The sequence below is a fragment of the Streptomyces pyxinae genome, assembly GCF_024756275.1.
Lineage (GTDB): Bacteria > Actinomycetota > Actinomycetes > Streptomycetales > Streptomycetaceae > Streptomyces > Streptomyces pyxinae.
In genome coordinates, this window is sequence record NZ_JANUGQ010000024.1 from 57,672 (window position 1) to 109,651 (window position 51,980).

Here is a 51,980-nt window from a genome sequence, read left to right on the forward strand (position 1 = left end):
GCGCGCCGGGCCCCGACGCCCCGGCTGCTCATCGGCCTGGGTACGGCGGCGCTGCTCGCCGGGGCCTGCGGCTCCTGGGGGTATGCCCGGTCCGGCGCCGGTCCCGGGGACCTGGTGCGCGATCTCTCGGTGGGCTGGACGTACGCCGCCGCGGGGCTGGTGGCCCGGTACCGCCGCCCGGCCAACCGGACCGGCGACCTGCTGCTGGCGGAGGGCATCAGCTGGTTCCTGGGCAACCTCCAGGGCTTCCCGGTGCCCTGGCTGTTCGCCGTCGGCGCCTGGGGCGAGGCACTGAACATGGCCGTCCTCGCCCATCTGCTGCTGGTCTTCCCGGACGGCCGGGCCGGTACGGCCGGCGAACGGCGGCTGATGGTGGCCGGGTACGCCCTCGTCGCGGCCGGCGGTTTCGCGCGGGTGCTGCTGTACGACCCGGCGGCGGACCGTGCCACCAGCTATCTGGCCTGCCCGGAGTGCGGCCCCAACCCTCTGTTGCTGCGGCGGGATCCGGCGCTCTTCGACGCGCTGGACCTGGCCTACCGGTGGGCGGGGGTGGTGCTCACGGCGCTGGTCCTGGTGACGATGGTGCGGCGCTGGCGGCGGGCCTCCCCGGCCCGGCGCCGGGTACTGCTGCCCGCCTGGGTCGCGGTGGGGATCGCGCTGGCCTTCGTCGGCTGGGAGGTGCTCTATCTGCTGGCCCCCGAGTCCCCCGGCGCGGCCGGCGACCTGCTCACCGCGGCCTCGGACCTGAGCCAGCTGGCGGTGCCGGCGGCCTTTCTCACCGGGCTGCTGCGAATGCGGCTGCGGCGGGCCTCGGTGGGTGATCTGCTCGTGGCGGCGGGGAGCGAACCGACCCCGCACCGGCTCCAGGAGGTGCTGCGTCAGGTGCTGGGCGATCCGTCCCTGCGGCTGGGACTGCCGGCCGGCGACGGCTCGGTCACCGACCCGGAGGGCCGGCCGCTCACCGGGGGCGCCCGCGCGGTGACCCGGGTGGACGCCGGACCGGGCACCGGGGCGGTGCTGGAGCACGACAGCGCCGTCGGTGAGGACCCGGCGCTGCTGGCGGCGGCCGGCGCGGCGGTACGGTTCTGGCTGAGCGACCACCGGCTGCGGGCCGAACTCGCCGGCCAGGCCCGCCGGACGGTCCCCCGCCGGCTGCTCCAGGCCGCGTACGAGGAGCGGCGGCGGCTCGAACGGGACCTGCACGACGGGGCGCAGACCCGGCTGCTCTACACGCTGATGACCCTGCGCCGGCTCGGCACCCGGCTGCCCGGAGCGGACGATCCGGAGCTGCGGCGCACGGTGGCGGAGGCGGAGGACAGCCTGCGGCACGCGCTGGAGGAGTTGCGTGACCTGGCCCGGGGCATTCATCCGGCGGTGCTGACCCGGGCGGGACTGGAACCGGCGCTGGCCTCGCTCGCGGAACGGTCGCCGGTGCCGGTCCAGGTGGACGCCGAGCCCGGCCGGCATCCGCAACTCATCGAGACGACCGCGTACTTCGTGGTCAGCGAGGCGCTGGCCAACGCGGTGCGGCACGCCGCCGCGCGCCGGGTGGCCGTGCGGGTGCGGCACGGCGGCCGGCTGCTGGTCGTGGAGGTCGAGGACGACGGCGTCGGCGGTGCCCCCGCCCCGCCGGGACCCGGCGAGCCGGCGGAGCCCGGGGACTCCGGGGCCGCTCCCGGCACCGGGCTGCGCGGGCTGGCCGACCGGGTGGCGGCGGTGGGCGGCACCCTGCGGGTGGACAGCCCGCCGGGCGCGGGCACCCGGATACGGGCGGAGCTGCCGTGCGAGTGATCGTGGCGGAGGACTCCGCGCTGCTCCGGCAGGGTGTGGTGCGGCTGCTCCGGGACGGCGGGGTGGACGTGGTGGCCGAGACGGCGGACGCCGACGGACTGCCGGAGCTGGTGGCGGCGGAGCGGCCGGACGTGGTGCTGCTGGACATCCGGATGCCGCCCACCCACACCGACGAGGGGGTGCGCGCGGCCGGGGCGATCCGGGCCCGGTGCCCCGGCACCGGGGTGCTGTTGCTGTCGCAGTACGTGGAGACGAGCGCGGCGGTCGGGGTGATGGCGCGTGACCCGCGCGGCTTCGGCTATCTGCTCAAGGACCGGGTCGCGGACGCCGAGGAGCTGATCGACGCGCTGAAACGGGTCGCCGCCGGGGAGTCCGCCGTGGACCCGGAGATCGTCGCCCGGCTGCTGGCCCGGCGGCGCGCCGATGACACCCTGGGCCGCCTCACCCCGCGTGAGCACCAGGTGCTGGCGCTGATGGCCGAGGGCCGGTCCAATGAGGCGATCACCCGGCGACTGCGGATCAGCGGCAAGACCCTGGAGACCCATATCCGCAGTGTCTTCGGCAAGTTGGAGCTGGAGCCCGATCTGGCCGACCACCGCAGGGTGCTGGCGGTGCTCACCTATCTCCGCGGCTGAACCCCGCCGGGCGCCCGGCCACCGACGGCCCTACGCGCCGGGGCCCGGGCCGGCCGGTCCCGTGCCTCCCCGGGCACCTCGGGGCGGCAGGCGTCCAAGGCGCCGGGCCCGCCCCCGTACCGCCTCGGGGCCGTACGCGTCCGGGGCCGCCGGACCGGCCCCGCGTCCCCTCCGGACGCTCGGGTCCGGCCCCGTACCGTCTCGGGCGCCTCAGGGCTGGCCCCGATGTGGGTAGGGCCGCCGCTCCCTACCGTCTGAAGGACCGGCAGCGGCGGACGGGGGGCCGCTGCCGGGGGCGATCAGCCATCCCACTCCTCCGGCAGGGGACTCAAGGAGTTCGGCATGCGATTCAATCGACTCGACCGACTCGGACGGCCGATCAGTGTGCTGGGTGCCACGGCGGCGCTCGGTGCGGTGCTGATGCTGGGCGCGCAGCCCGCGGCGGCCGACGGCAGTGTCAGGAACCCGGGCGGAGAGGCCGGGGTCGACTTCGCGTCCTACGGTGAGATCTTCACCGTGCACGACTACAAGGCCAACGGTGTGGCGACCGTCGGCCAGATCGACATCAAGTCGGGCGGCAACTGGTTGGCCTACGACGACGTGATCAACACCAAGGGTTACGACGGCCCGCCGGTCAAGGTCAACTACTCGATCGGCGAGGGCACTCAGGTCCGCTACCGGGCCTGCCAGTACAGCGGCTCCGCCGGCGCGTACGACTGCAGCGGCTGGCACTACGACAAGGCGTGACCCGGCCACCCGTGCCCCCCGCCCCGCGACCGGCCCAGGTGCCCGCGCGGGGCGGGCGTTCCGCGTGGCCGCGGCGGCCGGCACCCCGGTGTGTTCCGGGGCGTGGCGCCGGGCCGGGGGTGTCGCCGTCGTCCCGTACGGCGAACCGATCGGCCCGTACGCTGCTCGGTCCGCGCCGCAGTGGCAGCCGGCGGAGGACGGCGGCGCGTCGTCCAGCAGGCCGTTCCGCGCGGTCAGACAGGCGAGCCGGGACCGGCTGTTGCTGCCGAGGGCGTCGGAGGCCCGTTCGAGGTGGGTCGCCACCGTGCGGGCAGGAAGCAGCGGGCCGAATCGAAGCGATGACCACGGGAATCACCCGGCGCATCGGCCAGGGGGAAATCGCCGCCACCAAGGCCATGACGCCGAAGTCCTCCGACTTCGAGTACCAGTGTGGCGGGAGCGTCAGATGGAACGAGGTCACCTCGAAGCCGCGCGCGCCGTATGGAACGAGGTCTTGGATGACTACCCGCACGTCCAGTCCGGGCGGCCCCACAAGCGCATCCGGGCCATCGCCCCGCCGACCCGTCCACGTATGGAAGACCCGCACGCCGCCGCCTTGTTCGAGCGGGTGCGGGCCGTCGCTCCTGCGCCACCCCGCGCCTGACCTCACTCGCCGGGAACCGCTCATCAGACGGGCCATCAGCGCACCCTGCGGTGGTTCACCGAGCCGCCCCGGTGAGGGTTTTCCTACGCGCCGTCCACCGGTGCCGGCTCACCGGCTTGTCCGTACCGGGCCCGGCCGGTGTGTGACACGGCCGGCCAGGTCCGGTGCGGGGGGCACGGTCAGTCCACCGGGTGCCGGTTCACAGCGCGATCACGATTTTGCCGTGCGCGTGCCTCTCGGCCTGCGTGGTCACGGCTTCGCGAATCCGCTCGACCGGGAAGGTCGCTGCGATCGGCACCGTGATCTCGCCCGCATGGATCGCGTCGGCGATCCGTTCCAGGGCGCCCGGGTCCGCGTCGAGGGCGCCCATCTTGCGCACACCGGGCGGCGGGGCGGGGCCGTCGGCCACGACGGTGACGCGTTCGGGTGCCACGCCGAGTTCGAGAGCGGTCTCGGCCGCCTCCCTGCCGAACAGGTCGGTCGCGGCGGTGATCCCCTCGGGCGCCAGAGCCCGCACCCGGTCGGCCAGGCCGGGGCCGTAGGCCACGGGTTCGGCACCGAGCTCGCGCAGGAATCCGAACGTGCCCTCGGAGGCGGTGCCGAGCACCCGGGCGCCGGCAAGCTTCGCCAGCTGCACGGCGAAGATGCCCACGCCGCCCGCCGCTCCACCGATCAGGACGGTGTCCCCGGCGCGGAGCCCGAGCGCGGCGAGCGCGGCGGAGGCCGTCAGGCCGGACACCGGAAGCGTGCCCGCCACCTCGTCACCGATGCCCGCCGGGGTGGGCCACAGCGTTGCCGCGGGTGTCTTGACCAGCACGAAATCGGCGACGGACCGGCCGATGGCGGCCCCGTACACCCGGTCGCCGGCCGCGAATCCGGTGGCTTCGGCGCCCACCTCGTCCACCACTCCCGCGAAGTCGCTGCCGAACCCGGCCGGCAGGGTGATGCCGAACCGCGCTGCCATGTCGGGCTGTGTGGTGATCTGCCAATCCATCGGATTCAGCCCGGCCGCGGTGACCCGGACGCGCACCTCGTCCGGTGCGGCGTGCGGCTCGGGTATCTCCTGCAGCTCGAGTACTTCGGGACCGCCAAATCGCCGGTACAGGACAGCTTTGCTCATCGGTGACCTCTCTTGGCCAGTGATGGGACTTGGTCTCATCGACCCTACATCAGTGATGGGACCACGTCCCGTACACTGCTCCCATGGCTCGCTGGCAACCCGACGCACCACGACGACTCGCCGCCTCCGCCCTCGATCTCTTCGAGGAGAACGGCTACGAGAACACGACCGTGATCGAGATCGCGGAGCGCGCGGGGCTCACCAAGAGCACGTTCTTCCGGCACTTTCCGGACAAACGCGAGGTGCTCTTCGGCGGAGGCACGGTGGCCGGTCTGCTCACCGAAGGGATCGCCTCGGCGCCGCCGGCGGCCGGGCCGCTCGACGCGGTGGCGGACGCCCTCGACGCGCTCGGCCGGACGTTCTTCACCGCCGACCGCCGCGCGTTCAGCCGCCGGCGCCAGGCCGTGCTGAACGCCCATACGGAGCTGCGTGAACGCGAAGCCCTGAAAAGGATCGACCTCACCGCCTCGATGATCGAGGCCCTCGACCGCCGCGGAGTCCCGAGCCTGAGCGCGCGGGTGGCCGCGCAGCTGGGCACGCTCGTCTGGGAGCTCGCCTTCGATCGGTGGATCGACATCGACAACAGCGAGGACTTCGGCCCGCTGGCACGGCAGGCGCTCGCTGAAGTACGCGCGACCGGAGCCGCGCGCCAGTGACCCGGCAGGACGGCCCGCCCGGCGGCGGCCGCCGGGAATGTCCGGGGCAGGTCCCTGGTTGACCGGGTAGCGGAGGCTGTCTCCGCATACCTGAGTCACCCGGGCCCGGCCGTCGCGCCGGGCCCGCCGGAAACCGTCTGGGAGAAGTCACCGTCATGCGTGTGGAAATCTGGAGCGATGTCGCCTGCCCCTGGTGTTACGTGGGCAAGGCCCGCTTCGACAAGGCGCTGGCGGCCTTCGAGCACCGGGACGACGTCGAGGTGGTGCACCGCTCCTTCGAGCTCGACCCCGGCCGCGCCAAGGACGACACCGATCTCGTACTGACCATGCTGTCCAAGAAGTACGGCATGACCGAGGCGCAGGCCGCCGAGGGCGAGCGGCGGCTCGGCGCGACCGCCGCCGCCGAGGGACTCGACTACCGCACCGAGGGCCGCGACCACGGCAGCACCTTCGACATGCACCGGCTGCTGCACTTCGCCCGGGAGCACGGCCGGGAGAGCGCCCTCCTCGACCTCCTCTACCGCGCCAACTTCGTGGAGGAGGAGTCCGTCTTCGCCGACGACGAGCGGCTGGTCCGGCTGGCCGTCCGGGCCGGCCTGGACGAGGCGGCCGTACGCGAGGTGCTCGGGGACCCCGGCCGGTACGCCGACGCGGTGCGCGCCGAGGAGCGCGAGGCCGCCGAACTGGGCGCCAACGGTGTGCCGTTCTTCGTCATCGACCGCGCGTACGGGATCTCCGGCGCCCAGCCCGCCGAGGTCTTCGGCCAGGCCCTGGCCCGCGCCTGGGGGGAGCGCCCCGGCCTCACCACCCTCGCCGGTGACGGTGACGGCACGGACGGGAGCTGCGGCCCGGACGGCTGCGAGGTCCCGCAGGGCTGAGCCGTACCGGACGCGCGGTCAGCCGTCCGCGGCGGGTACGGCGTAGAGCACCAGGTTCTCGGTGTAGGCGCCCGCCACCGGGTCGTAGTCACCCGCGCAGGTGACGAGCACCAGCCGGCGGGCGCCGTCCGCGCGGAACAGGTCGGACGGCAGCTCGGCCTTCAGGTGGGTGCGGCGGGCGACCACCCGGTAGCCGTGCCGGGCGCCGTCCGCCGAGGCCACCCGCACCCGGGCGCCGATCGGCACATCGTGCAGCGCCTCGAAGGGGCCCGGCCCCTCGGCCGAGTCGAGATGGCCGGCGAGCAGCACCGTGCCGCCGCCGGCCCCGGGGGAGCCGCCGAGGGCCCACCAGCCGAGCCGGGTCGGCGCGTCGGGCACGTCCAGGGAGCCGTCCGGCCGGCCGGTCACCGGGTCGACGGGCGTGTCGGCGAGGTGCCCCGGCACGGTGACGGTCAGGGGCGGGGAACCCGGAGCGGCGGCCCCGGTGGGCGTGCCGACCGGTTCTCCCACGGGCCCGCTGGGCGTGTCTTCCCGGTCGGCGGTTCCGGACGGGGCGGCCCCGGTGGGCGTGTCGGCCCGGGCCGTCGCGGGGGCCGGGCCGGGCGTGGCGCCCGCGTGCGGCAGGGTGCCGGCGTCCGGTACGCCGGGCACCGAGCGGATGGCCTGGGCCAGGGTGGCGAGGCCGGCCAGCACCGCCAGCGCGGCCACCACCGCCGCGCCGCGCGCCAGCAGGGTCAGCCACCGGCTCCGCCCCGGTTCCGCGCCCTGGTCCGGTCGTTCGAGGCCGGCCACGATGCGCACCGGCAGGCCGACCCCGGCCCGTACCGGCGGGAGCGCTCCGGCCCTGCCCCGCCCCCAGGGCCGCACCCTCGACCGGGCACGCGGGCCCGGTCGGAGGCGGACCCGCAGACCGGTCGGGGAGGGGAAGCGGGACCGGGTGCGCACGGCGGTCAGCGGGTGTAGCGGCTGTCGTGGCGGCGGAGGCGGGCGGCGGCCCAGAAGGCCCCGGCCGCGACCAGGAAACCGCCCAGCGCCACGGCGGGCACGGCCACCGCGACCGGCACGTCCGCCGCGAGAACCGCCTTTCCGCCCTTGCCCGCGTCGATGGTGTGCGGCGCGGCGGCCTGGTGGCAGCCGCCGCCCCGGACCATCGCCAGATGCGCGGCGACCACCGGACGGGCGGCCTTGGCGGCGGCGGTGATCTCGGCCTTCTTCCCCTTGGCGATCTGTGTGTCGATGCGCGCCAGGGTCTTCTCGTGGGCGGTGGCCATCTCCGCGAGCCAGGTCTTGTCGTATCCGTCCGTGCCCGCCTTGGTCATGACGCCCGCGAGCGTCTTCTGCTGCTCCGGGGTGGGCGCGGTGGGCAGGTCGACACCGAGCTTGTTGGCGAGCGCCTTGGTGTCGGCGTCGAGCTTGGTGTGGTCCCGTACCAGGACGGCGCCGGCCTGCTTCACACACGCCGAGTTCGCGTGCTTCTCCGCGTCCCGGCCGGCGCCGATCTCGGTGAGGTTGCCCTGGTGGCCGGCGCGCAGATAGGCGTTGTCCAGGGCCGGCGGGTCGGCCGGCGGCTCTCCGGCGAGGGCGGGGCCTGCCGTTATGCCGGTCAGGGCGAGACAGGTGATGGCCGTCATGGTCCAGCGCTGGGTACGGAACACGGTGGTCGTCCGTTCTCTTCGGTCGGTGCGGCCCGCACCGTCGGGGTCCGCACCATCCATCCGGTCACGGACCGGCCCGGGCCGCCACTTCCGGTACTGCAAACAGCGCAGCTCCCGGGATTCCCCCCGGCAGCAGCCCGGCGCGCCTTACCCGTCCGGGGAGGCGCGCAAGCGGAATCGGCGGGATTGGCTTCAATACGCCAACCCTCCAACGCCCCCTTGTCACGGTATGGAGTCACATGCGTACATGGAGTCGCGTACGTTTCAAGGGGATCTCGGGGGTGGTCAGCCATGGTGGACGTTCCGCGAGCCGTGCTGGGGCGCAGGGCACCACGATCGACAGCGTCCTTCCGCGCGGCGGCAGCGGCCCGCGCGACAGCGGTGCGCGCGGCGGCACTCCGCACGGCGGGGGCGACGGCATTCCGTACGGCGGGACCAACGGCAGGGGCGGGTCCGGCGGCACTCCGCCCGGCGGGGCCGGCGGCAGGGGCGGCGACGGGGGCCGGGACGACGGGGGCTGGGGCGCCGGGGACCGGGGCGCCAGGCGCGGGGTGCCCGGAGCGCACGGCCGCGATACTGCCGCCCGGGCCGGAGCCGCCGGTGCCGCGTCCGGGCCGGGGCACCGGGTCCGTACCGGCCGTGCCGCCGCAGTCGCGGGAAGCGGCGCGGGCGGCCCAGGCGCACGGGCGCCGGCCGCCCGGGCAGGCCGTCTGGGGCACCCGGCAGGTCTGCGCCGCGCTCGCCGCGCTCACCGAGTCCGCCCGCGAGGAGCTGCTGACCTTCGACGATCCGGTGGGCCGCGCCGGGCAGTCGGTGCCGGAGCCGTTCGCCGAGCTGGCCGGCGCCTGTGTCCGGGCGGCCGTCGAGCGGGTGGGCACGGTCCGCCAGATCGTGCCCCGGCACGCGCTGCCCCGGCTGGCGGCCATCGACAGCGGACTCGTCCGGCTGCTCCCGGGCCGGGCCCGGCTGGCGGACTCCATCCCGTTCAAGATGATCGTGGTGGACCGGTCGGTGGCGGCGGTGCCGCTCGATCTCGAACTGCTCTGCAACGGAATCCTGCTGATCCGCGACCCGGCCGTGGTCCAGCTCCTGATCCGGGCCCACCGGATCTGGTGGGACGCGGCGGAGGACATCGGGGCGCCCGTCACCGACCGGAGCGGGCTGCCCAAGCATCTGCGGCCGGTGCTGAGAGCCCTGGCGGCCGGCCTCACCGACGAGGCCGCCGCCGCCCGGCTCTCGATCTCCCAGCGCACCTACAGCCGGCGGGTCGGCGCCGTGCTCGCGGCCCTCGGCACGACCAGTCGCTTCCGGGCGGGGGTGGAAGCGGTGCGCCGGGGCTGGATCTGAGACGACAGGAACGACCAGGACGACCGGGGCGACGGAGACGGACGGGGCGACCGGGGTGACCAGGGCGACAGAGACGGACGGGGCGACCGGGGCGACTCGACCGGGACGGTACGGACGGACGGCCGGCACGGCCACCGGCCACCGGCCACCGGCCACCGGCCACCGGCCACCGGCTACGACACGATGTCCTTGCGGGCGAAACCACGGAAGGCCAGGGCGAACAGCACCAGGGCGCAGGCCACCGACACCGCCGTGCCCTTGAGCATGCCGCCCCACTCCGGCTGCGGCTGGAGCGCGTCCGCCCAGGCGAACTGCCAGTGGGCGGGCAGGAACTCACGCCAGGAACCGAGCGCGGTCACCGCGTCCAGCACATTGCCGATGATCGTCAGGCCGACGGCACCACCGACCGCGCCGAGCGGGGCGTCGGTCCGGGTGGACAGCCAGAAGGCGAGCCCCGCCGTGACCAGTTGGGAGACAAAGATGAACACCACCGCGACCGCCAGCCGGGGCAGTGCCTCCCCGGCGGCCAGGGAGCCGCCCGTGGGCAGCCGCAACGGCCCCCAGCCGTAGGCCACTCCACCCACCGCCAGGGCCACCAGCGGCAGCAGCACGATGGCCGCCGCGCTGAAGGCCAGCGCCACCGCCAGCTTGGACCACAGCAGCCGGGCCCGGGGCACCGGGGCCGCCAGCAGATAGCGCAGCGACGACCAACTGGCCTCCGAGGCCACGGTGTCACCGCAGAACAGCGCCACCGGGATCACCAGCAGAAAGCCCGCCGAGACGAAGAGACAGGTGGCGGCGAAGTTGGCGCCGGAGGCGGTGGCGGTGTCCATCAGCGTCACCCGGTTGTCGGCCCGGCCGTCCGGTGAGCCGCCGACGGCGAAGGCGATCAGCAGGACGAACGGCAGGGCGCCCAGGACGGCCGCCATCACCAGGGTGCGGCGGCGCTTCAGCTGGCGTACGGCCTCCACCCGCAGCGGCAGGGTGTGCCCGGGCCGGTAGCCGGATGCGGTGGAACGGCCCGGCGGGGTGGGGCGGTCGGCCGGGCGAGGGTGGCCCGGCGCGGTGGGGCCGTCGGCCGTACGGGGGTGGGCGGCAGGGCCGTCGGGCGCGGTGGGGCCCGGCGCGCCGGGCGGCGCCGGGGTGCCCGCCGGGCCGGTCGCCCGGGGGGCGGCGTTGCCGTTGTCGTCGCCGGTGGCGGTCACGCGGGTCCTCCGATCAGGGTCAGGAAGGCGTCCTCCAGGCGTCGGTGCGGTCCGGCGCCGGTCACCGGGACGCCCAGCCGGACCAGTTCGGTGATCAGGTCCTGGGCGGTGGCGCCGGCCAGCCGGACCAGCACACCGCCCTCGGCGCGGGCCGCCGAGCCGACCCCGGGCAGGGCGCCGATCTTCTCGACCAGCGGCTCCGGGAGTTCGGCGGCCGTGGTGACGAGCAGGGTGTCGCCCGCGCCGATGATCTCCCGGACCGGACCGGCCTGGACGAGCCGGCCCCGGTCCATGACCACCAGATGCGTACAGGACTGTTCGACCTCGGAGAGAAGGTGACTGGAGACGATGACCGTCCGTCCCCCGGCCGCGTACCGGATCATCACGTCCCGCATCTCGCGGATCTGCGGCGGGTCGAGCCCATTGGCCGGTTCGTCCAGGATCAGCAGATCCGGCAGGCCCAGCATGGCCTGGGCGATGGCGAGCCGCTGCCGCATCCCCTGGGAGTACGTGCGCACGGTACGGGCCAGCGCGTCCCCGAGGCCGGCGATCTCCAGCGCCTCTTCGAGGTGGGCGTCCCCGGCGGGCCGGCCGTTGGCCCGCCAGTACAGCTCCAGGTTCTCCCGGCCGGAGAGATGCGGCAGGAAGCCCGCGCCCTCGACGAACGCGCCCACCCGGGAGAGCACCGGCGCGCCCGGCCGGACGGCGTGGCCGAACACCCGGATCTCGCCGTCGTCCGGGGTGATCAGCCCCATCAGCATCCGCAGGGTGGTGGTCTTGCCCGCGCCGTTGGGACCCAGCAGGCCGAGCACCTGGCCCTTCTCCACCCGGAAGGACAGTTCCCGCACCGCGTACCGGTCGCTCGACCCGGCGTACCGCTTGGTCAGCCCGGTGATGGTGAGCGGTACGCCGGCCAGCTCCGGGTCCGGGGGCGGGGCGGCGGCCCTGCGCCGGGCGGTGAGCAGCAGCGCGGCGGCCACCAGGGCGCCGCCGAGTGGCAGTCCCCACACCCACCGGGGCAGCCCGGCCGCCTGGGCGCGCACCTCAGGGGCGGTGGGGACGGAGAGCCCGCCGGTGGCGCGCACGGTGTACGTCGCCGGGGTGGCCGGCGAGGCGTAGCCGAGGTCCGTGGCGGCGACCACCAGGCGCAGCCGGTGCCCGGCCTCCACCTGGTGGTCGACGGCCGGCAGGGTCAGCTCCACGTCCTTGCCCCGCCCGGCACCGGTGACCCGGACCGGGGTGACGAGCTGGGCGGGCAGCGTCTGCCGCCCGTCGGGGCCGACGTCGTACACCTTGCCGAAGAGCACGGCGTCACCGGCGGCCGCTGCCCCGCTCGCCCGCGCGTCCGAGGCGACCCGGAGGCGGACGGTCGGTGAGCCGGTGATCCGCAGCGGCTCGCCGAGCGGCGCCGAGTCGAACCGGGCGAACTGGCCCGGGAAGTCCATCGAGAGACCGACCCCCAAGGAGGAGAGTTGCGAGAGTCCACCCCCCACACCGGGCACGGCGGAGATGCCGGGTGGGCCGGCCCCCGCCGGGTTGTGGAAGCGCTGCTCGCCGCCGGTCAGGGCGAGCGTGCGCGGTGTCCCGCGCAGCCCCGGGTACGCCGCGCCGGAGGCCCCGCGCAGCTGGGCCCGCCCGTCGGTGGAGTTCATGCCCCCGGTCCGGCTGACCCGGAAGGCGGGCCCGGTGTCGGCGGCCTCGTCCCCGCGCAGGTAGCGGTCGAACCAGCGCCCGATCCGGTCCTGGACCCGGTCCGTCTCGGTGGCGCCGCCGTCGTGCCCGCCCGCGATCCAGTCGACGGCCACCGGGGCGCCGTTGGCGCCGATCCGCCGGGCCATGGCATCGGACTGGTCCAGCGGGAAGAGCGAGTCGGTCTGACCCTGCACCAGCAGTGCGGGCACCCGGATGCGGTCTCCGACGGCGGAGGGGCTGCGGGCCTCCAGCAGGGCCCGGGCGGCGGTGTCGGGCTTCCCGGCCACCGCGACCCGCTCGTACATGGCGCACAGCGCCTCCTGGAACCGCCCGCAGCCGCCGGCGGAGTCCCGGGCGCCGGCGGTGTCCCGGACAGCGGTCGGGTTCCGGGTGCCGGCCGTGTCCCGGGTGCCGGGGGTACGGGACGCCGCTCCCGCCCGGTCCGCGGTCGCCCGGTCGCCGGGGCTCGCGCCCGTACGGGTCCCCGGCGCGGGGGCCTCCGCCCCGGGCGGCTGGTCGGGGCGCTGCTCGGGCTCGCCCGGTGGCTGTGCGGACGGCGGGGCGGCGGCGGCCGAACTGGCGGAGAAGAACATGCCGGCCCACAGCTTCTTGAACACCCCGCCCGGGAAGAGCGCGTCGGCCAGGTTCCAGTAGGTGATCTGCGGGGCGATCGCGTCCACCCGCCGGTCGTATCCGGCCGCCAGCAGCGAGATCGCCCCGCCGTAGGACGCCCCGGTCACCCCGACCCGGGGGTCGCCGGTCCGGTCGAGCCGCACCTCCGAGCGGGTCGCCAGCCAGTCGATCAGCCGCGACACGTCCTTGACCTCGTAGGCCGGGTCGTTGAGCCCGATGCGACCGGTGGAGGCGCCGAAGCCGCGCGCCGACCAGGTCAGCACCGCGTACCCGTCCCTGGCCAGCCGCTCGGCCTGTCCCCGGGTGTCCTCCTTGCTGCCGCCGAAGCCGTGCCCGATCAGTACGGCGGGGCGGCGGACACCGGCGGGACCGGAGGTGAAGAACGAGGCGTCGATCCTCGCCCCCGGCATGGCGAAGGCCCGGTCCTCGCGGTGCACGGCGGGCGCCTCGTCCGAGGCGACCGCCGCCCAGGTGCCGCCACCGGCGAGCAGCACGGCGGCCAGGGTGAGCGCGACGGCCGGCCGCCGGGACCGGAAGGGCCGGGCGAGCCGGGAAACGCGGATCTGCATGGCTCCGACCCTAAGCGGACCGGTTCCCCTGCCCGGCAGCCCCTGGTCGGAGCCGGGAGGCATCCCGGAGGCGTACGCGCGGCCGTCGGCGTACCGCGATCGCGGTACGCGCCGGTGCGGGCGACGCCAGGGGCTCGCCCCGCCGGTCCGGCGGTTCCCGGGACCGGGAGCGCCGCCGGACGCGGGCCCCTGGGGGCCTCAGCCGGTGGCGGTCAGATGGTCCAGCAGCCCGTCCGGGACCGGGTACGGCGGCTCCTCGGGCAGCAGCCGGGCGGCGGTCTCCAGGTCGCCGGCGCGGACGTGCTCATGGATCTCGCGGGCCAGCGGGGTCACGTCCCGGATGGCGACGGTCCACTCGTCCGCGTACCGCCCGGCCGCCTCGCCCGCCAGCCCGAGCTGGAGCGATCGGTGGGGCAACGGGCCCAGCCGCAGGCTCCGTTCGGGGTCCCACTGCACCCGGGCGGGCGCCTCCCGCAGCCGCTGCTTCCACGCGGCCTGGTCGCCGTGGAGCGCGGGCACATGGTGCGAGAGGCAGGCGTGGCGCAGCGCCCACTCGAAGCCGTCCCGCCGGATCTCGACGGCCAGCACCGTCTCCTGGTCCGGCTTGGTGGCCCAGCCGCAGCGGTACATCATCCACAGGAAGGACGGCTTCACCCAGGTCATCCGGTCGCGTTTCCAGGCGGCGGGGAAGCGGCCGGTGCGGGCGGCCGGTCCGCCGATCGACGGGGAGTACGCCTGGTAGACGGTGACGGTGTGCTCGGTATGGGCCGCGCGGACGCGGTACCGCGGCTCGGCGGCGGGCTCGTGGTGCATGGGCCCAGCCTCGCCGCGGCACCGCCCGGGCGGCCACCGAATTACCGGCGGCCGCGGTCAGCGGCCCACCGCCGACGGCAGCGGCCGGCCGTGGCACGGAAAGAAACCACCGCACCCGACCGGCTCGACACTGACCACCGACGGCAGCGGCCGGCCGTGGCACGGGAAGACACCACCACGCCCGACCGGCTCGACACTGACCGCCGACGGCGGTCGTCAGTCGTGGCGAGGGAAGCCGAGGTCCACGCCGGCCGGGGCCTCGGCGGGGTCGGGCCAGCGGGTGGTGACGACCTTGCCCCGGGTGTAGAAGTGCACCCCGTCGTTGCCGTAGATGTGGTGGTCCCCGAAGAGCGAGTCCTTCCAGCCGCCGAAGGAGTGGTAGCCCACCGGCACCGGGATCGGCACATTGACGCCGACCATCCCGGCCTGGACCTCCAGCTGGAAGCGGCGGGCCGCGCCGCCGTCCCGGGTGAAGACGGCGGTGCCGTTGCCGAACGGCGAGGCGTTGATGAGGGCGAGCCCCTCCTCGTAGGTCTCGGCCCGCAGCACGCAGAGCACCGGGCCGAAGATCTCGTCCCGGTAGGCGTCCGCCTCGGGGGAGACCCTGTCCAGCAGCGAGAGACCGATCCAGTGGCCGTTCTCGTACCCCTCGACCGTGTGGCCGGTGCCGTCGAGCACCACCTCGGCGCCCTGGGCGGCGGCACCCGTGACATAGGAGGCGACCTTGTCCCGGTGGGCGGCGGTGATCAGCGGGCCCATCTCGGAGGCCGGGTCGTCGCCGGGACCGATGACGATCTTCTCGGCCCGCTCGCGGATCCTCGCCACCAGCTCGTCGCCGGTGGATCCGACCGCGACCACCGCCGAGATCGCCATGCAGCGCTCGCCGGCGGAGCCGTACGCCGCCGACACGGCCGCGTCGGCGGCGGCGTCCAGGTCGGCGTCCGGGAGGACCAGCATGTGGTTCTTGGCGCCGCCCAGCGCCTGCACCCGCTTGCCGTTGGCGGAGGCGGTGGCGTGGATGTACCGGGCGATCGGGGTGGAGCCGACGAACGAGACGGCGGCCACGTCCGGGTGGGCGAGCAGCGCGTCCACCGCCACCTTGTCGCCGTGCACCACGTTCAGCACGCCGTCCGGCAGCCCCGCCTCGGCGGCCAGCGCGGCCAGCAGGTTGGCGGCGGACGGGTCCTTCTCGCTGGGCTTGAGGACGAAGGTGTTGCCGCAGGCGATGGCGAGCGGGAACATCCACATCGGCACCATGGCCGGGAAGTTGAACGGGGTGATCCCGGCGACCACGCCGAGCGGCTGGCGGATGGCGGCCACGTCCACCCGGCTGGCGACCTGGGTGGACAGCTCGCCCTTCAGCTGGGTGGTGATCCCGCAGGCCAGCTCCACGATCTCCAGGCCGCGCGCGACCTCGCCGAGCGCGTCCGAGTGGACCTTACCGTGCTCGGCCGTGATCAGCGCGGCGATCTCGTCGCGCCGGGCGTCCAGCAGGGCGCGGTAGCGGAAGAGCACGGCGGTGCGCCGGGCCAGCGAGGAGGTCCCCCAGGTGGCGTACGCGGCCCTGGCGGTGGCGACCGCGCCGTCCACCTCCTCGGCGGAGGCGAGGGCCACCCGGGTCGTGACGACGCCGGTCGCCGGGTCGGTGACCGGGCCCCACTCGCCCGACGTGCCCTCGACGGTCTTGCCACCGATCCAGTGGTGGACGGTCTTCGTCATGGCGGACAGCTCCTTCGCGTCCTTCGCGGCCTGCGGTCGCGCAGGTGGTCTGCTGATGTGTTCACGCACCGGGCGCCGCGCGGGCGACCGTCCCGGTGCGGTGCCTCACAGATGGCGGCGGCGGGCCGCCACCCGGCGGTCGTACTCCTGCCGGGCCCGGACCGCCGGGGGGCGGGTCGCGGTCTCGGCCACCGGCACATCCCACCATGCCTGGGCACCCGGCGCGCCCGACACTGTGTCTGCCGTTGCGGTCTCGGTGTAGACACATGTGGGCACGGTGGAGGCGCGTGCTTCGGCGAGGGCTTCCCGCAGGTCACGGATGGTATGGGCGCGCAGCACCCGCATGCCGAGGGAGGCGGCGTTGGCGGCCAGGTCGACCGGAAGCGGATCCCCGGTGAAGGTGGAGTCGGCGGCCCGGTGGCGGTAGGCGGTGCCGTACCGCTCCCCGCCGACCGTCTCGGAGAGCCCGCCGATGGAGGCGTATCCGTGGTTCTGCAGGATCACCAGCTTGACCGGCAGGTTCTCCTGGACGGCGGTGACCAGTTCGGTGGGGTTCATCAGATAGGTGCCGTCCCCCACGAGCGCCCAGACCGGGCGTCCGGGAGCGGCGATCGCCACCCCGACGGCGGCGGGGATCTCGTAGCCCATGCAGGAGTAGCCGTACTCGACGTGGTACTGGTCCCCGGAGCGGGTGCGCCACAGCCGGTGCAGATCGCCGGGGAGCGAACCGGCCGCGTTGATCAGGATGTCGTCCCCGGTGACCAGGGTGTCGAGCAGGCCGAGCACCTGGGGCTGGGTGGGCCGGGCGGTCTCGTCGGCGGCCGTGTACGCGGCGGTCACCCGGGCCTCCCAGTCGGCCTTGAGCCCGGTGTACTCCTCCGGGTAGCCGGCCGGCACCCGGTGGCCGCGCAGCTCCCCGGTCAGCGTCTCCAGGGCGGTGCGGGCGTCGGCCACCAGCGGGTGGGCGGCGAGCTTGTGGGCGTCGAAGCCAGTGATGTTGACGTTGAGGAAGCGGACGGCGGGGTCCGCGAAGAGGGTGCCGGAGGCGGTGGTGAAGTCGGTGTACCGGGTGCCGACACCGATGACCAGATCGGCGGTGCGGGCGAGGTGGTTGGCGGCGGCGGTCCCGGTGTGGCCGATGCCGCCGAGGTCGGCCGGATGGTCGTACGGCAGCGCGCCCTTGCCCGCCTGGGTGGCGGCGACCGGGATGCCGGTGGCCTCCGCGAAGGCGCGCAGGGCCACTCCGGCTCCACTGTGCCGCACCCCGCCGCCGGCCACCAGCAGCGGCCGGCGGGCGGCCCGTACCAGCCGTACCGCCTCGGCCGTCTCCCGGGGATCCGGGGCGGGGCGGCGGACGTGCCAGAGCCGCTCGGCGAAGAACTCCTCGGGCCAGTCGTACGCCTCCGCCTGCACGTCCTGCGGCAGGGCCAGCGTCACCGCCCCGGTGTCAGCCGGGTCGGCCAGTACCCGCATGGCGGCGAGGGCGGCCGGGATCAGCGCCTCGGGGCGGGTGATCCGGTCGAAGTAGCGGGAGACCGGCCGCAGGGTGTCATTGACCGACACGTCCCCGGCGTACGGCACTTCCAGCTGCTGGAGCACCGGGTCGGCCGGCCGGGTGGCGAAGGTGTCGCCGGGCAGCAGCAGGACCGGCAGCCGGTTGACGGTGGCGAGCGCCGCCCCGGTGACCAGATTGGTGGCACCCGGGCCGATGGAGGTGGTGACCGCGTGCGCGGAGAGCCGGCCGGTCTGCCGGGCGTGGCCGACGGCGGCGTGCACCATCGCCTGTTCGTTGCGCCCCTGGAGGTACGGCATCTCCGGGCCGCTCTCCAGCAGCGCCTGGCCGATCCCGGCGACATTGCCGTGGCCGAAGATGCCCCAGGTGGCGGCGATGAGCCGGTGGCGGGCGCCGTCCCGCTCGGTGTACTGGCGGGCGAGAAAGGCGACCAGCGCCTGCGCGGTGGTGAGCCGCCGGGTGCGGGTGGTGCGCCCGGTGGCCGCGCCGGGGGTGCCGCTCATGGGTGTCCCTTCGGTCATGGGGGCCTTGTCCGTCATGGGTGGCTCCTCCGGCGTCGGTGGCATGGGGGGCTTCTCCGGCTTGGTGCCTTCTCCGGTATCGGTGGCTCCTCCGGCATCGGCGCCCTCTCGGTGATCGGTGTGCCCCGCCCCGGCTGTGCCTCTGTCCCGGCTGTGCCCTCGTGGGCCGCCGTCGTGGGCCGCCGCCCCGGCTGTGCCTCCGTGGGCCGCCGTCGTGGCCGGGCCTCCGTGGGTCTTCGTCATGGCCGGGCTCCGGTGGGCCTCCTGGGCCGCCGTCGTCGCCGGGGGGCCGTGGTCTCGTGGGCCGACGGGGCTGCCGGGGGTCCGGGTGGCTCCGTGCTCATCGGTAGCCCTCCGCCCGGTGGTCGGGGTGGAAGCGGATCCGCCACTCGCGCTCCTCCCCCGGGCCGGCCATGACGTTGAGGTAGTACATGGGGTGGCCGGGCTGGGCGATCGACGGGCCGTGCCAGCCGTCGGGGACGAGGACGGCGTCCCCGCTCCGGACCTCGGCGAGCAGGTCGGCACCGCCCGGCCGGGACGGCGAGATCCGCTGGTAGCCGAGACCCCCGCCGTCGATCTCGAAGTAGTAGATCTCCTCCAGCCGGGTCTCCTCGCCCGGCACCTGCTCATCGTGCTTGTGCGGCGGATAGGAGGACCAGTTGCCGCCCGGGGTCAGCACCTCGACGGCGATCAGCCGGTCACAGGCGAAGGCACCGGCGGCGGCGAAGTTGTGGACCCGCCGGGCACAGACGCCGCTGCCGCGCTCCTCCACCGGGACCTCCGGCGCGGGACCGTAGCGAGCGGGGAGTCGTCGCTCGCACCTCGCTCCTGCCAGGGCGAAGCGGCCTCCCGCGCCGGAGGAGATCCGGGCATGGGCGTCCCGGGGCAGATAGGCGAAGTCGGTGACACCCCCGAACACGTTCTCTCTGCCCCGGAGTTCGAAGGACACGCCATGCACCTGTACGGTACAACCGCCGTTGAGGGGAAGCACGATCCATTCACTGTCCCCGGTGTCCAGCTCCTGCCCACCCCCGGCGGCGAGTTCGAGCACCCGCAGCGCCGAGTGGTCCCAGCCGGCCCGCCCGGGGTCGATCCGCAGAGCGTACGGCCCCTCGGCCGCCGCACCCCCCGGCACGTACAACTGCCTTTCCTCCATGCGGCTTTCCCCTTCTCCTCTCACGGTCGGAGCAGGCTCACGGCGGTGTCGACCGCGCCCGTCACATCGCCGTCCGCCGGATAGAGCAGCGAGCGGCCCGCCACCAGCCCCTGGACGGTCGGCAACCGGAGCGCCCCGCGCCACTTCTCGTACGCCCGGTCCTGGTCCGCCCCGACATCGCCGCCGAGCAGTACGGCCGGCAGGGTGGACGTCGCCATCACCCGGGCCATGTCGTCGGGGTTCTCCGTGACCGGCACCTTCAGCCAGGTGTACGCGGAGGTCCCGCCGAGCCCCGAGGCTATGGCCAGCGAGCGGGTCACCGCCCCGGCGGACAGGTCGTTGCGCGGCTCTCCGTCCGGCCCGCGCACCGTCAGGAACGGTTCCACGAAGACCGGGAGCCGGTGCCCGGCCATGGCGTCGACGGTCCGGGCGGCGGTGTGCAGGGTGGCCAGCGAACCGGGATCGTCGTAGTCGATGCGCAGCAGCAGTTTGCCCGCGTCGAAGCCCATCCGGGCCAGGTCCTCGGGGCGGTGGCCGGTGAACCGGTCGTCCAGCTCGAAGGCCGCGCCGGCGAGCCCGCCCCGGTTCATGGAGCCCATCACCACCTTCTCCTCCAGGGCGCCGAGGAGCAGCAGGTCCTCCAGGATGTCGGCGGTGGCCAGCACCCCGTCGACGCCGGGCCGGGAGAGCGCCAGGCAGAGCCGTTCCAGCAGATCGAGGCGGTTGGCCATGGCGTAGGGCCGGCCGCCGACCCCGAGGGCGCCCCGGGCCGGGTGGTCGGCCGCGACGATCATCAGCCGGCCGGAGGCACCCACCAGCGGGCGCCTGCGCCGCCGGGCCGCCGCCTCCGCGACGGCCTCCGGGTGACGGGTGCGCACCGCCACCAGCCGGGCCAGGTCGACGGCGGTCACCGCCGGGCGCCCTGCGGGGACGGCCGCTCGCCGGCCTCGTGGTCCGCCAGGGCCCGTTCGACCTCCGCCGGGGTCGGCATGGCGGAGGAGCAGGCGAGCCGGCCGGCCACCACCGCGCCGGCGGCATTGGCGTACCGGACGGTCCGCTCCAGCCCCCAGCCGGCCAGCAGCCCGTGGCAGAGGGCCCCGCCGAAGGCGTCTCCGGCGCCCAGCCCGTTGACCACCTCCACCTCCACCGGCGGCACATCGGCACTCGTGCCGTCCGCGCCGAGCGCGAGCACCCCCTCGGGGCCCCGCTTCACCACCGCCACCCGGACACCCGCCGCGAGCAGGGCGCGGGCGGCGGCGTACGGCTCCCGCTCCCCGGTGGCGATCTCGCACTCCGCCAGGTTGCCGACGGCGACCGTGGCGTACCGGAGCGCCTCGCGGTAGTGCGGCCGTGCCTCGCCGGGGGCCGCGCCGGTGGCGCCGGGCCAGAGCATGGAGCGCCAGTCGAGGTCGAAGACGGTGAGCCCCCGCCGGGCGCGGTGGGCCAGCGCGGTGAGGGTGGCCGTACGGCTGGGCTCGGCGGAGAGCCCGGTGCCGGTCATCCAGAAGACCCGGGCGGCGCCGATGGCGTCCAGGTCCAGTTCGTGCGGGTGGATCTCCAGATCGGGGGCGCCGGGGCGGCGGTAGAAGTACAGCGGGAAGTCGTCGGGCGGGAAGATCTCACAGAAGGTGAGCGGGGTCGGGTACGCCTCCACCGGCGTCACCCAGCGGTCGTCCACCCCGAACCGGCGCAGTTCCCGGTGGAGGTACGCGCCGAAGGGATCGCCCCCGGTACGGCTGACCAGCGCCACCCGCCGGCCGAGCCGGGCGGCGGCGACCGCCACATTGGCGGCCGAACCGCCGAGGAACCTGCCGAAGGTCTCGACCCGTTCCAGCGGCACACCCGTACGGAGCGGATAGAGGTCCACCCCGAGGCGCCCCATGGCGATCAGGTCGTACGGGTCGGCCGATCCGGGCGGATCCGTCCGGCCGGTCGGCTCCACCCGACCGGCCGCCCCGGTCCGTTGGGAGTGGTCGGCGGGGTCGGTGTGGCCGGACTGCGCACCGTGGTCGGACTGTTCAGGCCGCCCGGCCCGGCCGGTCTGCTCGGTCCGCTCGGACTGTTCGAATTGGCCGGTGTGGTCGGTGTGGTCGGTGTGTGCACGCTGGCCGGTGTGGCCGGTCCGTTCAGGCCGGCCGGTCCGTTCGGACTGCTCGGACTGTTCGGGCCGGTCGCTCCGTTCGGATCGCTCCGGCCGCTCCGGCTGTTCGGCCCGCCCGGACCGATCGGTCCGGCCGGCCCCGGGCGTGCCGCCGCTCCGCGCCATGGTGTCGGTCTCCACGCGTCCGCTCCCATCCGGCTGCCGCTTCGGTTGCCCGCCCGCACCTCAGGTACCGGTCCAGGTCTAGTCCTCCCCCGAGGAGGCTGTCAATGTTTTGTCCGGACATACGGACGAACCCTTGACGCTCTTCGCGGGTCCCGCCCAAGCTGGGCCGCATGACGCAGCCGCCGCCTTCGCCGCCTTCGCCGTTGTCGCCCTCGTCACCGCTCCGTCCGTCGCCGCCCGGCTCGCCGCTGTCCCGGATCCGGGTCGGCTCCGCCCCCGACTCCTGGGGTGTGTGGTTCCCGGAGGACCCTCGGCAAGTCCCCTGGCAGCGCTTTCTGGACGAGGTGGCACGGGCCGGATACGAGTGGATCGAGCTGGGTCCGTACGGCTATCTGCCCACCGATCCGGCCGTCCTGACCGAGGAGACCGCCCGGCGCGGGCTCCGGGTGTCGGCCGGCACCGTCTTCACCGGGCTGCACCACGGCGCCGCCGTGTGGGAGCGCACCTGGGCCCAGGTCGCCGACAACGCCGCGCTCGCCCGGGCGATGGGCGCCGAACACCTCGTGGTCATCCCGGCGTTCTGGCGGGACGACAAGACCGGCGCGGTGCTGGAGGACCGTACCCTCACCCCGGAGCAGTGGCGGGCACTCACCTCCCTGACCGAGCGGCTGGGCCGGGAGGTGCGCGAGCGGTTCGGGCTGCGGATCGTGGTGCATCCGCACGCCGACACCCATATCGACACCGAGGAGAACGTCACCCGCTTCCTCGACGCCACCGACCCCGACCTGGTGGCGCTCTGTCTGGACACCGGGCACTACGCCTACTGCGGCGGCGACAGCGTCAGGCTGATCGAGACCTACGGCGAGCGGATCGGCTACCTCCACCTGAAGCAGGTGGACCCCGAGGTCCTCGCCGGGGTCGTCGCGGCGGGCACCCCCTTCGGGCCGGCGGTGGCGCGGGGAGTGATGTGCGAGCCGCCGTCCGGGGTACCGGCCCTGGAACCGGTGCTCGCGGCCGCCGGGAAGCTGGACGTGGACCTCTTCGCCATCGTGGAGCAGGACATGTATCCCTGTCCGCCGGACAAGCCGTTCCCCATCGCCGAGCGCACCCGCCGCTTTCTGCGCTCCTGCGGCGCCTGAACCGCCCGGACCCGGACCGCCGGATGCCCGGTGGCACCCCGGCCGGGAACGCCCCTTCCGGCGGGTCGATACCAGACCGAGACCGGGCGTCAGGAGTAACGTTCCGTCACCGGGGGCAAGCGGGACGGGAGGGGGCGGCAACCTGTTCGGGTGCAACGTTTCAGCGCCCGGACCGGTCGCCCGGCCGGAGCGACCGGGCGTCAACTCCGCGCCGCTTGAGGGGATTTGCGTGTCACTTCGGTAACAGGAGTCTCATGGCTGTCACACATGTCTCCATTACGCGGGCTTTCGGTCACAGGCGCTCAACAGCCACCGCCTGTCGGTCACTCAGCGTCGCCCAGTGGGCACAGGGTCAGTGATCAACAGCGTTCACGCCGCGGCTCCCCCTACGGCCCTCTCGGGCCGCCGTCGCGGCGCTCGCACGGAGGTGCCACATGACGGACAGAAGGCTCTGGTCCTACAAGGAGATCGCCGCCCACATCCGGGTGCAGCCGGACACGGTCAGGTCGTACCGCAAGCACGGCCTGCTCCCGCCGCCGGACCACGTCGAGAGCGGCAAGCCCTACTGGTACGCGGACACCATCCGCACCTGGGTCGCCAACCGGCCGGGCAACCGGCGCCGAAGCTGATGCCCTCGGACCCCGCGGTTCCCCGAACCCCGTGATCCTCCCGATCGCGTGATTCCCTCGATCCCTCACGCAGGACCCCCGGCCCCGTACCTCTGCGGTACGGGGCCGGCCCGCCTCCGGGCCCCGGTCGTCCCCGGGGCGGTCGTCTCAGGCGGTGTGGACGTACGCCGGGTAGGTCAGATACCCGGCGTCCCCGCCCTGGAAGTAGGTGGCCTCGTCGACGGGCGCGATCGGCACCCCGGTACGGAGCCGTTCGACCAGGTCCGGATTGGCGATGAAGGCGCGACCGAAACTGATCAGATCGGCACCCAGTCCGAGCCAGCGGTCGGCGGCGGCGCGATCGGTCTGCTTCGGTCCCAGGGGCAGCACCGGGTTCATGATCAGCGTGCCGGGCCAGGCGCGGCGCAGTCCGGTCAGCACCTCGTCCGGGCTGGTGGCCTCCAGGTGGACGTACGCCAGCCCGAGGCCGGCCAGCTCGTCGAGCAGCGCGGCGTACAGCTCGGGCACGTCGGACTCCTCGGCCCCCCAGAACGTCCCGCCCGGCGAGAGCCGGATCCCGGTCCTGGCCGCGCCGATCGCGTCCACGGTGGCGGCCGTCGCCTCCACGGCGAACCGGATCCGGTTGGCCACCGAGCCGCCGTAGCGGTCGGTGCGCAGGTTGGCGGCGGAGGAGAGGAACTGCGAGATGAGATAGCCGTTGGCGCCGTGCAGCTCCACCCCGTCGAACCCGGCCTCGACCGCCCGGCGGGCCGCCTCGGCGTACGACCGGGCGTGCTCGGGCACCTCGGCGGTCTCCAGGGCGCGCGGCACCGGTGCCGGCTGGGGGCTCGTGGGGGTGAACACCTCGCCGGTGGCGGCGACGGCCGACGGCCCGACCGGCAGCATGCCGGTGGTGTCGGGGTGTCCGACCCGGCCGCCGTGCATGATCTGGGCGAAGACCCGTCCCCCGTTGGCGTGGACGGCGGCGGTGACCGGGCGCCAGGAGGCGACCTGGGCGTCGTCGTACAGACCGGGCGTGCCCGGGTTGGCCTGGCCGATCAGGCTGGGCTGCACCCCCTCGCTCACGATGAGCCCGGCGGTCGCCCGCTGGGCGTAATAGGTGGCCATGGACGGTGTCGCGAGTCCGCCCGCGGCGGCGCGGACCCGGCTCATCGGGGCCATCACCACCCGGTTGGGCAGCAGCAGTTCGCCGAGCCGGTACTGCTCGAAGAGGGTCGTCACCGGTAGCTCCTTCAAGGCTTCGCGCTCGTCCGTCGGGCGCAGCGCTACGCTAAAACCTGACATGGACGTCAGAGGCAAGGTGATGTGACGTGGATCACATTTCGCCGGATCGAAGTGCCGGCCGTCCGCACCGGGCCGGACCGGAGCGCGCCGGCGCCCACCCGGAGCACGCCCGGAGCGGAGCGGCACGGGCCGGACCGGGCCGAAGCGGACCGGGCCGAAGCAGAACCGAGCAGACCGGAGCGGACCGGCCTGAACCGGAGTGGACCGGGCTGGAGCCGAACAGAACCGAACGGAACGAGAGGAACTCGGGACCCATGCGCATCGGAGATCTCGCGGCACGGACCGGAGTCAGCGTGCGCTCGCTCCGCTACTACGAGGAACAGGGGCTGCTCGGCAGCATCCGCAGCCCGGGCGGCCAGCGCCGCTACGCCGAGGCCGACATCGAGCGGGTGGCCTTCATCCAGCGCATGTACGCCGCCGGCCTCTCCAGCCGCACCGTCGCCGAACTGCTGCCCTGCGTCGACTCGCCCAGCGCGGAGAGCACCGAAGCGGCGCTGGACCGGATGGCCCTGGAGCGCGACCGGCTCGACCGGCACATCGCCGAGCTGCTCCGCACCCGGGACTCGCTCGACGCCCTGATGGCGGGCGTCCGGGCACATCGGGACCAGGCGCGCGCGGGCGGCCGCGTGGTCGCCTGCTCCGCCGGGTCCCCTGCTGGAATTGATACCCCCTAGGGGTATAGTCTGGTGATGTGCCGGCGTCACGGCAGCCCCCTGCCTCTCCGGCGCACCACCACACAGACGTATAGCGCGAGGAGAACCGCCATGACCGCCCACGCGAAGACCGAGCTGCCCCAGGCCACCGGCTCCTGCTGTTCGCCCAGCGGCTCCTGCCACGACGGCGCGGGCGCGACCGACGGCGCGGTCACCACGGTCTACGAGGTCACGGGCATGTCCTGCGGGCACTGCGAGGGCGCGGTCTCGGCCGAGCTCACCGAACTGGCCGGCGTGACCTCCGTGCAGGCGGTCGCCGCCACCGGCCGGGTCACCGTCGTCTCGGAGGGCCCGCTGGAGGAGGCGGCCGTGCGCGCCGCCGTGGACGAGGCCGGTTACGAGCTCGTCGGCCGGGCCCAGGACTGACCTGGAGCCGCGCCCGGCCGGGCGCCACTCCCCCGGCGCCCGGCCGGCCGGCTCGTCCCACCGGAACCCAGCGGAACCCAGTGGAAGCGGACCGCAGATGACCACCCACACCGACCCCCACCACACCGACACGATCACCACGGCCGGCGCCACCGATACGACCGGACCGGCGGACACACCCGACGCGACCGGGAGCGAGACCGAGGCCGGGACCCAGACCGGGACCGGGACCGACAGCGGGACCACCGAGCTGATCATCGGTGGCATGACCTGCGCCTCCTGCGCGGCGCGGATCGAGAAGAAGCTCAACCGGATGGACGGCGTCGCCGCCACCGTCAACTACGCGACCGAGAAGGCCCGGGTCACTCACCCCCGGGGGGTATCCGTCGCCGCGCTGATCGAGACGGTGGTGAAGACCGGCTACACCGCCGAGAAGCCGCCGCCCCCGGCCCCGCCCGCCATACCGGAGCCGGTACCGGGCGCCGGGGCGGAGTCCGGGACGGGCGCCGGGGCGGCCGGTGAGGACCCGGAGGACCGGGAGCAGCGCGAGGGACTGGCCGCCGCCCGGCAGCGGCTGGTGGTCTCCGCCGTCCTGGCCGCCCCGGTGGTGCTGCTGGCGATGGTGCCGGCCCTCCAGTTCGACAACTGGCAGTGGCTCTCGCTCACCCTCGCCGCGCCCGTCGTGATCTGGGGCGGGCTGCCCTTCCACCGCGCCGCCTGGACCAACGCCCGGCACGGCGCGGCGACCATGGACACCCTGGTCTCCGTCGGCACTCTTGCCGCCTTCGGCTGGTCGCTCTGGGCCCTGTTCCTGGGCCACGCGGGGATGCCCGGCATGCGCCACGGCTTCGATCTCACCGCCTCCCGCACCGACGCCTCCTCCGCCATCTATCTGGAGGTCGCGGCGGGTGTCGTCACCTTCATCCTGCTCGGCCGCTATCTGGAGGCCCGCGCCAAGCGCAGCGCGGGAGCCGCGCTGCGGGCGCTGATGCGGCTGGGCGCCAAGGACGTCGCCGTGCTCCGGGACGGCGAGGAGATCCGCGTACCGGTCTCCCAGCTGCGGGTCGGCACCCGGTTCGTGGTGCGGCCCGGCGAGAAGATCGCCACCGACGGCACGGTGACCGAGGGCTCGTCGGCGGTGGACGTCTCGCTGCTCACCGGGGAGTCCGTGCCGGTGGACGTCTCCGCCGGAGACCCCGTCACCGGGGCCACCCTCAACACCTCGGGCCGGCTGGTGGTCGAGGCCACCCGGGTCGGCTCCGACACCCAGCTGGCCCGGATGGCCCGGCTGGTGGAGGACGCCCAAAGCGGTAAGGCCCAGGTCCAGCGGCTCGCCGACCGGGTGTCGGCCGTCTTCGTCCCGGTGGTGCTGGTGATCTCCCTCGCCACCCTGGTCACCTGGCTGCTGGTGACCGGTGACGCCGCCGCCTCGTTCACCGCCGCCGTCGCCGTGCTGATCATCGCCTGCCCCTGTGCGCTGGGGCTCGCCACGCCGACCGCCCTCATGGTCGGCACCGGGCGCGGCGCCCAGCTCGGCATCCTGATCAAGGGCCCCGAGGTGCTGGAGTCCACCCGCCGGGTCGACACCGTGGTGCTCGACAAGACCGGCACGGTCACCACCGGCCGGATGACCCTCCGGCGGGTGTACGCCGCCGAGGGCACCGACGAGCGCGAGCTGCTGCGCCTCGCGGGCGCCCTGGAGCACGCCTCCGAGCACCCGGTGGCCCGCGCGATCGCGGCGGGTGCCGCCGAGCGGGCGGGCGGGCTCCCCGCACCTGGACACTTCGAGAACGTCCCCGGCCTCGGCGTACGCGGCACGGTCGACGGCCATGATGTCCTGGTCGGCCGCCCCGCCCTGCTCACCGCCGCCGGGATCGACGTCCCGGCCGCCTCCGCCGGAGCCCCGGGCCCCGACACGCCCGGCACCACCGTGCACGTGGCCTGGGACGGCCGGGCGCGCGGGACCCTCACGGTGGCCGACGCCGTGAAGGAGACCAGTCCGGAGGCGATCCGGCGGTTGCGCGCCCTGGGCCTGACGCCGGTCCTGCTGACCGGTGACGCCACGGCGGTGGCCGAGTCGGTCGCGGCCGAGGTCGGCATCGACGAGGTGTACGCCGAGGTCCTGCCCGAGGACAAGGTGGACGTGGTCAAGCGCCTCCAGGCCGAGGGCCGCAGCGTCGCCATGGTCGGGGACGGCGTGAACGACGCCGCGGCGCTGGCCCAGGCGGATCTGGGCCTGGCCATGGGCACCGGTACGGACGCCGCCATCGAGGCGGGCGACCTCACCCTGGTCCGGGGCGACCTCCGGGTGGCCGCCGACGCGATCCGGCTGGCAAGGCGTACCCTCGGAACCATCAAGGGCAATCTGTTCTGGGCCTTCGGCTACAACGTGGCCGCCCTACCCCTGGCGGCCGCCGGACTGCTGAACCCCATGATCGCCGGCCTCACGATGGCCTTCTCTTCGGTCTTCGTGGTCACGAACAGTCTCCGACTGCGTTCGTTCACGTGATTTCACCTTCACGTGACTCACAAGACCTTCACAAAGAGATCTAGATCACAGATGCTGGGGGGTAACCATTTGGACCGCCCGCGAGTCTAAATGGGCGATGCCGAGAACGTCTTGGGGGACGTTCATGGGATGTCTTGGGGGACGTCCCAGGCAAGCGTGGGCCGGGGCACGTACACCGGGGAGCTTTGAGCGGCCCTCCCGTTCGTACGTACCCCGGCAGATCGCGGGAGCTTCTGCCGTACCCCGGCAGACGCCCGGAATCCGGATCCCGTGGGGGGAATCCGCTCCGGGGAACAAAAGAAGCACCCCGCCGTCCGACCCGTGGGGGGATCGTCCGGCGGGGTGCTTCTGTGTTTCTTCGGGGGGCTCGGTTCTCCCCCAGACTCCGTCCGGGGGGACCCCCACCGGGGCGCTTTGAGCGTGCGGCGACGGTCGACCGTGCTCGCCCCCTCGTTCCTCGGGGACTCCGCGCGCTCTCCCTTTCGCCGCCCGCGCGCCCCCTTCGGCTCACTCGCCGATCTGGTTCGTCGTGGGGACCCCCCCATGGGGTCGGGTGTGCACCGCCATGGGGTCGGGTGTGCACCGCCAGGGGTCGGGTGGGCACCGTCAGCGGTGGCGCGGAGGCGCACTCCGCAGGTTCACCGGCCCCCGGCGCGCCAGTGGGCGCCCACGTCTGTGGGCGCCCACTGGCGGGTCACCGGGGTGGCCGGGGGTCACGCGCCCGGGGGTGGGTTCCCGGCGGCACGGCGCTCTCGGCCGGGCGCGGGGAGCGCCCGGTGAGCAACCGGGAACGGGACGGGCGGGTGACCGGTGGCCGGGGCGCGGGTCAGCGGCCCTCGACGGGGACGAAGTCGCGGAGGACCTCGCCGGTGTAGATCTGGCGCGGGCGGCCGATGCGGGAGCCCGGCTCCTTGATCATCTCGTGCCACTGGGCGATCCAGCCCGGCAGCCGGCCGAGGGCGAACAGGACCGTGAACATCTCGGTCGGGAAGCCCATGGCCCGGTAGATCAGGCCGGTGTAGAAGTCGACGTTCGGGTAGAGGTTGCGCGAGACGAAGTAGTCGTCCGCCAGCGCGTGCTCCTCCAGCTTGAGCGCGATGTCCAGCAGCTCGTCGGACTTGCCGAGCGCCGAGAGGACATCGTGCGCCGCCGCCTTGATGATCTTCGCCCGGGGGTCGAAGTTCTTGTAGACGCGGTGCCCGAAGCCCATCAGGCGGACGCCGTCCTCCTTGTTCTTCACCTTGCGGATGAAGGAGTCCACGTCGCCGCCGCTGGCCTGGATGCCCTCCAGCATCTCCAGCACCGACTGGTTGGCGCCACCGTGCAGGGGGCCCCACAGGGCGGAGATGCCGGCAGAGATCGAGGCGAACATGTTCGCCTGCGAGGAGCCGACCAGGCGCACGGTGGAGGTCGAACAGTTCTGCTCGTGATCCGCGTGCAGGATCAGCAGCTTGTCGAGCGCGGAGACCACGACCGGGTCGAGATCGTACTCCTGGGCCGGCACCGAGAAGGTCATGCGCAGGAAGTTCTCGACGTACGAGAGGTCGTTGCGCGGGTAGACGAACGGGTGGCCGATCGACTTCTTGTACGCGTACGCCGCGATGGTCGGCAGCTTGGCGAGCAGCCGGATCGTGGAGAGGTGGCGCTGCTTCTCGTCGAACGGGTTGTGGCTGTCCTGGTAGAACGTGGACAGCGCGCTGACGACGGAGGACAGCATGGCCATCGGGTGGGCGTCGCGCGGGAAGCCGTCGAAGAACCGCTTGACGTCCTCGTGCAGCAGCGTGTGCTGGGTGATCTCGGTCTTGAAGGCGGACAGCTCGTCCACCTTCGGGAGCTCACCGTTGATCAGCAGGTACGCCACCTCCAGGAAGGTGGAGCGCTCGGCCAGCTGCTCGATGGGGTAACCGCGGTAGCGAAGGATGCCCTGCTCGCCGTCGAGGTAGGTGACCGCGGATTTGTAGGCGGCGGTGTTGCCGTAACCGCTGTCCAGTGTCACCAGACCGGTCTGGGCGCGGAGCTTCCCGATGTCGAAGCCCTTGTCCCCCACGGTGCTGTCGACCACCGGGTAGGTGTATTCACCGTCCGCGTACCGCAGTACTACAGAGTTGTCGCTCACGTCATCCCTCACCGACGTAGTGCCTCTTCTTCGAGGTGCCCTGACTGTCTCTACCATCCCCCATTTGGCTCAGCAGAGTGCACTCGGGGTCGGCCATTCGGCCAATTGGCGGCACTCAGTGCCGTCAACCTGCTCATCCTGCCCCCTTTGCCCCGGTGAGGAAAGTCCTCGGTGCCCCCGGTGATGTTTCCCACCGGTCCTCCTCACCGGCACCGTCCGTACCCTCGGTCCCGGCCGGTCCGCCGGAGAACCGGTCGACTCCCGCCAGTACCCCTCCGGAGAGCCGGTAAGCCAACCCGGTGTGCCTGCGGCCCGCCGAGACGGTCCGCACCGCCTGGGCGATCGCCCGGCGGGAGCCGACCAGGACCACCAGCTTCCTGGCCCGGGTGATGGCGGTGTAGAGCAGATTCCGCTGGAGCATGTTCCAGGCGCTGGTGGTGACCGGGATCACCACGGCCGGGTACTCGCTGCCCTGGGACCGGTGGATCGTGACGGCGTAGGCGTGCGCCAGCTCGTCCAGCTCGTCGAAGTCGTACGGCACCTCCTCGTCCTCGTCGGTGCGTACGGTGAGCCGCTGCTCGTCCGGGTCGAGCGAGATGACGACGCCGACCGTGCCGTTGAAGACCCCGTTCGCGCCCTTCTCGTAATTGTTGCGGATCTGGGTGACCTTGTCCCCGACGCGGAAGACCCGGCCGCCGAACCGCTTCTCCGGGAGGTCCGGCCGGGCGGGGGTGATGGCCTGCTGGAGCAGACCGTTGAGATGGCCCGCGCCCGCCGGGCCCCGGTGCATCGGCGCCAGCACCTGGACGTCCCGGCGGGGGTCCAGGCCGAACTTGGCGGGCACCCGGCGCGCCGCCACGTCCACCGCGAGGCGGCCGGCCTCCTCGGCCTCGTCGGCCACGAAGAGGAAGAAGTCCGTGAGGCCGTGGGTCACCGGCTGCTCACCCTTGTTCACCCGGTGGGCGTTGGTCACCACGCCGGACTGCTGGGCCTGGCGGAAGATCCGGGTCAGCCGCACCGACGGGACCGGGCCGCCGGGGGCCAGCAGATCGCCCAGCACCTCGCCCGCGCCGACGCTGGGCAGCTGGTCCACGTCCCCGACCAGCAGCAGATGGGTGCCGGGCGCGACCGCCTTGACCAGCTTGTTGGCGAGCAGCAGATCCAGCATGGACGCCTCGTCCACCACCACCAGGTCCGCGTCGAGCGGGCGGTCCTGGTCGTACGCCGCGTCCCCGCCGGGCTTCAGCTCCAGGAGCCGGTGGACGGTGGACGCCTCGGCCCCGGTCAGCTCGGCCAGCCGCTTGGCCGCCCGGCCGGTGGGCGCGGCCAGCACCACCTTGGCCCGCTTGGCCCGGGCCAGCTCCACGATCGACCGGACGGTGAACGACTTGCCGCAGCCGGGGCCGCCGGTGAGCACGGCGACCTTCTCGGTGAGGGCGAGCCGGACGGCCTGCTCCTGCTCGGGCGCCAGCTCCGCCCCGGTCCGCCCGGCGAGCCAGCTCAGCGCCTTGTCCCAGGCCACGTCCCGGAAGGCGGGCAGCCGGTCCTCCTCCGCCCGCAGCAGCTTCCGCAGCCGCCCGGCCAGCGAGAGCTCGGCCCGGTGGAACGGCACCAGGTAGATCCCGGTGACCGGCTGCCCGTCCGGGCCCGGCACCCGCTCCCGCACCACCCCTTCCTCCTCGGGCCCGGCCAGCTCACCGAGGCACTCGATGACCAGGCCGGTGTCCACCTGGAGCAGCTTCACCGCGTCCGCGATCAGCCGCTCCTCCGGCAGGAAGCAGTGGCCCTGGTCGGTCGACTGGGAGAGCGCGTACTGCAATCCCGCCTTGACCCGCTCCGGGCTGTCGTGCGGTATGCCGACCGCCTGGGCGATCCGGTCGGCGGTGAGGAAGCCGATGCCCCACACATCGGCGGCCAGCCGGTAGGGCTGGTTCCGCACGACGGAGATCGAGGCGTCGCCGTACTTCTTGTAGATCCGCACCGCGATCGAGGTGGAGACGCCCACCCCCTGGAGGAAGACCATCACCTCCTTGATCGCCTTCTGCTCCTCCCAGGCGGCCCCGATCAGCTTCGTGCGCTTCGGCCCCAGCCCCGGGACCTCCACCAGCCGCTTCGGCGCCGTCTCGATGATGTCGAGCGTCTCCAGACCGAAGTGCTCCACGATCCGGTCCGCGATCCGGGGCCCGATGCCCTTGATGAGCCCCGAGCCCAGATAGCGGCGGATGCCCTGGATGGTCGCGGGCAGCACGGTCGTGTAGTTGTCGACGTGGAACTGGCGCCCGAACTGCGGATGCGAGCCCCACCGGCCCTCCATCCGCAGCGACTCGCCCGGCTGCGCGCCGAGCAGCGAGCCGACCACCGTCAGCAGCTCCCCGCCGCCCCGCCCGGTGTCGACCCGCGCGACGGTGTAACCGTTCTCCTCATTGGCGTAGGTGATCCGCTCCAGGACCCCTTCGACCACCGCAGGGTTGGACATGCCCCCGAAGCTACCCGCCCCCTCGGACACCGCGTCACCCCTGTGGAAAACCGGCCCGGGTCCCCCGATGTCCGCCCGATGGATCCGGTCGGCGCCGGCCCCCCGGTTCAGGGGCGCGGGGCGGCGTGGGTGAGGTAGCGGGTGACGGTCTCGGTGAGGACGTCGGCGCCGTCGCGGGACCAGAGGGTGTCGTTGAAGAGCTCGACCTCGACCGGGCCGGTGTAGCCGGCCGCGTCGACCAGGGTGTGCCAGCCGCGCAGGTCGATGACGCCGTCGCCCAGCTGGCCGCGCCCGGTGAGGACGCCGGCCGGGAGCGGGGTGGTCCAGTCGGCCAGCTGGAAGGCGTGCAGGCGGCCGGAGGCGGCGGCCCGGACGGCGGCGGCGGGGGCCCGGTCGTCCCACCAGACGTGGTAGGTGTCGACCACCACGCCGACCCGGCCGGCCGGGTGCGGAGCGGCCAGGGCGAGGGCCTGGTCCAGGGTGGAGACGGCGCAGCGGTCGGCGGCGTACATCGGGTGGAGCGGCTCGACGGCGAGGCGTACCCCCCGGTCGGCGGCGTACGGGACCAGGGCGGCGAGGCCGTCGGAGATCCGGGCGCGGGCGGCGGCGAGGTCCTTGGAGCCGGGCGGCAGGCCGCCGGAGACCAGGACCAGGGTGTCGGTGCCGAGCGCCGCCGCCTCGTCCACGGCCGCCCGGTTGTCGGCGAGGACCGGGGCCGGGTCCCGGGACGCCGCGAAGAAGCCGCCCCGGCAGAGACTGGTGACGGTGAGCCCGGCGTCCCGCACCAGGCGGGCGGCGGCCTCGGTGCCGTACTTCCGGACCGGCTCGCGCCAGAGGCCGACGCCGGAGACGCCGAGGCGGCGGCAGTGCCGGACGAGGTCGGGGAGCGGCAGTTGGCGGACGGTCATCTGGTTGACGCTGAGCCGGGGAACGGCGGTGGGAAGGGGGCGGCCCCGTGCGCGGTGAGCGGTCACGGAGTGGCCCCGTACACGGTGAGCAGGGCCCGCATCCGGTGTGCGGCCAGCTCGGGGTCGGGGAAGAGGCCGAGACCGGCGGCGAGGCGGTGGGCGCGGACCAGGTGCGGGAGCGGGCGGGCGGAGTGGAGACCGCCGGCCATGGTGAAGTGGTCCTGGTGGCCGGCGAGCCAGGCGAGCAGCACCACACCGGTCTTGTAATGGCGGGTGGGCGCCTCGAAGAGATGCCGGGCCAGCTCCACGGTGGGATCGAGCAGGGCCCGGAAGCCGGGCACGTCCCCGGTGTCCAGGGTCCGTACGGCCGCCGCCGCGATCGGGGCGAGCGGGTCGAAGACGCCCAGCAGGGCGTGGCTGAAGCCGAGTTGGTCACCGGCGAGCAGCTCGGGGTAGTGGAAGTCGTCACCGGTGTAGCAGCGCACCCCGGCGGGCAGCCGGCGGCGCAGCGCGATCTCCCGTCCGGTGTCGAGCAGGGAGACCTTGACGCCGTCCACCGCGCCGGGACGGGCGGCGATGATCCGCAGGAGGGTGTCGGCGGCGGTGTCCGGATCGCCGGCGCCCCAGTAGCCGGCCAGGGCGGGATCGAACATGGGGCCGAGCCAGTGCAGGATCACGGGTTCGCGGGCCTGGCGGAGCAGATGGCCGTACACCTCGGCGTAGTCGTCCGGGGCGCGGGCGGTGGCGGCGAGGGCCCGGGAGGCCAGCAGCACCGCCCGGGCGCCGCACCCCTCGACCACGGCGAGCTGTTCCTCGTACGCGCTCCGGATCGCGGCCAGGGAGTGTTCCCCGGGCGGCAGTTGGTCGGTACCGGCGCCGCAGACCAGGGCCGCGCCGGCCGCCCGGGGCCCACCGACCGAGCGGGCCTCGGCGGCCGAGCGGGTGATGAGTTCGGCGGCGGCCGGCCAGTCCAGGCCCGCGCCGCGCTGGGCGGTGTCCATCGCCTCCGCGACGCCCAGACCGAGGGACCAGAGGTGGCGGCGGAAGGCCAGGGTGGCGTCCCAGTCCAGGGCCGCCGGACCGCCGGGGCCGGGGTTCCGGCGGGGGTCGGCGACGACATGGGCGGCGGCGTAGACCGTACGGGAAGTACGGTGGGACGCGAGGGGGGTGGACCGTGCGTCTCCTTCCGCGGGCGCGGTCAAGGGAGTTGCTCCGGGACCTCGAAACGGCGGCCCTCGGCCGAGGACTTGAGCGCCAGTTCGGCCAGGCGCACGCCGCGCGCCCCGGCCCGCAGGTCCCAGTGGTACGGCTCGTCCAGCACCACATGGCGGAGGAACAGCTCCCACTGGGCCTTGAAGCCGTTGTCGAACTCGGCGTTGTCGGGCACCTCCTGCCACTGGTCGCGGAAGGCGTGGCCGGCCGGCAGGTCCGGGTTCCAGACCGGCCTGGGGGTGGCCGAGCGGTGCTGGACCCGGCAGCGGCGCAGTCCGGCGACGGCCGAGCCATGGGTGCCGTCGACCTGGAACTCCACCAGTTCGTCGCGGTGGACCCGCACCGCCCAGGACGAGTTGAGCTGGGCGACGATCCCGCCCTCCAGCTCGAAGACGCAGTACGCCGAGTCGTCGGCGGTCGCCGGATAGGGCCGGCCCGCCTCGTCCCAGCGCTCCGGGACGTGGGTGGCGACCCGGGCGGTCACGGCGGTGACCCGGCCGAACAACTCGTGGAGCACATAGTCCCAGTGCGGGATCATGTCGCTCGCGATCCCGCCGCCGTCCTCGGCGCGGTAGTTCCAGGACGGGCGCTGGGCCGGCTGCCAGTCGCCCTCGAAGACCCAGTAGCCGAACTCGCCGCGCACGGAGAGGATCCGGCCGAAGAAGCCGCCGTCGATCAGCCGCTTCAGCTTCCGCAGCCCCGGCAGGAACAGCTTGTCCTGGACCACGCCGTGCTTGATCCCGGCCGACTCGGCCAGCCGGGCGAGCTCCAGGGCCTCGGCGGTGCCGGTGGCGGTGGGCTTCTCGGTGTAGAGGTGCTTGCCGGCCGCGATGGCCCGGGTGAGGGCGTCCACGCGGGCGGAGGTGAGCTGGGAGTCGAAGTAGATGTCGGTGCGCTCGTCGGCGAGGACGGCACCGAGGTCGGTGGTCCACTCGGTGAGGCCGTGACGCCCGGCGATCTCCCGGAGCGCGTCCTCCCGGCGGCCGACCAGCACCGGTTCGGGCCAGAGGGTCTCGCCGCCGCCGAGGTCCAGGCCGCCCTGCTCGCGGATGGCGAGGAGGGAGCGCACCAGGTGCTGGTGGTAGCCCATCCGGCCGGTGACGCCGTTCATGGCGATGCGTACGGTCCTGGTTCCGCCGGGCATGGGCAGTCCTCCAGGGGGAGGGGAAAGCGCTTGCTACGGGGGCAGACGCTAGCCTGCCGGGTGCGGCCGGACAAGGGGGCCGCGACCGAGGTCCCCCGGAGGCAGCGATGACCGTCACCCTGGCCGATGTGGCCGCGCGCGCCCGGGTCTCCGCCGCGACCGTCTCCCGGGTGCTGAACGGCAACTACCCGGTGGCCGCCGCGACCCGGGAGCGGGTGCTGCGGGCCGTACGGGAGCTGGACTACGTGGTGAACGGCCCGGCCAGCTCGCTCGCCGCCGCCACCTCGGACCTGGTGGGCGTCCTGGTCAACGACATCGCGGATCCGTTCTTCGGGATCGTCGCCGGGGCCGTGGGCGGCGCGATCGGGGCGGGCGCCCCCGGGCGGGGCGGCGGCAAACTGGCCGTGGTCTGCAACACGGGCGGCTCCCCCGAGGGGGAGCTGACCTATCTGACCCTGCTCCAGCGCCAGCGGGCCGCGGCCGTGGTGCTGACCGGCGGAGCGCTGGAGGACCCGGAGCACACCGCCGCCCTGGCGGCGAAGCTGGCCCGGCTGACCGAGGCGGGCACCCGGGTGGTGCTGTGCGGGCGGCCCCCGCTGCCGGGTGTCCGGGCGGCCGTGGTGGCCTTCGACAACCGGGGCGGCGCCCGGCGGCTGACGGAACATCTGCTGGGCCTCGGCCACCGCCGGATCGGGTACGCGGCGGGGCCGCCGGGCCGTACGACCACCCGGCACCGGCTGGAGGGGCACCGGGCGGCGCTGGCGGCGGCCGGAGCGCACGCGGGCCGGGACGGGGAGGCGGACCGGCTGACCGTGTACGGGGCGTACGACCGCCGGGCCGGCCATGCCGCCGCGTGCGAGCTGCTGCGCCGGGAGCCCGGGCTCACCGCGATCGCCGCCGCCAATGACACCGTGGCGCTGGGTGTCCGCGTGGCGCTGCGGGAACGGGGGCTGCGGGTCCCCGAGGACGTGTCGGTCACCGGGTTCGACGACCTGCCGTGCGCGCTGGACGCGGTGCCCGCGCTCACCACCGTACGGCTGCCGCTGGCCGAGGCGGGCGCCCTCGCCGGGCGGTTGGCGCTGGCGGCCCCCGGGGCCGGGGAGTCCGGGGAGTCGGGCCCGGGCGCCGCCCCGCCGGTGGGCGCGGAGCTGGTGGTACGCGCCTCCACCGGGCGGCCGGGGGCATAGCCCGTACGGCGACCCGGCGGAGCCCGTACCCCCGGTCGTCGCGGAGCCCGTGGGCCCGTAAGCCGGTGACTCCGGCGCCGGGAGGGATACGTCAGTCCAGGGCGGCGGCGATACGGTCCACCTGGTCCGGGTCGGCGGCCCAGCAGTAGAGCATCACCTCGTCGGCGCCGATCTCGGTGAACCGCCGGACGGTCTCCCGGAGCCGGGCACTCGTGGTGATCAGGCCCCCGGCCATGTGGTCCGCCCGGCCCGAGAAGTCGTAGTAGGCGAGCAGGTTCTCCCGGGCCCCGGCGAGCAGCGGCTCGGGGCCCAGGGCGACATTGGCCTGGGCCACCAGGCGCGGTCGTCCGGTCCGCTCCGCCGCCCGCCAGCCCCGCTCCACCTCCCGGAACAGCTCGGCCATCGGCTCCGGGGGCAGCCCGGCGCCCAGGTAGCCGTCGCCCCAGCGGGCGACCCGGGCGAGCGCCGCCGGGGCGAAGCCGCCGAAGATCACCTCGGGCCCGCCGGGCGTGGCGGGCGCCGGGCCGATCGGACCGGCGCCGTCGCCGTAGGGCTCACCCGCCCAGACCCGGCGGAGCGCGGCCATCTGCTCGTCCAGCCGGCGGCCCCGGTGGCGGAAGTCGATGCCGGCGGCCGAACAGTCGTCGGCCCGGCCCCCGACACCGATGCCGAGGGTGAGACGACCGTCGGAGAGCCGGTCGAGCGTGGCGGTCTGCTTGGCCAGCACCGCCGTGTTGTACAGCGGCGCGAGCAGCACCTCGGTCTGGAGGCGGACGCGGGAGGTGGCCCCGGCGAGCAGGGCGAGGGTGGTCAGCGGGTCCGGGTTGTCGTAGACCAGCCGGTCCAGCAGACCGAGGGTGGTGAACGGACCCTCCTCGGCCCGCCGGGCCCAGTCGAGCAGCACCCCGGGATCCTCGATGGGCAGACCGAGGCCGATCTTCACCGCGTTCACCGCGGTCACCGAATGCGCCGGATCGGCCGACCGCGCCGGATCCGGGGACTGTGCCGAATCGGCGGACCGCGCCGGATCCGGGGAGTGTGCCGGATCCGGGGACTGGGCCGAGTCCGCCGGCTGCGCTGTTTCCTTCACGGAGAAAGCTCCTTCGCAGGATGAGGCGAGCGGTCGCGCGGGCATGCGCGAGCACCGTGCCGCCCCTCCTGTCGGCCGCGCCCGGGGGCACGCGCCCGCTCCCCGTACCGCGGCGTCTTCCCCCGGGGGAGCGTGGTGCATCGGAGTGCGCCCACGGTAGGTAGCCGGGGCCGGACTCCGCCAGCGACTTTCCGGCGCCCGGAGCCGGCGAGCCGGGTCCGGCGCACCGGGGACCTGCGGCTTCCGGTGTACCGGAGGGTCGGGTACCGCCATGAAACCGTGCCGGGTGGGTACATTCGGCGGGGTCCGGCACAGTCAAGGAGAGCGAGACCGTGAAGTACGCCTTCTCCACCCTCGGTGTCCCCGCGATGCCCGTCCCCGATGTCGTCCGGCTGGCCAGTGCGGCCGGCTACCAGGGCGTGGAGCTGCGCGCCCACCCCGAGGAACCGGTGCACCCCGGCCTGGTCGCCCATGAACGGCGGGCCGTGGTGGACGAGTTCGCCCGCGCGGGCGTCGAGATCCTGGCGGTGGCCGGGTACGCGCGCGTGGCCGAGGCGGGGGCCCGGCCGGGCCCGGAGTCCGCCGAGGCCGACGAGGCGGTGTACGAGGAGCTGCACGGGCTGTTGCATCTCGCGGCCGACCTGGGCGCACCCTTCGTCCGGGTCTTCCCGGGCGGCGGGGAACTGGACCGGGCGGAGGCGGACGAGACGGCGGCCCGGCGGCTGGGCGCGGCGGCCGAGGTCGCCGCCGACCTGGGCGTACGCATCCTCGTCGAGACCCATGACTCGCACCGCACGGGTGCCGATGTGGCCCGGATCGCCGGGCTGGTCGGCCACAAGAACGTGGGCGCGCTCTGGGACGTACTGCACCCCTGGGCGGCGGGTGAGGACCCGGCGGCCACCCATGCCGTACTGGCCCCCTATCTGGGATATGTCCAGGTCAAGGACGTGGCGTCGGCGCATGACACCACTCCGCTGCCGCTCGGCGCCGGGGTGCTGCCGCTCGCCGAGTGCCTGCGGACGATCGGGGACGACGCCACCGCCGGGCGCGGTGAGGCGGCGGTCGGGGGCCAGGAGCCCTGGGTCTGCTGGGAGTACGAGAAGCGCTGGTACCCGGAGGCGGCCGAGCTTCCGCCCCTGCTGGCGGCGGGCCTGGAGCGGCTGCGCTCGCTGAGCTGAGCACCCGGCCCGGGGGCCTCGCCGGTCCGGCGGCCTCGTCCCCTCTTCCCCTCGTCCGTGGCGTGCGGGCGCATGCTCCCGGCGGCCCCGGTGGGCTCAGGTCGCGGCGAGGCGGCAGGCTTCCCGGGCGATCGGCTCGGGCGCCTGGCCGAGCCCGGTCAAGTAGCTGACGCACATCCGCTGATGCTGGGCGCCGCCCCGGGCCCCCTGCTCGCAGGCGAGCGCGTTTGACGATCGGGGACAGGTCATACCCCCTGGCCGGCGGATAGAACGTGCAGTCGTCCCGGTCGGCCGCGGCCGGGCCCGCCGCGGCCAGCAGTCCACCGCCCGCCAGCAGGGCGCCGGCCCCCGCGACGGCGGCGAGCCGGCGGCGGGGGACGCGGCCCGGGCGGCCGGTGCGGTGGCGCCGCCGGCCCGGGCGGGCGGGGCGATCCTGTCGGTCCATGGTGCGGGCTCCCCCGGGTCGTCCGCCGACGGTCACGGCGGTCACGACGGTCGTGGCGGACGCGGTGGTCACGACGGTCGTGGCGGACGCGGCGATCGTGGTGGTCACGGCGGTCGTGGTGATCACGGCGGTCACTGCCGACGCGGTGGACACGGTGATCTCGGCGGTGGTGGAAATCCCGGGGGCGACGCCTCCCCCGCAGGGGTCAGTCTCCTGCCGCCCGCCCCGAGGGCACACGGTGGTTTTGCGCCAACCGGCGGCATCGCTCCGGGTGGTTCGCGGCCCTTCACGGCTCTTCGCACCCCGCCGTCACTCGGGCCCCTGAGCCCTCTGCAGCCCCGGTGCCGGGGGGTGAGAGCCGTTGCGGCACAGGGCCGGGCGCGGCGTACGCATGTCCTTGCCTGACCGTTGTTTTCCGGCTATCCGTGACGCGTTGGCAGTTTCCTTCACCCCGCCCTGTCGTCCTGCACGGCCGGAAGGAGCACCAGTGCCCGACGCCTCCCGTCCCCCCTCGCCCTCCGCCTCCTCCGCCTCCTCTCCCTCCTCTTCTTCCTTCTTCTCCCCCGCCTCCCCCTCCCCCTCCCGCTCCCCCGCTCCCCCGTCGCCCTCCCGGCGCGCCGTGCTCGCCGCCACCGCCGCGGCCGCCGCCCTCACCGCCGCCGGGCTCACCGCGGCCGCCCGCCCCGCCGGCGACGGGGACGCGCGGCTGCGGCGGCTCATCGACCGGATGAGCCTGGAGGAGAAGGTCGGCCAGCTGTTCGTGATGCGGGTGTACGGGCACTCCGCCACCGAGCCCGACCAGGCCGACATCGACGCCAACCTCAAGGAGCTGGGCGTCCGGACCGCCGCCGAGCTGATCGCGAAGTACCACGTCGGCGGGATCATCTACTTCACCTGGGCGCACAACACCCGCGATCCCCGGCAGACGGCCACCCTCTCCAACGGCATCCAGCGTGCCGCGCTGGCCCAGCCGACGCCGGTCCCGGTGCTGATCGCCACCGACCAGGAGCACGGTTCCGTCGCCCGGATAGGGGAACCCGCCACCCTGCTCCCCGGGGCCATGGCACTGGGTGCCGGGGGTTCGCGTTCGGACACCCGCCGGGCGGCCCTGATCGCCGGCCGGGAGCTGGCCGCGCTGGGCATCCGGCAGAACTACGCCCCGGACGCCGATGTGAACGTCAACCCGGCCAACCCGGTGATCGGCGTCCGGTCCTTCGGCGCCGACCCGGAGGCGGTGGCCCGGCTGGTCGCCGCCCAGGTGGCCGGGTACCAGGAGGCCGGGGTGGCGGCCACGGCCAAGCACTTTCCGGGCCATGGCGACACCACCGACGACAGCCACACCCATCTGCCGTACATCCGGCACACCGCCGCCCAGTGGCGGGAGCTGGACGAGCCGCCGTTCCGGGCCGCCGTGGCCGCGGGCATCGACTCGGTCATGACGGCCCATATCGTGGTGCCCGCGCTCGATCCTTCGGAGGACCCGGCCACCCTCTCGCGCCCGATCATCACCGGCATCCTGCGGGACCGGCTGGGCTTCCGGGGTGTGGTGGTCACCGACTCGCTCGCCATGGCGGGCGTACGGACCAAGTACGGCGACGACCGGGTGCCGGTGCTGGCGCTGAAGGCGGGCGCCGACCAGCTGCTCAATCCGCCGGACCTCGCCGTCGCCTGGAACGCGGTGCTCGGCGCCGTACGGAAGGGTGAACTGACCGAGGCACGGCTCGATGAATCGATTCTGCGGATCCTGCGGCTGAAGCAGCGGCGGGGGCTGCTCGACGCTCCCTATGTACGGCTCCGGGACGTGGAGCGGACGGTGGGCACCACCGGTCACCGCGCCGACGCCGACCGGATCGCGGAGCGCACCACCACCCTGCTGGTCAACTCCGGTGGGCTGCTGCCGCTGGACCGGCGCAAGCGGCCCAGGCTGCTGGTGACCGGCGCCGACGCCGCCTCGCCCTCCGGGACCGGCGGCCCGCCGACCACCACGCTGGCGCGCGCCCTCACCGAACTGGGCTTCACCGTCACGGTGTCGCCGACCGGTACGGCTCCGAGCACGGCCACCGCCGACCGGGCGGTCGTGGCGGCGGCCGGGCAGGACGCGGTGGTGGTCGCCACGTACAACGTCGCGGGCTCCGCCCCGTCCGGCGGCCAGCGCGCCCTGGTGGCCCGGCTGGCGGCGACCGGGGTGCCGGTGGTGGCGGTGGCGATCCGCAACCCGTACGACGTGGCCTGGCTGACCGGGCCGAAGGCGGTGCTCGCCACCTACTCCTGGACCGATGTCGAACTCCGGGCCGCCGCGCGGGTGATCGCGGGCCGGGTCCGCCCGCGCGGCCGGCTGCCGGTGCCGGTCCGGTACGCGGACGAGCCGGCGCGGACGCTGTACCCGGTGGGACACGGGCTCTCGTACGGGAACGGGAACGGAAGCGGGAGCGGGGACGGGAACGGGATCGGGGATGGGGGCGGGAACGGGGGCGGCTGACCGGACACGGCACCGGCCGGGGAGCGGATGGCGCTCCCCGGCCGGTGTGGTCACCGCGTCCCGGGCGCTCGACACAGTCGACGGGCCGGCACCGGCCCGTCTCACGTGCGCTTCCGCGTCAGGGGCTCGACCGGTCGGACGGTCCGCGCGGCGGCGGTCACGGGCGCAGGGTGCGCTCCTGGTTCAGCTGCCGCTTGTCGAGGCGGGCGTCGAACGGCGCCAGCGGCTCGGCCCGCCGCGGGTCGGCCTGGACGGTCGTCGGGGCGACCCCGGCCCAGGCCAGGATCCGCGCGGTGGCCCTGGCCCGCTCGGCCGGGACCAGACCGGCCACATTGGCCCCGTGGTTGGCGCCCGGCGCGGTGTAGACGTACGCGTCCCGGGCGCCCCGGTCCACCCGGAAACGCTCGGAGCCCCAGGGGTCGTTGCCGCCGTAGACGAAGAGCATCCCGCGCGCCTCGCTCCGCACCCAGGAGTCCACGTCCCGCATCACACCCGGCTTGAACCGGACCGGGATGTCGCGCGGCACGAAGTTGCGGGCGGGCTGGTAGCCGTACCGGGTCAGGCCCTTGAGGTGCGGCATCCGCATGCTCGGGGAGCCCATCTCGGTGGCCGCCTGGTAGTAGTACGGGGTGTACGGCTCCAGGCCCTGGTCGGTGTAGAACGACCAGCCCGAGTAGGTGTCGATGGTGTCGTAGACGGCCTGGTCGGTGGCGGTGGCGGCGACCGGGATGTCGGCGCACTCGGCCTCCGTGTGGTACTGCCAGAAGCCCCAGACGAAGTCGAGCACGACCGCCTCATACGCCCGGTCCAGGCTGCCGACGGTCGTGAAGGTCGCGCCCTCGGCCTGGGCCCAGGCACGGTACTTGGCCTGGAGCGGGGCGCGGCGGATCAGCGCCTCGCGCTGGAGGGCGTTGAGCCGGTCCCGGCACTCCTTGGTGCCGACGGTGGCGAAGAACCGGTCGTACGCCGAGTCCTCGTGCTCCGCGATGTCGTTGGGGGCGACGTAGGCGACGACGCCGTCCATGTCACGCGGGTAGTGGCGCTCGAAGTAGGTGGCGGTCATCCCGCCCTTGGAGCCGCCGGTGGCCAGCCACTTCTGGCTGTAGATCTTCTTCAGCGCGGTGAACAGCCGGTGCTGGTCACTGGCGCCCTGCCAGATGTTCAGCTTGGACCAGTCGGCCGGCTGGGGGCGGGAGGGCGTGAAGTACCGGTATTCCAGGGAGACCTGGTTGCCGTCGACGATCTGGGTCGGCTCGGACCGCCGGGGGCTGGTGCTCACCTCGTAACCGCTGGTGTAGAAGACGGTGGGGCGGCTGGTGTCCTTGTGCAGCAGGGTGAACCGCTGCTGGAAGGTGCCCCGGGCGGGGTGCCGGTGGTCCACCGGCTGGGTGTAGTTGAGCACGAAGAAGCGATAGCCGGGGTAGGGCTTCTCCTCGATCAGGCTCATCCCGGGGATGGCCAGGACGCGGTCCTTGATGTCGGGGGTGGCGGCCGGGGCCCGGCCGGCGGTGCCGGGAGCGGTGCGGTCGGCGGTACCGGCGGCGGTGGCCGTCCCGGCCGCGCTCACGGTGCCTATGAGCACCACGAGTGACAGCAGCCATCTGAGCGTCTTGCGCATGCGCCCTCCACTGGGTTCACAACGGTCGCGGTGAACCTAGCGTCACTAACCCGCCGGTGGCCAGGGTCATTTGCCCGCCGGGGCGGTGGCGATGCCGGTGACCGGGCCCGCCGTGAGCCCGGCCGGCCCGCCGGGGCGGTCCGGCGTGACCGCCCGGCCGCGCAGGGTCGGCGGCCGGGCGGGCCGGGCAGTGCGTCTGGTCCGGCGCGGATACGCGGGCGCGGAGAGCCGGTACCAGCCGTACGCCGCCGAGACCAGCGTCATGTGGTGGTGCCAGCCGGGGAAGGACCGGCCCTCGAAGTCCAGCAGCCCGAACCGGGAGCGCAGTACCCGTACGGTCCGGTCCGCCCCGGTCTGCGCTCCCACCAGGGCGACCAGGTCCGCGAGTTCGGCGTGCACCAGGTTGGTGAGCCAGATGTGGTCGGGGCGCGCCTGCCGGGGCCCCCACTGGGCGAGCAGCCGCACGGTGTGGTGGGAGCCGGGCAGATGGGCGGGGCCGGAGAGCGTCCAGAGGCCGCCCGCCGGGGAGCGGTCCTCCTGGCCGCCGGACGGCCCGGTCCCGGCGGCGCGACCCGCCCGGGGCCCGGACGGCCCGGACGGCCCGGGCTCGGCAGGCCGGCCGGCCGGAGCGCCGGGCACGGACCGCTGGAGGGCGTGGTCGCCGGCGCAGAGCAGCCCGGCGGCGAGCGCGGCGCGCTCCGGCCTGCGCGGCCCGGGGGACGGCCCCGGACAGACCATGAGGCTCTCCGGCACCCCGACGACGAACCGGTGGCAGCGCACGCTCAACCCGTTGACCAGCGCGGCCGCGTCACCGAAGCCGCGCACGTCCGCGACCACCGGCACCGGCGGGGCGCCGGTGTGGGCGGTCCAGGCGTCGGTGAGGTCCAGTCCCAGCAGCCACGGCGGGCGGCTGTCGCCCCAGGCCGGGATCCGGGCGCGCTCCCGCCGCTGCGGATCGTCACGCCACCGTTCGGGTAAGAACAGCCGCCAGTCCACCGGGACGTCGCCCCGGTCGGTGCAGAGCACCAGGCCCGCCCACACCTGGCAGTTGACCACCCGGCCCGCCGCCGCGTCGAAGTGGCGGTGCACACCGACGGAGTGCTCGCCCCGCTTGGGCGCCACCACCGGTACGACACTCCATGCCCGTACGGTGGCCCGCTGCTCGGTCCAGCGGCCCAGGGTGCGCCGGGCCGGGTCCCACAACCACGGGCTGGCGCTGACGAATTGGTGCAGGGACTGGGCCGCGGTGGGCCCGGCGGCGATCGCGGCGGCCATCCGCCGGACGGACTTCTTGCCAGGTGTGTCGAGCAGTCCGCGCAGATAGGTTTCGGCCCATCGCCGCTGATCCTGCCGGGGCAGGTGGCCGAACACGTCCTCGCTGAACTCGGAGAGCGATACGGAGTGGTACGGCGACGGTTTCATACGGTTCGTGGTCAAGCGTGCCCCCTGCCAGCGTGACCGTTTTCGTGGAATGCCTGAAGCGTAACGAGCGTCCTCTCTGTTTCGAGCCGCACGAGGGGCCCGGCGACACCTTTGGCAAGTCGGGAACCACGTCGGTTTCAAGCCGCGTGGTCGGGCAAGGGAGGTCGGGGCCGTGTGTCCCGTACGCCGGTGCCAGGTCTCTCGTACGCCGGTGTTGCGCGGCCCGCCGCCGAGGACGCATGGTGCTCCGGCGGCTTCCGGGAACGGACGCCGGCCCCTCACCCCCCTCTGCCCGGTGCCTCGGCCCCGGTCTCCGATCCGACCGGAGGAGCTTTGTGACGCAGCAGCAGCGCGCCCTCCGCACCCGTTCCCTCGCGGTGCGGGCGGCGGCCGTCCAGTTCGACCGCGACGGTTACCAGGGCACCGCCCTGGTCCAGGTCTACCAGCGGGCGGGCATCTCCATGGGTGCCCTGAGCTTCCACTTCCCGACCAAGCGGGACCTGGCCCGGGCCGTCCGGGAGCAGGGATACGCGCTGGTGCGCGACACGGTCGCCGGGGTGCTCTCCCGCCCCGGGCCCGCGCTCGCCACCGGGGTGGCGCTCACCCTCACACTGGCCCGATTACTGGAGGAGAACGTCGAGGTGCGGGCGGCCGCCCGGCTGTCCCGCGAGTGCCCGCCGGTGACCTCGTCCTGGTACGCCGAGTGGCTGCCCGAGCTGCGGGTTCTCTTCCGCCGCGCCCAGGACGAGGGCGGGTTGCGCCCGGGCAGCGATCCGGAGGCGCTGGCCGCGCTCGCCGCCCATCTCGTCTCCGGCGCCGAGGTGCAGTTGCGTGGCGGAGCGGCGGCCTCCGGGGCCCGGGACCTGAGCCCGGTGGCCCAGTTGGCGCAGATCTGGCGCGTCGTCCTGCCCGGGCTGGTCGTCCAGAATCCCCATGACTTCGAGGTGGCTTTCGTATGAGTTCCCGGCAGGTGCGTCGATCATCCACCGCTCCGGTGTCGCCCTCCGTCCCACTGGCCCGTTCCGTCACACTGGGCCATTCCGTCACACTGCCTTCCTCCGTCCCGCGCCCGTCTTCGGCCGCGCCGTTGCCCCCAGGCGCACGGACGTCTTCGGTCACACCTCCGTCTCCAAACACACCTCCGTCTCCAAACACACCTCCGTCTTCGGGCACACTTCCGTCTCCGGACACACCGCCGCCTTCGGGCACACCGTCGCCCTCGGGCATACCCTCGCCCTTCGTCCCACCGCGGGTCTCCGTCCCCGCGCAGTCCTCCGCCGCACGGCGTTCCCCGGGCGCACGGCCCGGGTCGGTCGCGCCGCCCGCCGCCGGGCCGCCGGCCGCCGGCGCCGGGCCGGTGCTGCGGGCGGGGGTGCTCGGTCCGCTGTCGCTGGTCGTGGACGGCCAGGACCGCACCCCGACGGCGCCCAAGCCTCGGCAGCTGATCGCCTTCCTGGTGCTCAACGCCAACCGGGTGGTGCGGGCCAGCGAGTGCATCACCGAGCTGTGGGGCGCCCATCCGCCGAAGACCGCGCTCTCCACCCTCCAGACCTATGTGCTCTGCACCCGGCAACTGCTGCGGGGCGCCACCGGCGACCACGGCCATGTACTGATCACCCGCAACCAGGGCTATCAGCTGGACCTGGAGCCCCGGGCCAGCGACCGGCTCCGCTTCGAGCACCTGGCCCGGCTGGGCCGCGAGGCGTCCGCCGCCGGCAACCCGGCCCGGGCCTCCCTGCTGCTCGGCGCGGCGCTGGCGGTGTGGCGCGGCCCCGCCCTCGCCGACGTGCCGTCCGGGGCGCTGAGCTCCGCCCATGTGGTCGAGCTGGAGGAGGCCCGGCAGGGGGTGCTGGAGTGGCGGATCGAGGCGGATCTGCGGCTGGGCCGCCACCGGGAGCTGCTCCCGGAGCTGAGCGCGCTCGCCGACCGCCACCCGACCCACGAGAACGTGCAGGCCCAGTACATGCTGGCGCTGCACCGCTCCGGCCGCCGCCCGGAGGCGCTCGGGGTCTTCCAGCGGCTCCACTGCCGGCTCGGGGACGCGTTCGGCATCGAGCCCGTACCGCGCCTGCGGCGGCTGTACGAGGCGATCGACGCCAATGACCCCTCGCTGACCGCCCCGGCGGCGTAGCCGCGCGCGGGCCCGGGGCGCGGGGGTCTCCGGGGCCCGCACCCGCGCCCACGGCGCCCGTGTCCACGTCCACGTCCACGCCTGTGGCTCGTACGGTCCCCGACTCCGGCCGCGCGGCAAGGACGGACGGTGGGCCGCGGTACGGACGGCGTTCCCGGGGGACTCGTCCGGCGGCCCGGCAACCCTTTCTCCCGGGACGGTGTTTCCCCAGTGATGGACAAGGTGGCCGAGCAGCTGACCGACCTGCTGGCGACGGACCTGGACGACGGCTTCACGGAGCTCGTACGGGTCCACGCCAGGGGCGTACACGCGTTCCTGCTGCGCGTGTCCGGGTCAGCCGCCGAAGCGGACGATCTGGGGCAGGAGGCGTTTCTGCGCGCCTACACGGCGCTGCGCGGCTACCCGCCGGAGCGGCGCCGGGCCCTGCGCCCGCGCGCCTGGCTGATGACGATCGCGGCGAATGTATGGCGCAATCATGTACGCAGCAGTACCCGCCGGCCGGTGTCGGTCATGCGGGTGGACGACGCCGAGGACCACTGGTCGGACGAGAGTCCGGGCCCGGTGGAACGGGCGCTCAACGCGGAGGACCGGCACCGGCTGGTCGCCGCCCTGGCCGAGCTGCCGGAACATCACCGGATACCGGTGGTGCTGCGGCACGTGGTCGGGATGAGCTACGCCGAGGTGGCGCAGGTGCAGGGCTGTCCGGTCGGCACGGCGAAGGCACAGGTCTCCCGGGCCGTGGGCGAGCTGCGCAGGCTGCTGGCGCCGTCCTGTGACGGCGACGGGGGAGCACCGCTGCCGGAGGGCGGCGCCCCGGACGCCCGGGCGCCGGGCCCCGGGCAGCCGTCCTCCGGGGCGGCGGGTCCCGGGGCGGCGGGAAACCGGGCGCCGGGAAGGGCGGCGCCGGGAGGAGAGACGAGGGAGGTGACGACATGAGCGGAGCCGAGCCGGCCGGGCGGCCGGCCGGGACGGAACCGGCCGGGCTGCTGGGCACCCCGCCGCCGCCGGAGGACTTCGCGCTGCGGGTGCTGCGCCGGGTGGGGGTGCCGCCCGACCGCTTCGACACCTATGTGCGGCTGGACTCGCCGGCGGGCGACCTGTTCGTCGCCTTCTCGCCGGAGTACGTCACCGGGGCGGCGCCCGCGTCGGCGGGGCTGACCGCCGAGCGGTTCGAGGAGTTGCACCGGGCCCGTACCGGCCGGTCCGCGATCCGGGGGCGCCGGCCGTTCCCCGGGCTGCTGACGGCGGTGCGCACCGGGCGGGCCCGGGGGCTGCCGCTGGACTACGGTCCGGTGGACGACGTCGAGTCCCGGGTGCTCCAGGCCGTCCGGTCCATCCCGCCGGGGCAGCTCCGGCCGCTCTCCTGGGTGAGCCGGGAGGCGACGCTTGAGGAGCTGCCGAGCGGTGCGCTGGTGGGCGCGCTCGCCCGCAACCCGCTCGTCGTCCTGGTGCCCTGCCACCGGGTGACGTACGAGGACGGGGCGCCGTGCGACGCGGCCTATCTGCCGGAGACCGGCGACCGGCTGCGGGCGGCCGAGGGCGTGGACATGGACGAGGTACGGCGCTGGTCGCGGAGCGGCGCGGTGTTCCTGGGCAGCGACACCACCCGGATCTACTGCCATCCCACCTGCGCCCACGCGCGGCGGATCACCCCGCCGCACCGGGTGCCGTTCGGCACCGCCCGGGAGGCCCGCCAGGCCGGTTACCGGGCGTGCAAGAGCTGCCGGCCCCAGCCCGTCTGACCCGGCACCCCGCAGGGCCCGGGCGCGGAGTGCCCGAGGCCGGAGCGGGGTCCCCCGGACGGGGTTTCCCGGCCGGGACGTCCCAGACGGGGGCACCGGGCCTTCCTTTCCCCCGCGCACCGGTGCCCCGCGCCGTCCCGCCGCCCCCGCCCGGGGGTCAGCGGGCGGCCCGCCCGGCCCCGGCCCCGACGGCACCCGCCGCCGGGCCGGGGTCCGGTGCGAGAGCGGCCCCCGGAGCCGCCACCGCGCCGCCGGCCAGCAGCTCGCGGTGGATGCTCAGGGTGGCGGTGGAGCGGTTGAGGGTGATGTAGTGCAGCCCCGGAGCGCCTTCGGCCAGCAGCCGCCGGGCCATCGCGGTGGCGTGCTCGACCCCGATGCGGTGGCCGTCCTCCGGCCGGTCCCGGGCCGCCTCCAGGCGGCGGGCCAGCTCGTCCGGGAAGGTGGCGTCGCTCAGCTCCGCGAACCGCCGGATCTGGCGCACATCGGTGGCCGGCATGATCTCCGGGATGATCGGCACCTCGCAGCCGGCCGCCGCCACCCGGTCGCGCAGCCGGAGGTAGTCGTCCACCCGGAAGAACATCTGGGTGACCGCGTAGTCGGCGCCCGCGCGGCACTTGGCGACGAAGTGCCGGATGTCGCTCGCCCAGTCCGGGGAGCGCGGATGCCGCTCGGGGAAGGCCGCGACCCCCACCGTGAAGTCGCCCGACTCCCGCACCAGCCGGACGAGTTCGACCGCGTGCCGGAAGCCCTCGGGGTGCGGCACCCAGGCACCCCGGGGATCGCCCGGCGGGTCTCCGCGCAGCACCAGCACATCGCGGACGCCCGCGTCGGCGTACTGGCCGATGATGTGCCGGAGTTCGGCCACCGAGTGCCCGACGGCGGTGAGATGCGCGACCGGCCGCAGGGTGGTCTCGGTCTCGATGCGCTTGGTCACCGCGACCGTACGGTCCCGGGACGAGCCGCCGGCGCCGTACGTCACCGAGACGAAGGCCGGTGCCAGCGGCTCCACCCGGCGGATGGCCGCCCACAGGTTCCGCTCCCCCGCCGGGGTCTTGGGCGGGAAGAACTCGAAGGAGTACGAGGGCTCCCCGCGCGCCAGCAGTTCCCGCAGCCCGCCCGGCCGGGCCCCCGATCCGCCCGGCCGGGCCCCCGATCCGCCCGGCCGGGCCCGCGCTCCCTCCGGCCGCGGGGCTGTCGGCTCCGGTCGCCCGCCCGGCCCTTCCGGCCCGGGTTCGGTCGTCCCCGGCCGGGGGTTCGTCGCCTCCGGCCCGGGTTCCGTCGCCTCCGGCCGGGGGCCGGCGCCGGTCACGCCGGCCGCCCGGGCGGCACGGCCCCGCGCAGCAGCGGTGCGGCCTCCTCGGCGGCGGCCGGACCGTAGGCGCCGGCCAGCCGGTCGAGCAGCTCCCCGGGGTCGAGCGCGTACTCCTGGGTGCCGACCGACTCCAGCGCCAGGGTGGCGAGCCCGCAGCCCAGCCGCGCCGCCCGCTCGTCGGGCTGCCCCTGGGCCACCCCGGCGAGAAAGCCGGCGCGGAAGGCGTCGCCCGCTCCGGTGGGGTCCGCGATCCGGCGCGCGGGGACGGCCGGCACCGTCAGCGGCGGCTCCCCGGCCCGGGCCAGGCTCACCCCCTTCTCGCCCAGCGTGGTGAGCCAGCCGCCCACCCGGGCGAGGATCTCCGGCTCGTCCCAGCCGGTCAGCTTCCGCAGCAGGCCCGCCTCGTACTCATTGGTGAAGAGGTACCCGGCCCCGTCCACCAGCCCTCTCGCCTCCTCGGCGGAGAGCCGGGCGAGCTGCTGGGAGGGGTCGGCGGCGAAGGGCACGCCCAGCGCCCTGGCCTCCTCGGTGTGACGGACCATGGCGGCCGGGTCGTCGGGCGCGACCACCACCAGATCGAGCCCACCGGGCACCCGGGCGAGCGGGGCGAGGCGGATCTCCCGGGCGGCGGCCATCGCCCCGGCGTAGAAGGTGGCGATCTGGTTCTGCTCGCTGTCGGTGGTGCACACGAACCGGGCCGTGAAGTGGGCGTCGCTGACCAGTACCGGGCCGGTGTCCACCCCGTTGGCCTCCAGCCACTCCCGGTACTCCCCGAAGTCCGGGCCGACCGCCCCGGCGAGCAGCGGCCGGACGCCCAGCCGGCCGAGCCCCAGGGCGATGTTGGCGCCCACCCCGCCGCGCCGGATCTCCAGCCCCTCGGCGAGGAAGGAGAGCGAGACCCGGTCCAGCCGGTCCGCGAGCAAGTGGTCGGCGAAGCGGCCCGGGTAGGCCATCAGATGGTCCATGGCGATGGAACCGGTCACGGCGATGCGCACGCGTCTCTCCCGGAGAGTCGGGCGGATGGATGAGTAGCTGCCGGATGGGCGCGGGAGCCCCGGGGTCGCGGGGCCGGGTTCAGAGGCCGGCGGCGGTGCGGAGGGCCTCGGTACGGTCGGTGCGCTCCCAGGTGAAGTCGGCCAGCTCGCGGCCGAAGTGGCCGTAGGCGGCGGTCTGGGCGTAGATCGGCCGCAGCAGGTCCAGATCACGGATGATGGCGGCCGGGCGCAGGTCGAAGACCTGGGCGATGGCGTGCTCGATCCGGTCCACCTCCACCGTGGCGGTACCGAAGGTCTCCACGAACAGGCCCACCGGCTCGGCCTTC

Annotated in this window: 41 protein-coding genes and 1 pseudogene (1 of these 42 only partly in view); 18 read left to right on the forward strand and 24 right to left on the reverse strand. The window is 74.5% G+C overall.

All coding sequences use genetic code 11. The annotated features are described in order from the left end of the window. The 3 genes from NX801_RS23720 to NX801_RS23730 all read left to right on the forward strand — a co-directional run. A protein-coding gene (locus NX801_RS23720; protein ID WP_258789909.1) for an ATP-binding protein crosses the window boundary here: on the forward strand, positions 1 to 1,791 show its 3' portion. It extends 30 nt beyond the left edge of the window; only the last 1,791 of its 1,821 coding nucleotides appear in the window; its start codon lies off the left edge, out of view; it ends in the stop codon at positions 1,789 to 1,791. Next, entirely contained in the window at positions 1,782 to 2,426 is a 645-nt protein-coding gene (locus tag NX801_RS23725) for a response regulator transcription factor (protein ID WP_309505881.1), read from the forward strand. The genes NX801_RS23720 and NX801_RS23725 overlap by 10 nt, the downstream gene beginning before the upstream one ends. Before the next feature lie 342 nt (positions 2,427 to 2,768). Further along, positions 2,769 to 3,173, forward strand: coding sequence for a hypothetical protein (locus NX801_RS23730; protein WP_258789910.1), 405 nt, complete (start codon positions 2,769 to 2,771; stop codon positions 3,171 to 3,173). An 842-nt stretch (positions 3,174 to 4,015) separates the two neighbouring features. Here the strand turns inward: NX801_RS23730 and NX801_RS23735 are convergent. Continuing rightward, entirely contained in the window at positions 4,016 to 4,936 is a 921-nt protein-coding gene (locus tag NX801_RS23735; RefSeq protein ID WP_258789947.1) for an NADP-dependent oxidoreductase, read from the reverse strand. Between the two features lie 83 nt (positions 4,937 to 5,019). Between NX801_RS23735 and NX801_RS23740 the strand changes: the two genes are divergently transcribed. Both NX801_RS23740 and NX801_RS23745 read left to right on the forward strand, forming a co-directional pair. Then, positions 5,020 to 5,592 (forward strand): TetR/AcrR family transcriptional regulator, encoded by a 573-nt coding sequence (locus tag NX801_RS23740; RefSeq protein ID WP_258789911.1) that lies wholly within the window; start codon positions 5,020 to 5,022, stop codon positions 5,590 to 5,592. 155 nt (positions 5,593 to 5,747) lie between these two features. Beyond that, positions 5,748 to 6,470 carry a DsbA family oxidoreductase gene (locus NX801_RS23745; protein ID WP_258789912.1) on the forward strand — a complete coding sequence of 241 codons (723 nt, stop codon included), beginning with the start codon at positions 5,748 to 5,750 and terminating at the stop codon, positions 6,468 to 6,470. Positions 6,471 to 6,488: 18 nt separating this feature from the next. Here NX801_RS23745 and NX801_RS23750 read toward each other — a convergent pair whose 3' ends face one another. Then, positions 6,489 to 7,271 (reverse strand): class F sortase, encoded by a 783-nt coding sequence (locus NX801_RS23750; RefSeq protein WP_258789913.1) that lies wholly within the window; start codon positions 7,269 to 7,271, stop codon positions 6,489 to 6,491. A gap of 149 nt (positions 7,272 to 7,420) precedes the next feature. Continuing rightward, positions 7,421 to 8,125, reverse strand: a complete 705-nt coding sequence (locus NX801_RS23755) for a DUF4142 domain-containing protein (RefSeq protein ID WP_258789914.1) — start codon at positions 8,123 to 8,125, stop codon at positions 7,421 to 7,423. A gap of 639 nt (positions 8,126 to 8,764) precedes the next feature. Here NX801_RS23755 and NX801_RS23760 point away from each other — a divergent pair. Beyond that, positions 8,765 to 9,472 (forward strand): helix-turn-helix transcriptional regulator, encoded by a 708-nt coding sequence (locus tag NX801_RS23760; protein WP_258789916.1) that lies wholly within the window; start codon positions 8,765 to 8,767, stop codon positions 9,470 to 9,472. 173 nt (positions 9,473 to 9,645) lie between these two features. Here NX801_RS23760 and NX801_RS23765 read toward each other — a convergent pair whose 3' ends face one another. The 8 genes from NX801_RS23765 to iolC form a co-directional block, all read right to left on the reverse strand. Beyond that, on the reverse strand, positions 9,646 to 10,455 hold the full coding sequence (locus tag NX801_RS23765) for an ABC transporter permease (protein WP_258789948.1): 810 nt from the start codon (positions 10,453 to 10,455) through the stop codon (positions 9,646 to 9,648). Between the two features lie 218 nt (positions 10,456 to 10,673). Then, on the reverse strand, positions 10,674 to 13,571 hold the full coding sequence (locus NX801_RS23770) for an alpha/beta fold hydrolase (RefSeq protein WP_258789917.1): 2,898 nt from the start codon (positions 13,569 to 13,571) through the stop codon (positions 10,674 to 10,676). A gap of 198 nt (positions 13,572 to 13,769) precedes the next feature. Beyond that, the gene (locus NX801_RS23775; RefSeq protein ID WP_258789918.1) at positions 13,770 to 14,384 is read right to left on the reverse strand and encodes a DUF4291 domain-containing protein; all 615 of its coding nucleotides are present in this window, start codon (positions 14,382 to 14,384) and stop codon (positions 13,770 to 13,772) included. Positions 14,385 to 14,600: 216 nt separating this feature from the next. Next, entirely contained in the window at positions 14,601 to 16,103 is a 1,503-nt protein-coding gene (locus NX801_RS23780; protein WP_258789919.1) for a CoA-acylating methylmalonate-semialdehyde dehydrogenase, read from the reverse strand. A gap of 105 nt (positions 16,104 to 16,208) precedes the next feature. After that, positions 16,209 to 18,119 (reverse strand): 3D-(3,5/4)-trihydroxycyclohexane-1,2-dione acylhydrolase (decyclizing), encoded by a 1,911-nt coding sequence (gene iolD, locus NX801_RS23785; RefSeq protein ID WP_258789949.1) that lies wholly within the window; start codon positions 18,117 to 18,119, stop codon positions 16,209 to 16,211. 358 nt (positions 18,120 to 18,477) lie between these two features. Further along, complete coding sequence (gene iolB / locus NX801_RS23790) at positions 18,478 to 19,293, reverse strand: 5-deoxy-glucuronate isomerase (protein WP_258789920.1); 816 nt, start codon at positions 19,291 to 19,293, stop codon at positions 18,478 to 18,480. A gap of 20 nt (positions 19,294 to 19,313) precedes the next feature. Beyond that, positions 19,314 to 20,204, reverse strand: a complete 891-nt coding sequence (locus NX801_RS23795) for a Cgl0159 family (beta/alpha)8-fold protein (RefSeq protein ID WP_258789921.1) — start codon at positions 20,202 to 20,204, stop codon at positions 19,314 to 19,316. Then, positions 20,201 to 21,175, reverse strand: coding sequence for a 5-dehydro-2-deoxygluconokinase (gene iolC, locus NX801_RS23800; RefSeq protein WP_258789950.1), 975 nt, complete (start codon positions 21,173 to 21,175; stop codon positions 20,201 to 20,203). Before iolC ends, NX801_RS23795 begins: the two co-directional genes overlap by 4 nt. A gap of 554 nt (positions 21,176 to 21,729) precedes the next feature. On the opposite strand from iolC, the gene NX801_RS23805 reads away from it, so the two are divergent. Both NX801_RS23805 and NX801_RS23810 read left to right on the forward strand, forming a co-directional pair. Further along, complete coding sequence (locus NX801_RS23805; RefSeq protein ID WP_258789922.1) at positions 21,730 to 22,698, forward strand: sugar phosphate isomerase/epimerase family protein; 969 nt, start codon at positions 21,730 to 21,732, stop codon at positions 22,696 to 22,698. A gap of 434 nt (positions 22,699 to 23,132) precedes the next feature. Beyond that, on the forward strand, positions 23,133 to 23,327 hold the full coding sequence (locus tag NX801_RS23810) for a helix-turn-helix transcriptional regulator (RefSeq protein ID WP_258789924.1): 195 nt from the start codon (positions 23,133 to 23,135) through the stop codon (positions 23,325 to 23,327). A gap of 147 nt (positions 23,328 to 23,474) precedes the next feature. Here NX801_RS23810 and NX801_RS23815 read toward each other — a convergent pair whose 3' ends face one another. After that, positions 23,475 to 24,548 carry an alkene reductase gene (locus NX801_RS23815; protein ID WP_258789925.1) on the reverse strand — a complete coding sequence of 358 codons (1,074 nt, stop codon included), beginning with the start codon at positions 24,546 to 24,548 and terminating at the stop codon, positions 23,475 to 23,477. 317 nt (positions 24,549 to 24,865) lie between these two features. On the opposite strand from NX801_RS23815, the gene NX801_RS23820 reads away from it, so the two are divergent. The 3 genes from NX801_RS23820 to NX801_RS23830 all read left to right on the forward strand — a co-directional run bounded on the left by NX801_RS23820 (position 24,866) and on the right by NX801_RS23830 (position 28,199). Then, positions 24,866 to 25,285: a MerR family transcriptional regulator gene (locus NX801_RS23820; RefSeq protein WP_258789926.1), complete on the forward strand. Its 420-nt coding sequence runs from the start codon at positions 24,866 to 24,868 to the stop codon at positions 25,283 to 25,285. Positions 25,286 to 25,375: 90 nt separating this feature from the next. Next, positions 25,376 to 25,690, forward strand: a complete 315-nt coding sequence (locus NX801_RS23825) for a heavy-metal-associated domain-containing protein (RefSeq protein WP_258789927.1) — start codon at positions 25,376 to 25,378, stop codon at positions 25,688 to 25,690. 265 nt (positions 25,691 to 25,955) lie between these two features. Beyond that, the gene (locus NX801_RS23830) at positions 25,956 to 28,199 is read left to right on the forward strand and encodes a heavy metal translocating P-type ATPase (RefSeq protein ID WP_258789951.1); all 2,244 of its coding nucleotides are present in this window, start codon (positions 25,956 to 25,958) and stop codon (positions 28,197 to 28,199) included. Positions 28,200 to 29,025: 826 nt separating this feature from the next. Here NX801_RS23830 and NX801_RS23835 read toward each other — a convergent pair. The 5 genes from NX801_RS23835 to NX801_RS23855 all read right to left on the reverse strand — a co-directional run bounded on the left by NX801_RS23835 (position 29,026) and on the right by NX801_RS23855 (position 36,055). Then, on the reverse strand, positions 29,026 to 30,315 hold the full coding sequence (locus tag NX801_RS23835; protein ID WP_258789928.1) for a citrate synthase: 1,290 nt from the start codon (positions 30,313 to 30,315) through the stop codon (positions 29,026 to 29,028). Between the two features lie 133 nt (positions 30,316 to 30,448). Beyond that, complete coding sequence (gene recD2 / locus NX801_RS23840; protein WP_258789929.1) at positions 30,449 to 32,791, reverse strand: SF1B family DNA helicase RecD2; 2,343 nt, start codon at positions 32,789 to 32,791, stop codon at positions 30,449 to 30,451. A 107-nt stretch (positions 32,792 to 32,898) separates the two neighbouring features. Continuing rightward, positions 32,899 to 33,699 carry a sugar phosphate isomerase/epimerase family protein gene (locus NX801_RS23845; protein ID WP_258789952.1) on the reverse strand — a complete coding sequence of 267 codons (801 nt, stop codon included), beginning with the start codon at positions 33,697 to 33,699 and terminating at the stop codon, positions 32,899 to 32,901. A 62-nt stretch (positions 33,700 to 33,761) separates the two neighbouring features. Continuing rightward, positions 33,762 to 34,901, reverse strand: coding sequence for a dihydrodipicolinate synthase family protein (locus NX801_RS23850; protein WP_258789930.1), 1,140 nt, complete (start codon positions 34,899 to 34,901; stop codon positions 33,762 to 33,764). Next, positions 34,898 to 36,055 (reverse strand): Gfo/Idh/MocA family protein, encoded by a 1,158-nt coding sequence (locus NX801_RS23855; RefSeq protein WP_258789932.1) that lies wholly within the window; start codon positions 36,053 to 36,055, stop codon positions 34,898 to 34,900. Before NX801_RS23855 ends, NX801_RS23850 begins: the two co-directional genes overlap by 4 nt. Positions 36,056 to 36,162: 107 nt before the next feature. Here NX801_RS23855 and NX801_RS23860 point away from each other — a divergent pair, with 107 nt between their 5' ends. Then, positions 36,163 to 37,242, forward strand: a complete 1,080-nt coding sequence (locus NX801_RS23860; protein ID WP_258789933.1) for a LacI family DNA-binding transcriptional regulator — start codon at positions 36,163 to 36,165, stop codon at positions 37,240 to 37,242. Between the two features lie 91 nt (positions 37,243 to 37,333). On the opposite strand, the gene NX801_RS23865 is transcribed toward NX801_RS23860, so the two are convergent. Then, entirely contained in the window at positions 37,334 to 38,185 is an 852-nt protein-coding gene (locus NX801_RS23865; protein ID WP_258789953.1) for an LLM class flavin-dependent oxidoreductase, read from the reverse strand. Between the two features lie 479 nt (positions 38,186 to 38,664). On the opposite strand from NX801_RS23865, the gene NX801_RS23870 reads away from it, so the two are divergent. Then, positions 38,665 to 39,510: a sugar phosphate isomerase/epimerase family protein gene (locus tag NX801_RS23870; RefSeq protein WP_258789934.1), complete on the forward strand. Its 846-nt coding sequence runs from the start codon at positions 38,665 to 38,667 to the stop codon at positions 39,508 to 39,510. Between the two features lie 96 nt (positions 39,511 to 39,606). On the opposite strand, the gene NX801_RS23875 is transcribed toward NX801_RS23870, so the two are convergent. After that, positions 39,607 to 39,759, reverse strand: coding sequence for a hypothetical protein (locus NX801_RS23875; RefSeq protein ID WP_258789935.1), 153 nt, complete (start codon positions 39,757 to 39,759; stop codon positions 39,607 to 39,609). Between the two features lie 815 nt (positions 39,760 to 40,574). Here NX801_RS23875 and NX801_RS23885 point away from each other — a divergent pair. Then, positions 40,575 to 42,434, forward strand: a complete 1,860-nt coding sequence (locus NX801_RS23885) for a glycoside hydrolase family 3 protein (protein ID WP_258789954.1) — start codon at positions 40,575 to 40,577, stop codon at positions 42,432 to 42,434. 157 nt (positions 42,435 to 42,591) lie between these two features. On the opposite strand, the gene NX801_RS23890 is transcribed toward NX801_RS23885, so the two are convergent. Together NX801_RS23890 and NX801_RS23895 are read right to left on the reverse strand one after the other, a co-directional pair. Next, positions 42,592 to 44,052: a S28 family serine protease gene (locus NX801_RS23890; RefSeq protein ID WP_258789936.1), complete on the reverse strand. Its 1,461-nt coding sequence runs from the start codon at positions 44,050 to 44,052 to the stop codon at positions 42,592 to 42,594. 207 nt (positions 44,053 to 44,259) lie between these two features. Further along, positions 44,260 to 45,489: pseudogene (locus tag NX801_RS23895) on the reverse strand (IS701 family transposase); the annotation flags it as partial. Between the two features lie 320 nt (positions 45,490 to 45,809). On the opposite strand from NX801_RS23895, the gene NX801_RS23900 reads away from it, so the two are divergent. The 4 genes from NX801_RS23900 (at position 45,810) to NX801_RS23915 (ending at position 49,347) form a co-directional block, all read left to right on the forward strand. Then, entirely contained in the window at positions 45,810 to 46,433 is a 624-nt protein-coding gene (locus NX801_RS23900; protein ID WP_258789938.1) for a TetR/AcrR family transcriptional regulator, read from the forward strand. Between the two features lie 398 nt (positions 46,434 to 46,831). Next, a complete protein-coding gene (locus NX801_RS23905; protein ID WP_258789939.1) occupies positions 46,832 to 47,605 on the forward strand; it encodes an AfsR/SARP family transcriptional regulator in 774 nt (257 codons plus the stop codon). Between the two features lie 213 nt (positions 47,606 to 47,818). After that, on the forward strand, positions 47,819 to 48,541 hold the full coding sequence (locus NX801_RS23910; protein ID WP_309505882.1) for an RNA polymerase sigma factor: 723 nt from the start codon (positions 47,819 to 47,821) through the stop codon (positions 48,539 to 48,541). Continuing rightward, complete coding sequence (locus NX801_RS23915; protein ID WP_258789940.1) at positions 48,538 to 49,347, forward strand: Ada metal-binding domain-containing protein; 810 nt, start codon at positions 48,538 to 48,540, stop codon at positions 49,345 to 49,347. Before NX801_RS23910 ends, NX801_RS23915 begins: the two co-directional genes overlap by 4 nt. A 157-nt stretch (positions 49,348 to 49,504) precedes the next feature. On the opposite strand, the gene metF is transcribed toward NX801_RS23915, so the two are convergent. The 3 genes from metF to NX801_RS23930 all read right to left on the reverse strand — a co-directional run. After that, on the reverse strand, positions 49,505 to 50,458 hold the full coding sequence (gene metF, locus NX801_RS23920; RefSeq protein WP_258789955.1) for a methylenetetrahydrofolate reductase [NAD(P)H]: 954 nt from the start codon (positions 50,456 to 50,458) through the stop codon (positions 49,505 to 49,507). A gap of 194 nt (positions 50,459 to 50,652) precedes the next feature. Further along, positions 50,653 to 51,654: a carbohydrate kinase family protein gene (locus NX801_RS23925; protein WP_258789941.1), complete on the reverse strand. Its 1,002-nt coding sequence runs from the start codon at positions 51,652 to 51,654 to the stop codon at positions 50,653 to 50,655. A 79-nt stretch (positions 51,655 to 51,733) separates the two neighbouring features. Further along, positions 51,734 to 51,980 (reverse strand): methionine adenosyltransferase domain-containing protein (locus NX801_RS23930; protein ID WP_258789942.1); only part of this gene is annotated, 247 nt, incomplete at its 5' end.

Bases quoted from the DNA above. Each gene is read 5' to 3' on its own strand.
- NX801_RS23740 (WP_258789911.1), top strand. From the start codon at position 5,020: ATGGCTCGCTGGCAACCCGACGCACCACGACGACTCGCCGCCTCCGCC.
- NX801_RS23890 (WP_258789936.1), bottom strand. From the start codon at position 44,052: ATGCGCAAGACGCTCAGATGGCTGCTGTCACTCGTGGTGCTCATAGGC.
- NX801_RS23830 (WP_258789951.1), top strand. From the start codon at position 25,956: ATGACCTGCGCCTCCTGCGCGGCGCGGATCGAGAAGAAGCTCAACCGG.
- NX801_RS23820 (WP_258789926.1), top strand. From the start codon at position 24,866: ATGCGCATCGGAGATCTCGCGGCACGGACCGGAGTCAGCGTGCGCTCG.
- NX801_RS23810 (WP_258789924.1), top strand. From the start codon at position 23,133: ATGACGGACAGAAGGCTCTGGTCCTACAAGGAGATCGCCGCCCACATC.
- NX801_RS23775 (WP_258789918.1), bottom strand. From the start codon at position 14,384: ATGCACCACGAGCCCGCCGCCGAGCCGCGGTACCGCGTCCGCGCGGCC.
- recD2 (WP_258789929.1), bottom strand. From the start codon at position 32,791: ATGTCCAACCCTGCGGTGGTCGAAGGGGTCCTGGAGCGGATCACCTAC.
- NX801_RS23875 (WP_258789935.1), bottom strand. From the start codon at position 39,759: ATGACCTGTCCCCGATCGTCAAACGCGCTCGCCTGCGAGCAGGGGGCC.
- NX801_RS23745 (WP_258789912.1), top strand. From the start codon at position 5,748: ATGCGTGTGGAAATCTGGAGCGATGTCGCCTGCCCCTGGTGTTACGTG.
- NX801_RS23915 (WP_258789940.1), top strand. From the start codon at position 48,538: ATGAGCGGAGCCGAGCCGGCCGGGCGGCCGGCCGGGACGGAACCGGCC.
- NX801_RS23770 (WP_258789917.1), bottom strand. From the start codon at position 13,571: ATGCAGATCCGCGTTTCCCGGCTCGCCCGGCCCTTCCGGTCCCGGCGG.
- NX801_RS23860 (WP_258789933.1), top strand. From the start codon at position 36,163: ATGACCGTCACCCTGGCCGATGTGGCCGCGCGCGCCCGGGTCTCCGCC.
- NX801_RS23735 (WP_258789947.1), bottom strand. From the start codon at position 4,936: ATGAGCAAAGCTGTCCTGTACCGGCGATTTGGCGGTCCCGAAGTACTC.
- iolB (WP_258789920.1), bottom strand. From the start codon at position 19,293: ATGGAGGAAAGGCAGTTGTACGTGCCGGGGGGTGCGGCGGCCGAGGGG.
- NX801_RS23805 (WP_258789922.1), top strand. From the start codon at position 21,730: ATGACGCAGCCGCCGCCTTCGCCGCCTTCGCCGTTGTCGCCCTCGTCA.
- NX801_RS23825 (WP_258789927.1), top strand. From the start codon at position 25,376: ATGACCGCCCACGCGAAGACCGAGCTGCCCCAGGCCACCGGCTCCTGC.
- iolD (WP_258789949.1), bottom strand. From the start codon at position 18,119: ATGAGCGGCACCCCCGGCGCGGCCACCGGGCGCACCACCCGCACCCGG.
- NX801_RS23730 (WP_258789910.1), top strand. From the start codon at position 2,769: ATGCGATTCAATCGACTCGACCGACTCGGACGGCCGATCAGTGTGCTG.
- NX801_RS23855 (WP_258789932.1), bottom strand. From the start codon at position 36,055: ATGCCCGGCGGAACCAGGACCGTACGCATCGCCATGAACGGCGTCACC.
- NX801_RS23910 (WP_309505882.1), top strand. From the start codon at position 47,819: ATGGACAAGGTGGCCGAGCAGCTGACCGACCTGCTGGCGACGGACCTG.
- NX801_RS23780 (WP_258789919.1), bottom strand. From the start codon at position 16,103: ATGACGAAGACCGTCCACCACTGGATCGGTGGCAAGACCGTCGAGGGC.
- iolC (WP_258789950.1), bottom strand. From the start codon at position 21,175: ATGGGGCGCCTCGGGGTGGACCTCTATCCGCTCCGTACGGGTGTGCCG.
- NX801_RS23845 (WP_258789952.1), bottom strand. From the start codon at position 33,699: ATGACCGTCCGCCAACTGCCGCTCCCCGACCTCGTCCGGCACTGCCGC.